Origin of the sequence: Isoptericola jiangsuensis, from assembly GCF_002563715.1 — a bacterium.
GTDB lineage: Bacteria > Actinomycetota > Actinomycetes > Actinomycetales > Cellulomonadaceae > Isoptericola > Isoptericola jiangsuensis.
Genome location: NZ_PDJJ01000001.1, coordinates 2330297 through 2386879 on the forward strand (window position 1 = coordinate 2330297; position 56583 = coordinate 2386879).

50 protein-coding genes (2 of these 50 only partly in view) are annotated in these 56583 nt (G+C 74.1%); 23 read left to right on the plus strand and 27 right to left on the minus strand.

The window, feature by feature from the left end:
- Window positions 1-460, minus strand: partial view of a GNAT family N-acetyltransferase gene (locus tag ATJ88_RS10655; protein WP_098463802.1) — the 5' portion only. It extends 671 nt beyond the left edge of the window; only the first 460 of its 1131 coding nucleotides appear in the window; its start codon is at window positions 458-460; the stop codon falls past the left edge of the window.
- Window positions 461-589: 129 nt separating this feature from the next.
- Between ATJ88_RS10655 and metH the strand changes: the two genes are divergently transcribed.
- A complete protein-coding gene (metH, locus tag ATJ88_RS10660) occupies window positions 590-4141 on the plus strand; it encodes a methionine synthase (protein WP_098465279.1) in 3552 nt (1183 codons plus the stop codon).
- A gap of 153 nt (window positions 4142-4294) precedes the next feature.
- On the opposite strand, the gene ATJ88_RS10665 is transcribed toward metH, so the two are convergent.
- Window positions 4295-4771: a DUF6326 family protein gene (locus ATJ88_RS10665; protein WP_098463803.1), complete on the minus strand. Its 477-nt coding sequence runs from the start codon at window positions 4769-4771 to the stop codon at window positions 4295-4297.
- A 162-nt stretch (window positions 4772-4933) separates the two neighbouring features.
- On the opposite strand from ATJ88_RS10665, the gene ATJ88_RS10670 reads away from it, so the two are divergent.
- The 3 genes from ATJ88_RS10670 to ATJ88_RS10680 all read left to right on the plus strand — a co-directional run bounded on the left by ATJ88_RS10670 (window position 4934) and on the right by ATJ88_RS10680 (window position 7560).
- Window positions 4934-6073 carry a sensor histidine kinase gene (locus ATJ88_RS10670; protein WP_098465280.1) on the plus strand — a complete coding sequence of 380 codons (1140 nt, stop codon included), beginning with the start codon at window positions 4934-4936 and terminating at the stop codon, window positions 6071-6073.
- The gene (locus ATJ88_RS10675) at window positions 6070-6735 is read left to right on the plus strand and encodes a response regulator (protein WP_098463804.1); all 666 of its coding nucleotides are present in this window, start codon (window positions 6070-6072) and stop codon (window positions 6733-6735) included. Before ATJ88_RS10670 ends, ATJ88_RS10675 begins: the two co-directional genes overlap by 4 nt.
- Window positions 6736-6831: 96 nt before the next feature.
- On the plus strand, window positions 6832-7560 hold the full coding sequence (locus ATJ88_RS10680; protein ID WP_098463805.1) for an alpha/beta fold hydrolase: 729 nt from the start codon (window positions 6832-6834) through the stop codon (window positions 7558-7560).
- Between the two features lie 9 nt (window positions 7561-7569).
- On the opposite strand, the gene ATJ88_RS10685 is transcribed toward ATJ88_RS10680, so the two are convergent.
- Entirely contained in the window at window positions 7570-8139 is a 570-nt protein-coding gene (locus ATJ88_RS10685) for a 3'-5' exonuclease (protein ID WP_170023594.1), read from the minus strand.
- 86 nt (window positions 8140-8225) lie between these two features.
- Between ATJ88_RS10685 and ATJ88_RS10690 the strand changes: the two genes are divergently transcribed.
- Window positions 8226-8858 (plus strand): LysE family transporter, encoded by a 633-nt coding sequence (locus tag ATJ88_RS10690; RefSeq protein ID WP_170023596.1) that lies wholly within the window; start codon window positions 8226-8228, stop codon window positions 8856-8858.
- Window positions 8859-8901: 43 nt separating this feature from the next.
- Here ATJ88_RS10690 and ATJ88_RS10695 read toward each other — a convergent pair whose 3' ends face one another.
- The gene (locus ATJ88_RS10695) at window positions 8902-9951 is read right to left on the minus strand and encodes a LacI family DNA-binding transcriptional regulator (protein ID WP_098465281.1); all 1050 of its coding nucleotides are present in this window, start codon (window positions 9949-9951) and stop codon (window positions 8902-8904) included.
- A 95-nt stretch (window positions 9952-10046) separates the two neighbouring features.
- Here ATJ88_RS10695 and ATJ88_RS10700 point away from each other — a divergent pair, with 95 nt between their 5' ends.
- Together ATJ88_RS10700 and ATJ88_RS10705 are read left to right on the plus strand one after the other, a co-directional pair.
- Window positions 10047-11237: a Gfo/Idh/MocA family protein gene (locus tag ATJ88_RS10700; protein ID WP_245852355.1), complete on the plus strand. Its 1191-nt coding sequence runs from the start codon at window positions 10047-10049 to the stop codon at window positions 11235-11237.
- Entirely contained in the window at window positions 11234-12331 is a 1098-nt protein-coding gene (locus ATJ88_RS10705; RefSeq protein WP_098463809.1) for a Gfo/Idh/MocA family protein, read from the plus strand. The genes ATJ88_RS10700 and ATJ88_RS10705 overlap by 4 nt, the downstream gene beginning before the upstream one ends.
- Window positions 12332-12352: 21 nt before the next feature.
- Here ATJ88_RS10705 and ATJ88_RS10710 read toward each other — a convergent pair whose 3' ends face one another.
- The gene (locus ATJ88_RS10710; RefSeq protein WP_098463810.1) at window positions 12353-14788 is read right to left on the minus strand and encodes a lysylphosphatidylglycerol synthase transmembrane domain-containing protein; all 2436 of its coding nucleotides are present in this window, start codon (window positions 14786-14788) and stop codon (window positions 12353-12355) included.
- Between the two features lie 167 nt (window positions 14789-14955).
- On the opposite strand from ATJ88_RS10710, the gene ATJ88_RS10715 reads away from it, so the two are divergent.
- A complete protein-coding gene (locus ATJ88_RS10715) occupies window positions 14956-16350 on the plus strand; it encodes an aspartate aminotransferase family protein (RefSeq protein WP_098463811.1) in 1395 nt (464 codons plus the stop codon).
- Window positions 16351-16420: 70 nt separating this feature from the next.
- Here the strand turns inward: ATJ88_RS10715 and ATJ88_RS10720 are convergent, their stop codons facing one another.
- The 4 genes from ATJ88_RS10720 to ATJ88_RS10735 are packed head-to-tail and all read right to left on the minus strand — an operon-like array spanning window position 16421 to window position 20493.
- Window positions 16421-17248 (minus strand): ABC transporter permease, encoded by an 828-nt coding sequence (locus ATJ88_RS10720; protein ID WP_245852357.1) that lies wholly within the window; start codon window positions 17246-17248, stop codon window positions 16421-16423.
- Complete coding sequence (locus ATJ88_RS10725; RefSeq protein ID WP_098463812.1) at window positions 17245-18168, minus strand: ABC transporter permease; 924 nt, start codon at window positions 18166-18168, stop codon at window positions 17245-17247. Before ATJ88_RS10725 ends, ATJ88_RS10720 begins: the two co-directional genes overlap by 4 nt.
- Window positions 18168-19358: an ABC transporter ATP-binding protein gene (locus ATJ88_RS10730; RefSeq protein ID WP_098463813.1), complete on the minus strand. Its 1191-nt coding sequence runs from the start codon at window positions 19356-19358 to the stop codon at window positions 18168-18170. The genes ATJ88_RS10725 and ATJ88_RS10730 overlap by 1 nt, the downstream gene beginning before the upstream one ends.
- Window positions 19342-20493 carry an ABC transporter substrate-binding protein gene (locus ATJ88_RS10735; RefSeq protein ID WP_098463814.1) on the minus strand — a complete coding sequence of 384 codons (1152 nt, stop codon included), beginning with the start codon at window positions 20491-20493 and terminating at the stop codon, window positions 19342-19344. Before ATJ88_RS10735 ends, ATJ88_RS10730 begins: the two co-directional genes overlap by 17 nt.
- Window positions 20494-20712: 219 nt before the next feature.
- Here ATJ88_RS10735 and ATJ88_RS10740 point away from each other — a divergent pair, with 219 nt between their 5' ends.
- Window positions 20713-21183, plus strand: a complete 471-nt coding sequence (locus ATJ88_RS10740; RefSeq protein WP_098463815.1) for an Lrp/AsnC family transcriptional regulator — start codon at window positions 20713-20715, stop codon at window positions 21181-21183.
- 27 nt (window positions 21184-21210) lie between these two features.
- On the opposite strand, the gene ATJ88_RS10745 is transcribed toward ATJ88_RS10740, so the two are convergent.
- The 4 genes from ATJ88_RS10745 to ATJ88_RS10760 all read right to left on the minus strand — a co-directional run bounded on the left by ATJ88_RS10745 (window position 21211) and on the right by ATJ88_RS10760 (window position 27103).
- A complete protein-coding gene (locus ATJ88_RS10745; protein WP_098463816.1) occupies window positions 21211-22641 on the minus strand; it encodes a gamma-aminobutyraldehyde dehydrogenase in 1431 nt (476 codons plus the stop codon).
- A 61-nt stretch (window positions 22642-22702) separates the two neighbouring features.
- Window positions 22703-24127: an NAD(P)/FAD-dependent oxidoreductase gene (locus ATJ88_RS10750; RefSeq protein ID WP_098463817.1), complete on the minus strand. Its 1425-nt coding sequence runs from the start codon at window positions 24125-24127 to the stop codon at window positions 22703-22705.
- A gap of 35 nt (window positions 24128-24162) precedes the next feature.
- Window positions 24163-25521: an aspartate aminotransferase family protein gene (locus ATJ88_RS10755; RefSeq protein WP_211287573.1), complete on the minus strand. Its 1359-nt coding sequence runs from the start codon at window positions 25519-25521 to the stop codon at window positions 24163-24165.
- A gap of 49 nt (window positions 25522-25570) precedes the next feature.
- Complete coding sequence (locus ATJ88_RS10760) at window positions 25571-27103, minus strand: CoA-acylating methylmalonate-semialdehyde dehydrogenase (RefSeq protein ID WP_098463819.1); 1533 nt, start codon at window positions 27101-27103, stop codon at window positions 25571-25573.
- Between the two features lie 97 nt (window positions 27104-27200).
- Here ATJ88_RS10760 and ATJ88_RS10765 point away from each other — a divergent pair, with 97 nt between their 5' ends.
- Both ATJ88_RS10765 and ATJ88_RS18570 read left to right on the plus strand, forming a co-directional pair.
- A complete protein-coding gene (locus ATJ88_RS10765) occupies window positions 27201-28850 on the plus strand; it encodes a PucR family transcriptional regulator (RefSeq protein WP_211287499.1) in 1650 nt (549 codons plus the stop codon).
- 33 nt (window positions 28851-28883) lie between these two features.
- Entirely contained in the window at window positions 28884-29198 is a 315-nt protein-coding gene (locus ATJ88_RS18570; protein WP_211287500.1) for a cupin domain-containing protein, read from the plus strand.
- Between the two features lie 75 nt (window positions 29199-29273).
- Here the strand turns inward: ATJ88_RS18570 and ATJ88_RS10775 are convergent, their stop codons facing one another.
- From ATJ88_RS10775 to ATJ88_RS10785, 3 genes are all read right to left on the minus strand, one after another.
- Complete coding sequence (locus ATJ88_RS10775) at window positions 29274-29876, minus strand: DUF6580 family putative transport protein (RefSeq protein ID WP_098463820.1); 603 nt, start codon at window positions 29874-29876, stop codon at window positions 29274-29276.
- Window positions 29873-30295 carry a DUF4430 domain-containing protein gene (locus tag ATJ88_RS10780; RefSeq protein ID WP_170023598.1) on the minus strand — a complete coding sequence of 141 codons (423 nt, stop codon included), beginning with the start codon at window positions 30293-30295 and terminating at the stop codon, window positions 29873-29875. Before ATJ88_RS10780 ends, ATJ88_RS10775 begins: the two co-directional genes overlap by 4 nt.
- Before the next feature lie 79 nt (window positions 30296-30374).
- Window positions 30375-32501 (minus strand): DNA gyrase/topoisomerase IV subunit B, encoded by a 2127-nt coding sequence (locus ATJ88_RS10785; protein WP_098465285.1) that lies wholly within the window; start codon window positions 32499-32501, stop codon window positions 30375-30377.
- A gap of 131 nt (window positions 32502-32632) precedes the next feature.
- Between ATJ88_RS10785 and ATJ88_RS10790 the strand changes: the two genes are divergently transcribed.
- Entirely contained in the window at window positions 32633-32863 is a 231-nt protein-coding gene (locus tag ATJ88_RS10790; RefSeq protein WP_098463822.1) for a DUF7455 domain-containing protein, read from the plus strand.
- 103 nt (window positions 32864-32966) lie between these two features.
- Here the strand turns inward: ATJ88_RS10790 and ATJ88_RS10795 are convergent, their stop codons facing one another.
- Window positions 32967-34553 (minus strand): SpoIID/LytB domain-containing protein, encoded by a 1587-nt coding sequence (locus tag ATJ88_RS10795; RefSeq protein WP_141538655.1) that lies wholly within the window; start codon window positions 34551-34553, stop codon window positions 32967-32969.
- Between the two features lie 112 nt (window positions 34554-34665).
- Between ATJ88_RS10795 and ATJ88_RS10800 the strand changes: the two genes are divergently transcribed.
- Window positions 34666-36111, plus strand: a complete 1446-nt coding sequence (locus ATJ88_RS10800) for an FAD-binding oxidoreductase (protein ID WP_098463824.1) — start codon at window positions 34666-34668, stop codon at window positions 36109-36111.
- Between the two features lie 79 nt (window positions 36112-36190).
- Here the strand turns inward: ATJ88_RS10800 and ATJ88_RS10805 are convergent, their stop codons facing one another.
- From ATJ88_RS10805 to ATJ88_RS10815, 3 genes are all read right to left on the minus strand, one after another.
- A complete protein-coding gene (locus tag ATJ88_RS10805; protein ID WP_098463825.1) occupies window positions 36191-37813 on the minus strand; it encodes an RNA polymerase sigma factor in 1623 nt (540 codons plus the stop codon).
- 287 nt (window positions 37814-38100) lie between these two features.
- The gene (locus tag ATJ88_RS10810) at window positions 38101-38460 is read right to left on the minus strand and encodes a universal stress protein (RefSeq protein WP_098463826.1); all 360 of its coding nucleotides are present in this window, start codon (window positions 38458-38460) and stop codon (window positions 38101-38103) included.
- A 9-nt stretch (window positions 38461-38469) separates the two neighbouring features.
- Window positions 38470-39633: a DUF4192 domain-containing protein gene (locus ATJ88_RS10815; RefSeq protein ID WP_098463827.1), complete on the minus strand. Its 1164-nt coding sequence runs from the start codon at window positions 39631-39633 to the stop codon at window positions 38470-38472.
- A 98-nt stretch (window positions 39634-39731) separates the two neighbouring features.
- Here ATJ88_RS10815 and ATJ88_RS10820 point away from each other — a divergent pair, with 98 nt between their 5' ends.
- Window positions 39732-40256, plus strand: coding sequence for a hypothetical protein (locus ATJ88_RS10820; protein WP_141538656.1), 525 nt, complete (start codon window positions 39732-39734; stop codon window positions 40254-40256).
- A 54-nt stretch (window positions 40257-40310) separates the two neighbouring features.
- On the plus strand, window positions 40311-41414 hold the full coding sequence (locus ATJ88_RS10825) for a polyprenyl synthetase family protein (protein WP_098463829.1): 1104 nt from the start codon (window positions 40311-40313) through the stop codon (window positions 41412-41414).
- Window positions 41415-41447: 33 nt separating this feature from the next.
- Here ATJ88_RS10825 and ATJ88_RS10830 read toward each other — a convergent pair whose 3' ends face one another.
- Window positions 41448-41828: an Rv2175c family DNA-binding protein gene (locus tag ATJ88_RS10830; RefSeq protein WP_098463830.1), complete on the minus strand. Its 381-nt coding sequence runs from the start codon at window positions 41826-41828 to the stop codon at window positions 41448-41450.
- Between the two features lie 63 nt (window positions 41829-41891).
- Here ATJ88_RS10830 and pknB point away from each other — a divergent pair, with 63 nt between their 5' ends.
- On the plus strand, window positions 41892-43904 hold the full coding sequence (gene pknB, locus ATJ88_RS10835; RefSeq protein ID WP_098463831.1) for a Stk1 family PASTA domain-containing Ser/Thr kinase: 2013 nt from the start codon (window positions 41892-41894) through the stop codon (window positions 43902-43904).
- 18 nt (window positions 43905-43922) lie between these two features.
- On the opposite strand, the gene ATJ88_RS10840 is transcribed toward pknB, so the two are convergent.
- The 3 genes from ATJ88_RS10840 to ATJ88_RS10850 form a co-directional block, all read right to left on the minus strand.
- On the minus strand, window positions 43923-45287 hold the full coding sequence (locus tag ATJ88_RS10840) for a class II 3-deoxy-7-phosphoheptulonate synthase (protein WP_098463832.1): 1365 nt from the start codon (window positions 45285-45287) through the stop codon (window positions 43923-43925).
- Between the two features lie 13 nt (window positions 45288-45300).
- Window positions 45301-46527: a pyrophosphate--fructose-6-phosphate 1-phosphotransferase gene (locus ATJ88_RS10845; RefSeq protein WP_098463833.1), complete on the minus strand. Its 1227-nt coding sequence runs from the start codon at window positions 46525-46527 to the stop codon at window positions 45301-45303.
- A 154-nt stretch (window positions 46528-46681) separates the two neighbouring features.
- Entirely contained in the window at window positions 46682-47407 is a 726-nt protein-coding gene (locus ATJ88_RS10850) for a lysophospholipid acyltransferase family protein (RefSeq protein WP_170023600.1), read from the minus strand.
- Window positions 47408-47461: 54 nt separating this feature from the next.
- Between ATJ88_RS10850 and ATJ88_RS10855 the strand changes: the two genes are divergently transcribed.
- Window positions 47462-47962 (plus strand): hypothetical protein, encoded by a 501-nt coding sequence (locus tag ATJ88_RS10855; RefSeq protein ID WP_098463835.1) that lies wholly within the window; start codon window positions 47462-47464, stop codon window positions 47960-47962.
- Between the two features lie 31 nt (window positions 47963-47993).
- Here the strand turns inward: ATJ88_RS10855 and ATJ88_RS10860 are convergent, their stop codons facing one another.
- Window positions 47994-48938, minus strand: a complete 945-nt coding sequence (locus tag ATJ88_RS10860; RefSeq protein WP_098463836.1) for an ROK family glucokinase — start codon at window positions 48936-48938, stop codon at window positions 47994-47996.
- A 211-nt stretch (window positions 48939-49149) separates the two neighbouring features.
- On the opposite strand from ATJ88_RS10860, the gene ATJ88_RS10865 reads away from it, so the two are divergent.
- The 3 genes from ATJ88_RS10865 to ATJ88_RS10875 are packed head-to-tail and all read left to right on the plus strand — an operon-like array spanning window position 49150 to window position 53034.
- Window positions 49150-50952 carry an AMP-dependent synthetase/ligase gene (locus ATJ88_RS10865; RefSeq protein ID WP_098463837.1) on the plus strand — a complete coding sequence of 601 codons (1803 nt, stop codon included), beginning with the start codon at window positions 49150-49152 and terminating at the stop codon, window positions 50950-50952.
- A gap of 46 nt (window positions 50953-50998) precedes the next feature.
- Window positions 50999-52759, plus strand: coding sequence for a DEDD exonuclease domain-containing protein (locus ATJ88_RS10870; protein WP_098463838.1), 1761 nt, complete (start codon window positions 50999-51001; stop codon window positions 52757-52759).
- Window positions 52753-53034: an Lrp/AsnC family transcriptional regulator gene (locus ATJ88_RS10875; protein ID WP_098463839.1), complete on the plus strand. Its 282-nt coding sequence runs from the start codon at window positions 52753-52755 to the stop codon at window positions 53032-53034. The genes ATJ88_RS10870 and ATJ88_RS10875 overlap by 7 nt, the downstream gene beginning before the upstream one ends.
- Window positions 53035-53047: 13 nt before the next feature.
- Here the strand turns inward: ATJ88_RS10875 and trpD are convergent, their stop codons facing one another.
- Both trpD and ATJ88_RS10885 read right to left on the minus strand, forming a co-directional pair.
- A complete protein-coding gene (gene trpD / locus ATJ88_RS10880; RefSeq protein ID WP_098465286.1) occupies window positions 53048-54100 on the minus strand; it encodes an anthranilate phosphoribosyltransferase in 1053 nt (350 codons plus the stop codon).
- A gap of 131 nt (window positions 54101-54231) precedes the next feature.
- On the minus strand, window positions 54232-54624 hold the full coding sequence (locus tag ATJ88_RS10885) for a response regulator (RefSeq protein ID WP_098463840.1): 393 nt from the start codon (window positions 54622-54624) through the stop codon (window positions 54232-54234).
- 202 nt (window positions 54625-54826) lie between these two features.
- Here ATJ88_RS10885 and ctaE point away from each other — a divergent pair, with 202 nt between their 5' ends.
- The 3 genes from ctaE to qcrA form a co-directional block, all read left to right on the plus strand.
- Entirely contained in the window at window positions 54827-55480 is a 654-nt protein-coding gene (gene ctaE / locus ATJ88_RS10890; RefSeq protein WP_098463841.1) for an aa3-type cytochrome oxidase subunit III, read from the plus strand.
- A gap of 67 nt (window positions 55481-55547) precedes the next feature.
- On the plus strand, window positions 55548-56330 hold the full coding sequence (qcrC, locus tag ATJ88_RS10895; RefSeq protein ID WP_098463842.1) for a cytochrome bc1 complex diheme cytochrome c subunit: 783 nt from the start codon (window positions 55548-55550) through the stop codon (window positions 56328-56330).
- Window positions 56327-56583, plus strand: partial view of a cytochrome bc1 complex Rieske iron-sulfur subunit gene (qcrA, locus tag ATJ88_RS10900; RefSeq protein ID WP_098463843.1) — the start only. 793 nt of this gene lie beyond the right edge of the window; the window shows 257 of its 1050 coding nt (coding positions 1-257); it begins with the start codon at window positions 56327-56329; its stop codon lies beyond the right edge, outside the window. The genes qcrC and qcrA overlap by 4 nt, the downstream gene beginning before the upstream one ends.

Genomic DNA, 56583 nt, shown 5'->3' on the forward strand with positions numbered 1-56583 from the left:
GGCGGGCGGGCAGCTCCTTGCCGGACTCCGCGAGCACCTGCCGGCCGCGGGCAAGCTGCCAGGCGAACAGCTCGCGCCCGATGCCCTCGCCGCGGCGGGCGGGGTGGACGCCGCCGAACAACACGACCCGCACGGTGCGGGTGTCGCCCGGCATCGACTCGACCTGCGCGTACGCGACCAGCGTGCCGTCGGCGTCGTGGCCGAGCAGGGAGTCGGTGTCGAAGCGGCGCCAGGGCGCGTCGAACAGCTCGGTGATCTCCTCGATCACCTCCCGGTAGGGCTCGGCGTCGGCCTCGGCGATGGTGTTGCGCAGGTCCAGCAGGGCGGGGGCGTCCGCCTTCGTGGCGGGCCGCCAGGTGAGGCCACCGGCGGTGATCTCCGGCAGGGTCGCGGGGGCGTCGGCGCGCTGCGCGATGGGCGCGAGCGTCTCGGTCGTCGCGGTGAGGTCGGGGCTCGGCATGCTGCGAGGCTACGTCTCACCGGTCGGCGCTCGCACGGGATTTCTCGCGGGCGCGACTACGCTGGTCCGGTGACCGTCTCGCTCGACCTCGCCGCCGCCGATGCCCGTTCCGCCGCCCTGCGCGAGGCGATGCGCACCCGCGTGGTGGTCGCCGACGGCGCGATGGGCACGATGATCCAGGCGGCCGACCCGTCGCTCGACGACTTCGAGGGGCACGAGGGCTGCAACGAGGTCCTCAACGTCACCCGGCCGGACATCATCTCCGCGGTGCACGACGCCTACCTGGAGGTCGGCGTCGACGCGATCGAGACGAACACGTTCGGCGCGAACTGGTCGAACCTGTCGGACTACGGCATCGACGAGCGGATCCGTGAGCTCGCCCGCGCGGGTGCCGCGCTGGCCCGCGGGCGCGCGGACGCGTTCTCCACCCCCGACCACCCGCGCTGGGTGCTGGGCTCGATGGGTCCGGGCACCAAGCTGCCGAGCCTGGGGCACACCACGTACGACCACCTGCGGCGCACGTTCGCGGAGCAGGCGGCGGGGCTGCTGGAGGGCGGCGCGGACGCGCTGCTGGTCGAGACCAGCCAGGACCTGCTCCAGGCGAAGGCCGCGGTGACGGCGTGCCACGACGCGATGCGTCCGGTCACCGACGGCGGCGCGGGACGCGCGGTGCCCGTCATCGTGTCGGTGACGGTGGAGACCACCGGCACGATGCTCATGGGCTCGGAGATCGGCGCGGCCCTGACGACGCTCCAGGCGATCGGCGTGGACGCCATCGGCCTGAACTGCGCCACCGGCCCCGACCAGATGAGCGAGCACCTGCGCCACCTGGCGCGGCACGCGGAGATCCCCGTGACCTGCATGCCGAACGCGGGCCTGCCCGAGCTCGGGCCGCACGGCGCCGTGTACCCGCTGAGCCCCGCCGAGCTCGCGGCCGCGCACGAGCAGTTCGTCGGCGAGTTCTCCCTCGGCCTCGTGGGCGGCTGCTGCGGCACCACGCCCGAGCACCTGGCGCGCGTCGTCGAGGCGGTGCGCGGGCGCGCGCTGCCGCCGCGCACCCCGGAGCGGGAGAACGGCGTCGCGTCCCTGTACTCGCACACCGACCTGTCGCAGGACGCCTCCTACCTGGCGATCGGCGAGCGCACCAACGCCAACGGGTCGAAGGCGTTCCGCGAGGCCATGCTGGAGGGCCGCTGGGACGACGTCGTCGACATCGCGCGCGCCCAGACCCGCGACGGCGCGCACCTGCTCGACGTCTGCGTCGACTACGTGGGCCGCGACGGCGTGGCGGACGTCCGTGAGGTCGTGTCCCGGCTGGCGTCCGCGTCCACCCTGCCGCTGGTCATCGACTCCACCGAGCCGGAGGTGCTGCGCGCCGGCCTGGAGCTCGTCGGTGGCCGCGCCGTGGTCAACTCGGTGAACTTCGAGGACGGCGACGGCCCGACGTCGCGGTTCGCGCGGATCATGCCGCTCGTCGTCGAGCACGGCGCCGCCGTCGTGGCGCTCACCATCGACGAGCAGGGGCAGGCCCGCACCACGGAGAACAAGGTCGCGATCGCGTCGCGCCTCATCGACCAGCTCACCGGCGACTGGGGCATGCGCGTCGACGACATCATCGTCGACGCCCTGACGTTCCCCATCGCGACCGGCCAGGAGGAGACCCGCCGCGACGCCATCGAGACGATCGAGGCGATCCGCGAGATCGTGCGCCGCTACCCCGGCGTGCACACCACGCTCGGCGTCTCCAACGTGTCGTTCGGCCTCAACCCGGCCGCCCGCACCGTGCTCAACTCCGTGTTCCTGCACGAGTGCGTCCAGGCCGGGCTCGACTCCGCCATCGTGCACGCCGCGAAGATCCTGCCCCGCACGGCCATCCCCGACGAGCAGTGGGAGGCCGCCGAGGACCTCGTGTGGGACCGCCGCCGGTACGACGACGAGGGCAACCTCGTCCACGACCCGCTGGCGCACCTCCTGGAGACGTTCTCCGGGGTCGACTCCGCGGCGCTGCGCGACCAGCGCGCCGCCGAGCTCGCCGCCCTGCCCGTGGGCGAGCGCCTGGAGCGCCGCATCGTCGACGGCGCCCGCAAGGGCCTGGAGGACGACGTCGACGAAGCACTCGGCGACGGCATGAAGGCGCTCGACATCGTCAACACGCACCTGCTGGGCGGCATGAAGGTCGTCGGCGAGCTGTTCGGCTCCGGGCAGATGCAGCTCCCGTTCGTGCTGCAGTCGGCCGAGGTGATGAAGGCGGCCGTGGCGCTGCTGGAGCCGCACATGGAGAAGGCGGACGGAGCCGAGGAGCAGAGCAAGGGCACGATCGTGCTCGCCACCGTCCGCGGCGACGTGCACGACATCGGCAAGAACCTCGTCGACATCATCCTGACGAACAACGGGTACACGGTCGTCAACATCGGCATCAAGCAGCCTGTCGCGGCGATGATCGAGGCCGCCGAGGAGCACGGCGCCGACGTCATCGGCATGTCCGGCCTGCTCGTGAAGTCCACCGTCGTCATGCGGGAGAACCTCGCCGAGCTCACCTCCCGCGGCCTCGGCACGAGGTGGCCGATCCTGCTGGGCGGCGCCGCCCTGACCCGCACGTTCGTCGAGGACGACCTCGCCGGCGAGTTCGACGGCACCGTCCGCTACGCCCGCGACGCGTTCGAGGGCCTGCGCCTCATGGAGCCGCTCGTCGCGATCGCGCGCGGCGCCGACCCCGAGTCCGTCGGGCTGCCCGCGCTGCGCAAGCGCCGCCACGGCGTCGTCACCGTCACCGAGACGGCCCCCGAGGACCTGCCCGCCCGCTCCGACGTCGCAGGCGACAACCCGGTGCCGACTCCCCCGTTCTGGGGCACCCGCATCGTCAAGGGCATCCAGCTCTCCGACTACGCGGCGTTCCTCGACGAGCGCGCCACGTTCATGGGGCAGTGGGGTCTCAAGCCGGGCCGCGGCGACGACGGCGCCTCCTACGAGGAGCTCGTCGAGACCGAGGGCCGCCCCCGCCTCGCCGCGTGGCTCGACCGCATCCGCACCGACCAGATCATGGACCCCACCGTCGTGTACGGGTACTTCCCCGTCTGGTCCGAGGGCGACGACATCGTCGTCGCGCACCACGGTCCCGGCCTGGCCGGCATCACCGCGCCCGACGGCGGCTCGGGCGGCGAGCCCGGCACCGAACGCCTGCGCTTCACGTTCCCCCGCCAGAAGCGCGACCGGCACCTGTGCCTCGCCGACTTCGTCCGCCCCCGCTCCTGGGTCGAGGAGACCGGGAGTTACGACGTCCTGCCCATCCAGCTCGCCACCGTCGGCGACACCGTCTCCGCGCACACCGCCCAGCTGTTCGAGGCCAACGCCTACCGCGAGTACATGGAGCTCCACGGCCTGTCCGTCCAGCTCACCGAGTCGCTCGCCGAGTTCTGGCACTCCCGCGTGCGCGACGAGCTCGGCTTCGCAGGCGAGGACCCCGAGACGGTCGAGGGCATGTTCAAGCTCGACTACCGCGGCGCCCGCATGTCCCTCGGGTACCCCGCCTGCCCCGACATGGAGGACCGCCGCAAGGTCGTCGAGCTGCTGCGGCCGGAGCGCGTGGGCGTGACGCTGAGCGACGAGCTGCAGCTCCACCCGGAGCAGTCCACGGACGCGTTCGTGCTGCACCACCCCGAGGCGAAGTACTTCTCCGTCTGAGAGCTCGTCCAGGGGCAAGGCCAGCCTTCGCCACGCGCAGCGCACAGCAGCCGTCGACGACCCGCGCCGCGTGCCGCGGGCCCGACCGCGTCCGGGAGGACGGGGGCCCGCAGCACGGGGTGGTGCGGTCCTGGCACGTGGCGTGTGCAGGGTTCACGCCTGCTGCGGGGTGCGGACGGCCGCACGGTCCGGGACGGCCGCCGTCGGTACGGAGCGCGGCCACGTCCAGGCCCACCGCACGACGAGGGCGAGCAGGACCAGCTCCACCGCGACGCCGAGGCCGTAGAAGTACAGCCAGGACTCCCCCACCACGTTGAACACGGTGACGGGGACGTAGAGCAGGGCGACGACGAGGTTCACGACGCGGTTCACCGGTGCGGGCAGGCTCGCCGACAGCACGACCATGAGGATCGGGACGGACATCAGGGCCAGCGCACCCGTCGAGAAGGTCTCGGAGAGGGCGAACTCGAACACCCTGCCGTCGAGGATCTCCTCGACGACGCCGGGCGTGAAGAAGTTGAGGATGTCCACGTAGGCGTACAGCAGCACCAGGCTCGTCCACGTGGCGGCGAGGCGGACCCTGACCGGGACCGGCTGATCTTCCCACCTGGTGGGTCGACGTGTTCTCATCGTGCGCTCCTTTGCTGTGGTGAGGATCGGTGGGTCCACGATCTCCGGGCGCAGGAGGAGAGTCGTCGGCCCGAAGGCCCGAGCTCGCTCGGCCGACGGGTCGACCTGGGTCTCGTCCTTTCGGCCGGTACGCCGAGGCGCGCCGCTCCCTAGGCTGGGGTGGTGAACACCGTCGGGCGCTCCCTCTGGCATGAGCCGCGGCCCGCCGACGTGCCACCCGTGGGTCGCCTCGACTGGCTGCTGGTCGGTGCGTTCACCGCTGCCTCGGTGGTGGAGGGTGTCGTCCGGCCGGACCTGGCGTGGCGCCCCCTGGTGACCGTGCTGGCCCTGGCGATGATCCCTGCCCTGCTCTGGCGGCGGAGCCACCCCCTGGTCGCCGTCCTGGTCGGGTGGGGCGTCGCCGGGCTGCTCTCCGTCCTCCAGCTGACGGCGCACGTCGCGGACCTCGGCCTCCACTCCATGATGGCCGTCCTGATCCTGCTCTACTCCGTGGTGCGGTGGGGTGCAGGACGCGAGATCGTGCTGGGGGCGGCGTTCGTGACGGTCGTGGTCGGGCTGGGGACGTTCGCCTCCGCGGTGGGCTGGGCCGACGTCTTCGGCGGGGCCGCTCTCGTGCTGTCGCTCGTCGCCCTCGCCGCGGTGTCCCGCCACCGCGCAGACCTCTGGCACCGTCGACAGCGCGAGATCCGCAACCAGGAGCGGGTGGCCCTGGCGCGCGACCTGCACGACACGGTGGCGCACCACGTCTCGGCCATCGCGGTGCAGGCGCAGGCCGGTGGCGTGGTCGCCCGCAGCCGGCCGGAGCGGGCCGCCGACGTCCTGGCCGCGATCGAGTCCGAGGCGTCGCGGACCCTGGCGGAGATGAGGTCCATGGTGCGGCTGCTGCGCGAGGAGGAAGCCGTGGCCTACGCGCCGCCGCCGGGTGTCGCGGACCTGCCCGCCCTGGCCCGTGCCGACGCGACGCCCGCCGTCGAGGTCACGACGGACGGCCCGTGGGCCGGGCTGGCAGGCCCCGTCGACTCCGCGCTCTACCGGCTCGCGCAGGAGTCGCTGACCAACGCCCTGCGGCACGCCCGGGGCGCGACCCGCGTCACGATCGACGTCCGCCAGGAGGACGGCGTCGTCAGGCTCCGCGTCGCCGACGACGGACGGACCGAGCCGGGTCCCGCCCCGGAACCAGGCTTCGGCCTGCTGGGCATGGCGGAACGCGCCCGCCTCCTCGGCGGGTCGTTCTCGGCCGGTCCGGGGCCCGCGGGTGGCTGGGTCGTCGAGGCCGTGCTGCCGGTGGGGGCCCTGCCATGAGCATCCGCGTGGTCGTCGCCGACGACCAGGACCTGGTCCGGACCGGGCTGGCGATGATCATCGAGGCGCAACCCGACCTCGAGGTCGTGGGAGAGGCGGCGGACGGGCTCGTCGCGCTCGACCTGGCGACCCGGCTGCGTCCCGACGTCGTCCTCGTCGACGTCCGGATGCCCGGCCTCGACGGCGTCGAGGTGACACGGCGACTGGCCGGGCCGGAGGCGACCGACCCGCTGGCGGTCGTCGTGATCACCACCTTCGACCTCGACGAGTACGTCGTCGGGGCGCTCCGCGCCGGCGCCCGCGGCTTCCTGCTCAAGGACGCCGGCCCGGAGCTCCTCGTCCAGGCGATCCACGCGGCGTCGCGCGGGGACGCGCTGATCGCGCCCGACGTCACGCGCCGGCTGCTCGCGACGTTCGCCGACCAGGTGCCGGCGGTTCCGGCCCAGCCCGTCGACCACCTCACCGAGCGCGAGGAGGAGGTGCTCGCACTGGTCGCACGAGGTCGGACCAACGCCGAGATCGCCGCCGACCTCTACGTCGGTCTGAGCACGGTCAAGACCCACGTCGCGTCCTTGATGACCAAGATCGGCGCCCGAAACCGCGTCGAGATCGCGATCTGGGCCTACGACACCCGTCGCACCCGGGGGCCGTGGCACGGCTAGGGGTGCGGCCGTCGAGCGCGAGCGGACGACCGTCCTCGGCCGTGACCGGGTGCGCTCGCACGTCGTGCGCCGTCGACGACTCGCTATCGTCGACAGATGGGCACCGATGCGACGACGAGGCTCGTGCTGCTGCCCGGCTGGTGCGAGACCGGCGGGGTGTTCGAGCGGGTGGTGCCGCTGCTGCCCGCTGCCGTCACGCCGCTGGTCGTGGAGCTCGCAGCGTCGGACGTCGCGGACTGGTCCGTACGCGGCCTCGCGGCGCGGGTCGCCGCGGCGCTCGACGCGCGGCCCGGCGGGCGCACCGTCGTCCTGGGCACGTCGAGCGGCGCCTACGTGGCCCAGCAGCTCGCGGTGGACCGCCCCGACCTGGTCGACGGTCTGGTCCTGGTGGGCGCGCCGGTCGCCCTGCGTGCCCGCCCGCCGTTCGCCGACGAGGTCGACGGGCTCACCGACCCGATCTCCCCCGCCCGGGCGCGGGCGTCGTTCGAGTGGTTCGCCACGCGGTCGCCGATCCCCGCAGCGTTCCTCGACGCCCGCGCGGCCGAGGCGGCATCGCTGGGCGCGCGCGTCTGGCGAGACTCGCTGCACGGGCTCGTGGACGCCGCGCCGCCGCTGTCGACGGGCACGATCACCGCGCCGACGCTCGTGCTCAGCGGTGCGGACGACACCGTCGTCGGCGCGAGCCACACGCACCTGCTCGCCGCGATCCCCGGGTCGCGCGGGGTCGTCTACGACGACACGGGGCACCTGGTGCTGTGGGAGCGGCCCGAACGGGTCGCCGCGGACGTCACGCGGTGCGTCGGGCAGCTCGCGGCGGACGCGTAGCCGTTCCCGTCACCACTCCCGGACGTGCTGGCCCGTGAGCGCGGGACCGTCGGGTCCGAGGCGGCGGCACAGCTCGACGAGGACGAGCGCGCACTGGCGGGCGTCGGCGCCGGCGTCGTGGTGGGCGTGCGCGGGGACGCCGAGGGCGGCGGACACGACGGGCAGCCGGTAGGAGTCGAGCCTCAGGTGCGCCTTGGCGGTGTCGCGGGTGCACAGCCAGCGGGTGCGGCCGGTGGGGATGCCGTAGGCCTCGCTCGCACGGGTGACCACGGAGCGGTCGAAGGCGGCGTTGTGCGCGACGAGGACGTCGCCGCCGGTGAACTCGGTGAGCTTGGGCAGCACCACGTCCCAGGTGGGTGCGCCGACGACGTCGGCCGCGGTGATGCCGTGGACCTCGACGTTGCGCCAGTGGAACTCGTCGTGGCCCGGCGGCGGCTGCACGAGGGTGTCGAGGCCGTCCACGACGACGCCGTCCCGGACCTTGGTGACGCCGACGGCGCAGACGGAGGCACGCTGGGCGTTGGCGGTCTCGACGTCGATCGCGGTGAACGACAGGCCGGGGATCGACGTGGAGCGCATGCCGGACATGGTAGACAGTGCCGCCTTGTCGTCCGACCGTCGTCCGACGGTCGTCCGGGCCGTCGGCGTGCGCGATACTGCGCGGCGTGGACATCCTCACGGCTCTCGGGGCCGGCCTGCTCGCCGGGTGGGGCGTCGCCCTGCCGCTGGGTGCCGTCGCGGCGCTCCTCCTGCAGGAGGGCATGACGCGCGGCTTCGCCCAGGGCTGGACCGCGGGGGTCGCGGTCGGGGCGGTCGACGTCGCGTACTGCGCCGTGGCGGTGGCGGCCGGGGCGTCGGCGGGTGCCGTGGTCGCGCGGTACGCGCCGTGGCCGGCCGTGGTGGGCGGGGTGGCGCTGGTCGCCTTCGCGCTCGTGGGGGCGCGGCGGTCCTGGGCGCCACCGCGGACGGCGCCGGTCGACACCGAGGGCGACCCGGGTCCCGGGTCACGGTGGCGCCGGTTCGCGCTGTTCGTCGGCCTGACGGCGCTCAACCCGGCCACGCTCGTGTACTTCGCCGCGCTGACGGTCGCGGTGTCCCCGACCTCGTCGACGGCGACGGCCGTCGCTTTCGTGGGCGGGGTGGGGATCGCCTCGATCTCCTGGCAGGTCGCGCTCGTGGCGGTGGGCGCGACCGTCCGGGGACGCGTGACGCCTCGCGCGCGGCACGTGACCACGCTGGTGGGCCACGGCATCGTAGCCGCGCTGGGTGTCGCGATGGTGGTCCGCGCCCTGGTGTGACCTCGGGCGGCCGACGGTCCGCGGCGGAGCCCCGCCGCGGCCGTCACCGGGCCGGTCGGTGCCCCGGCAGCGGTCCCGTCGACTCGCGCCACACGATCCGGGCGACGGCGGCGCCGCGCGGGGGCGGCTCCTCGCCACGCACGGCCGCGACGAGCCGCTGCATCGCACGGCGGCCGGCCTCGGTGAAGTCGACGTCGACGGTGGTGAGCGACGGGGTGAGGTAGGCGCCCATCTCGGCGGCGTCCCAGCCCGTGACGACGACGTCGCCGGGCGCGCTCCAGCCGCGTTCGGCGGCGCCGCGCAGCACGCCCGCGGCCAGCAGGTCGTTGGCGGCGACGACGGCCAGCGGCGGGGCGTCGCTCGGCAGGTCGTGCACGGCGCGGCGGGCGTCCTCCGGCGACCAGGTGCCGCCGACGACGCCGAGGGAGACGACGTCGCGGGTCGCGGGGCCGGCGGCGGCGCGGTCCACCGCGGCGAGGTAGGCGTCGCGGCGGGCGCGGGCGGAGGCGTACTGGTCGGATCCGGCGACGTGGAGGAACCGGCGGTGACCGGCGGCGAGCAGGGTCTCGACGAACTCGGCCACGGGTCCGGCGTCGGCGAGGTCGCCCACGGAGCGCATGTGGTCGTCGAACGTGGTCTCGGCCACGACGACCGTCCGCTCCGGGCGTTCGCCGGTGGGCGCGGCGGGGTCCGTGAGGACGTCGGGGAGCACGGGCACGAGGGTCAGGACGCCCTCGTGCTCCCCCGCGGCGGCGAGCTCGCGCACCCGGGCGGTGCGTTCCTCGACGGTGCCGTCCACGGTGCGGGTCTCCAGCGCGTACCCGGCGGCGGCCGCGACCTCGCCCGCGCCGGCGAGGACGCGGACCTGGTGGTCGAGGGTGGGGCCGGAGACGACGGCGAGGCGGCCGGTGCGCCGGGTGCGCATCGAGCGGGCGGCGAGGTTGGGGCGGTAGCCGACGGACGCGGCGACCTCCAGGACGTGCGCCCGGGTGGCGGCGGAGATGGTGCCGCGCCCGGTGAGCGCGTAGGACACGGTGGTCTGGGAGACGCCGGCGAGGCGGGCGACGTCGCGGCTCGTGGGCGGGTTCGGCACGGCCACAGCATGACCTCCTCGGCGGGACGGGCGCCAGTCGCCTTGACACCGCGGGGTGGGGTGACCAGGCTGGTGACGCGCTCATGATACGTATCATGTCGTTCGACGACGACGTCTCACCAAGGAGTTCCATGCTCGCCATCGGCATCATCGGCACCGGCGGGATCGCCCGTGCCCACGTCGACGCCTACCGCCGGTTCGCCGACAGGTGCACCGTCGTCGCCCTCTGCGACCCGGTGCCCGGTCGCGCCGAGGCACTGCGCGCCGAGCTCGGCCTCGACGACGCCCGCGTCTACACCGACGCCGCCGCCATGATCGCCGCCGAGCGCCTCGACCTCGTCAGCGTCGCCACTCCCCCGTCCACCCACGCCGACCTGACGTTCGGCGCGCTGGAGGCGGGCGTCGACGTGCTGGTCGAGAAGCCCATGGCACCGTCCCTGGCGGAGTGCGACGCCATGATCGAGGCGGCCGAGCGCCACGGCCGCATCCTGTCCGTCGTCGCGCAGAACCGGTTCCGTGACGACACCGCCACCCTCAAGGAGGTCCTCGACTCGGGCCTGGCCGGGCCGGTGACGCACGCGCAGGTGAGCTCGTCGTGGTGGCGCGGCACCGCCTACTACGACCTGTCCTGGCGCGGCACCTGGGAGTCCGAGGGCGGGGGCTGCACCCTCAACCACGCGATCCACCACCTGGACCTCACCTGCTGGCTGCTGGGCGCCCCGGACGCCGTGACGTCGGTGCTGACCAACGCGGCGCACGAGAACGCCGAGGTCGAGGACCTGTCGGTGTCCGTCCTGCAGTACGACCGCGCGCTGGCCGAGGTCACGGCGTCGGTGGTGGACCACGGCGAGGAGCAGGCGATCGTCGTGCACGGGCGTCACGCCCGCGTGTCGCAGCCGTGGAAGGTCGTCGCGGAGCTCGCGGACCCGAACGGGTTCCCCGCCCGCGAGGGCGACACCGCGCGGGAGGCCGCGATCGAGGCGGTCGCCGCCGCGCACGTGCCGCTGGCGCACACCGGTCACGCCGGGCAGGTCGGCGACGTGCTCGACGCCGTCCGCGAGCGCCGTTCCCCCGCGGTGACGGGCGAGGACGGCCGCCGTGCGGTGGAGCTGGTGACGGCGATCTACCGGGCGGGGATCGAGCGGCGCACGGTGGACCTGCCGTTGGCGCCGGACGACCCGTACTACCGCCGGGGCACGCTGGTGGAGCGGGCGCCGCACTTCTTCGCGAAGTCGGCGTCGGTGGAGTCGCTGCCCGGCGACATCACGGTCGGGACGCGGGCATGAGCGGCGCGAGCGGGGCGCTGTACGCGCCGGACCCGGTGCCGGCGCCGGTGGTGGGGCCGGGCGAGTTCGTGTTCGCGGCGACGAACCTGGACCACGGGCACGTGTACGGCATGTGCGAGGGCCTGGCGGGCGCGGGCGGCACCCTGAGGTGGGTGCACGACCCGGACCCGGCCAAGGTCGAGCAGATGCGGGCCCGGTTCCCGGACGTGCGGGTGGCGCGCAGCGAGGCGGAGATCCTGGACGACCCGGAGGTGCGGCTGGTCGCGGCGGCGGCGGTGACGTCGCAGCGGTGCGCGCTGGGGCTGCGGGTGATGGAGGCGGGCAAGGACTACTTCACGGACAAGGCGCCGCTGACGTCCCTGGACCAGCTCGCCGCCGCCCGGGAGGCGGTGGCCCGCACGGGCCGCAAGTACGCCGTCTACTACTCGGAGCGCATCCACGTGGAGGCGGCGGTCCTGGCCGAGCAGCTGCTGGAGCGCGGTGCGATCGGGCGGGTGCTGCAGGTGATGGGCCTGGGCCCGCACCGGCTGGGCACGGGGCGTCCGGACTGGTTCTTCGACAAGGACCGGTACGGCGGGATCCTGTGCGACATCGGCAGCCACAACTTCGACCAGATGCTGCACTTCGCCGGGGCGCGGGACGCGCAGGTCAGCCACTCCGCGATCGGGAACTACCATCACCCGAGCCACCCGGGGCTGGACGACTTCGGCGAGGCGGGGATCGTCATGGACAACGGGTCCACCGGCTACTGCCGGGTGGACTGGTTCACGCCGGACGGCCTGAGCACGTGGGGTGACGGCCGCACGATCATCCTCGGCACCGACGGATACGTGGAGCTGCGCAAGTACGTGGACGTCGGCACGGGCGACGGCGGTGGGCACGTGTTCCTCGTGGACGGCGAGGGCGAGCACCACCTGCGCGCGGACGGTCAGGTCGGGTTCCCGTACTTCGGACGCCTGATCCTCGACTGCCTGGAGCGCACGGAGACCGCGATGACGCAGGAGCACGCGTTCAAGGCGGCGGAGCTGAGCGTGGTCGCGCAGGCCCGGGCGCGCGAGCTGACGCCGGGGCCGTCGCGTCCGGGCCGGGGGTGACCGTCGGCACGGTGCGCACGGTCAGAGGACCTCGCGCCGGGTGAGGGCGCGGAACGCGACCGCGCCCGGCGCGATGGGCAGCCAGAACGTCGCGAGCCGGTAGAGCACGACGGCGGCGAGGGCGTTCGCGCCGTCGAGCCCGAGCCCGGTGAGGGAGGCGACGAGCACCGCCTCGACGGCGCCGACACCGCCGGGCACGGGCGCGGCGGTGGCCACCGTGCCGGCGGTGAGGGACACCAGGGCGACCGCCACGAACCCGGCGTCGCCGTCGAACGCGCGCACGGAGAAGTACAGGCAGACGGCGTAGCCGAGGGGCAGCAGGACGACGCCGCCGAGCAGGGCGACCATCTTCGCGGGGCTGGTGACGACGTCGTGCATCGCGGTGACGGACGACCGCACGGCCGGCACCACCCGGTCGCGCACGAGACGCCGGACGGCGGGCACCAGGACGGCCACGACGACGAGCAGGACGACGCCCAGCCCGACGAGGGCGAGGGTGCGGCCGGACGGGAGGCCGGCGAGCTCGTCGGCGAGCGCGTCGGTCGTGCCCGCCCAGAGCGCGAACGCGGCCAGCAGGGTGAGATGCACGGTGAGGACGGCGGCCTCCTTCGCGGCCGACGCGGACACCGCGACGGGGGTGGCGAACCCGCGGCGCTGCAGGTAGCGGATGTTCAGCCCGACCTGGCCGATGCCGGGCGGGGCGAACGTCGCGACGAAGGACGAGGCGAGCGCGACGGCGGACGCCTGCCCGACCGGCACGCGGCCGGGGGTGCCGCCCGCCAGGCCGAGCGCCGCCCCGAGGTAGGTGGCGGCCGACGCCAGGACGACGGGCAGGATCCAGGCGAGGTCGACCTCCTTCACGGTGTCCAGGAGGCCGGGGAGGTCGGCGAGCTGGGGCGCGAGGAAGTACACCGCGACCACGAGCATCGCCCCGGCCACCAGGGTGCGGGGCCGGAACCGTTCGATCTTCTCGAACGTGGGCCGCTCCACGCCGGCCACGCGGCAGGCGGTCGTGACGACGTCGTCGAGGCCGACCTCGCCGTCCTTGAGCAGCGCGCGCGTGGCGGGCGTGAGCGCGGCGGGCACCATGCGGGCCACCGCGTCCGCGATCGGGTCGGGCCCGAGGACGGCGTGCGCCGCGGCGACCGCCCGGTCCGGGCCGACGACGGCGGCGGTGGCGACGAGCAGCTCGGCCACGTCGCCGGTGAGCACCCCGTCCGGCGCGCCGGGCTCCCCGTGGCCGAGGTCGGTCACCCACACCTGGCCGTCGCCGCCGAGCAGCAGGTGGTCCAGGGAGAGCTCGCGGTGCGCGACGCGGGCGGAACGGAGCCGCTCGACCTGGCGCCACGCGCCGTGCAGGACGTCGTCGGTGAGCGCGGACGGCTCGATCGTGTCCAGCCGCTGCCCCGCGGGGCGCTCGCAGGCGAGCAGCGCCTCGCCCTCGGGCGCCCGCACGACCGCCCGCACCACGGGGACGTGCGCGCCGTGGGCGGCGGCGAGCTGGGCGAGCACCGCCTCGAGGGCGACGGCACGCACCGGGGACGTCGTGCCCTCCTCGTCGACACCGGTGCGCAGCCTGGCCCGGCGGTAGGCGCGGCTCATGCGCTCGCGGTGCCACGACGCCCGGTCGACCACCTTGACCAGCACGTCGGTGCCGTCGTCGGCGCGGGCCCGCAGGTCCCAGGGCGCCTCGCCGGGGTCGGCGTGGCGCAGCTCCGTCACGGGCAGGCCGCCGGAGGCGAGGGCCACGGTGACGCCGTGCGGGGTGAGCACCGGGACGGTGCGGCCGACGACGGCCGTGACGCCGAGCCCGACGAGCCCGCCGACGCCGATCGACACGATCGCCTCCAGCGGGCCGGCGCTCTGGAGCAGGACGTCGAGGACGACGAGCAGCACGACGACGCTCCACCACGCCCGCGCCCAGACCCGGGCGGGCCGGAACGCGGCGAGCACCGCCACGAGCGCGGCGACGAGGCCGAACCCGGGGCCGAGGCCCGCGAGCTCGGGCTGTGCCGGGCCGACGTCCGGGGCCGGGAACCGCGCCACGACGGCGGCGTGCAGGAGGTCGGAGGCGACGAGCGCGAGGAGGACGGCCAGGCCGCCCGCGAGGAGCAGCCGGCCGCGCCGGCGCACGAGCAGCACGACGGGGGTCACGAGGCCGGCGACGATGACGACGGCCTGCGTCACGACGTCGACGCCGACGACGAGCTGCCAGGGGGTGCGGGTCACGGCGGCGCGCGCGTCCTCGGCCACGCCGGCGGAGGTCTCGGGGCCGACGGTGGCGAGCAGGAGACCGACGGCCAGGACGGCGAGGAAGGCGCCGGCCGCCCGCAGGTCGGAGACGTCCGCGCGCACCACGACGTCCCGGTAGCTCGCGGCCCCGGCGCCGCCGGGCGGGCGCGACGGCACCGGGTCGGGTGCCGCGACCGGCCCCGGCGTGGCGTGGTCCGCCGTCATGGCCCTCACCCTGGCACCGGCAGGCGGGCGCGGCACGCCGGGGACCGCGCCGGGACGGTGGCCGGTCGCCCGCTCCCCGCGACGACGATGACGGATTTCGTCGTTCCGAGCCATCTGGACGACGGAAACCCTTGTCGAGGGCGGCTCAGGAAAGGATCATGTGAGTCATGGCGCCTCATGACACCCTCGACCTGGCCCGGCTGCAGAACGCCGCCCAGGACCACCTCTGGATGCACTTCACCCGGCAGCGGTCGGCGGGCGAGGTCCCGATCATCGTGCGGGGCGAGGGCGCGTACATCTGGGACGCGCAGGGCCGCCGGTACCTCGACGGGCTGGCCGGGCTGTTCGTCAACCAGCTCGGGCACGGCCGCACCGAGCTCGCCGAGGCGGCCGCCCGGCAGGCCAAGGAGCTGGCGTTCCACCCCCTGTGGTCGTACGCGCACCCGCAGGCGATCCTGCTCGCCGAGCGGCTGGCGGACGCCGCCCCCGGCGACCTCAACCGCGTGTTCTTCACCAGCGGTGGCGGCGAGGCAGTGGAGACCGCCTGGAAGCTCGCCAAGAACTACTTCCGGCTCACCGGTCGGCCGGGCAAGCACAAGGTGATCAGCCGGTCGGTCGCCTACCACGGCACCACCCAGGGCGCGCTGTCCATCACCGGCATCCCGGCGCTCAAGGCGCAGTTCGAGCCGCTCGTCCCCTCGACGTTCCGCGTGCCGAACACCAACGTCTACCGGGCCGCCGAGATCACGTCCGGGCTGCTCGACGGGTCCGACCCGGAGGCGTTCGGGCGCTGGGCCGCCGACCAGACCGCCGTCGCGATCGAGAACGAGGGGCCCGACACCGTCGCCGCCGTCTTCCTCGAGCCCGTCCAGAACGCGGGCGGCTGCTTCGTGCCCCCGCCCGGCTACTGGCAGCGCGTGCGCGAGATCTGCGACCGCTACGACGTGCTGCTCGTCTCCGACGAGGTGATCTGCGCGTACGGTCGCCTCGGCACGATGTTCGGCGGGCAGCGGTTCGACTACGTGCCCGACATCGTCACCAGCGCCAAGGGCCTGACCTCCGGTTACGCGCCGCTCGGCGCGATGATCGCGTCCGACCGCCTCATGGAGCCGTTCCTGGCCGAGGGCGCGATGTTCGCCCACGGGTACACGTTCGGCGGGCACCCCGTCTCCGCGGCCGTCGCGATGACGAACCTCGACCTGTTCGCCTCGGAGCGGGTGCTGGAGCACGTCCAGGACAACGAGGGCGCGTTCCTCGCCACCCTGGAGCGGCTGAAGGACCTGCCGATCGTGGGCGACGTGCGCGGCACCGGGTACTTCTACGGGATCGAGCTCGTCAAGGACAAGGCGACGCGGGAGTCGTTCAGCGCCGAGGAGTGCGAGCGCATCCTGTACGGGTACGTCTCCAAGGCGCTGTTCGAGAACGGCCTGTACTGCCGCGCCGACGACCGCGGCGACCCCGTCATCCAGCTCGCGCCGCCGCTGATCGTCGGCCAGGCCGAGTTCGACGAGATCGAGCAGATCCTGCGCACCGTGCTGGAGAAGGCCTCGACGATGCTCTGACCCGCGCACGCACGCCGGCCCGGGAGCACCAGGTGCTCCCGGGCCGGCGCCGTTCCGGTACGGACGCCGCTCAGGCCGCCTCGAGCAGCCGGCGACGCCGACGGGCCCCGGCCTCCCCGACCAGCACGACGGCGACCGCGACGACGAACATCACGGTGCCGACCACGTTGACCTGCATCGGCACGCCGCGCTGCGCAGCACCCCAGACGTACATGGGGAACGTGACCGTCTGCCCGGCGTTGAGGTTCGTGATGATGAAGTCATCGAACGACAGGCTGAACGACAGCAGCGCCGCCCCGAGGATGCCCGGCATGACCAGCGGCAGGGTGACCCGCCAGAAGGTCTGGAACTCGGTGGCGTACAGGTCGGCCGCGGCCTGCTCGAGGCTCGCGTCGAGGCCGCCGAGGCGCGACTTCACGGTCACCACGACGAACGACAGGCAGAACATGACGTGGGCGATGAGGATCGTCCAGAACCCGAGCTTCCCGCCGAACCCCGACGCCACGAACAGCGCGAGCAGCGAGGAGCCCATGACGATCTCGGGCGACGCCATCGGCAGGAACAGCACGAGGTTCATGCCGCCGCGCCCCCGGAACCGGTGCCGCACCAGCGCGAACGCCGCCAGCGTGCCCAGCGTCGTGGCGACGACCGTGGCGAGCAGCCCGATCTCGATGCTGCGCAGCACCGACTCGCACATCCCGGCCGGGGCGCACGGGTTCAGCCAGTTGTCCCAGGTGAACGACTGGAACCGGTAGAGGTTGCGGGACTCGCTCGCGTCGTTGAACGACATGAGCGCGACGACCACGTTCGGGACGTACATGTACGCCAGGACGAGCAGGCCGAGGGTGAGCACGAGGTGCTCCTTGACCCAGGCCCAGCCACGGTGCAACGCGTTCACAGGAGGTCCTCCGTCCCGGCCTTGCGGACGTACACGATCACCATGGTCACGATGACGGCCATGAGGATCACCGACAGCGCGCCCGCGGTCGCGTAGTCGCCGGTCGTGGTGAACAGCTTCTGGATGACGTTGCCGACCATCTGCTCGTTCGGGCTGCCCAGGAGGGCCGCGTTGACGTAGTCGCCCGCCGCGGGGATGAACGTGAGCAGCGTGCCGCCCACGACGCCCGGCAGCGACAGCGGCCAGGTCACGTGCCAGAACGCCCGCGCCGGGGACGCGAAGAGGTCGCCGGCCGCCTCCACGAGCCGGTGGTCGATCTTCTCCAGCGAGGCGTACAGCGGCAGCACCATGAACGGCAGGAAGTTGTACACGAGCCCGGCCACCACCGCGACGGGGGTGGCGAGCAGCCGCCCGTCCGGCCCGAGCAGGTGGACGAACTGCAGCGCCTGCACGACGAACCCGTCGTCGGCGAGGATCACCTTCCACGACAGGGTGCGCAGCAGGAAGCTCGTGAAGAACGGGGCGACCACGAGGACGAGCAGCAGGTTCTTCCACCGCCCGGCCCGGAACGCGATCGCGTAGGCCAGCACGTAGCCCAGCACCAGGCACACCGCGGTCGCGAGCGCTGCGTACCAGAGCGAGCGCACCAGCGGCTCCCCGTACTGCGCGAGCGCCGTGACGAAGTTCTGCCAGTGGTACGTGACGTCGTACCCGGTGAGCACGGAGCCCTCCGGGTCGTACAGGGACGTCGCGAGCAGCGAGTAGAACGGCACGACGAAGAACAGGCCGAGCCACAGCGCCGCGGGCGCGATCAGCAGGTACCCGGTGAGGCCGCCGCGCCGGCGCCTCGGGGCGGCGGGCGGGGCTCCACCCGCCCCCGGCGCGGACTGCGCCGGGGGCGCGGCGAGGACGTGGGTCATCACTCCTCCTCGGTGCCGGCGTGGACGTCCTGGCCGGCGTCGAGGAGGAACGCGTGCTCGGGCCGCCACGAGACGTCGACCGCCGTGCCGGGCGCGATGACGCCGCGCCGGCCGGTGTTCTGCTCGAACACGAGCATCTCCTGGCCCCACGGCATGCGGACCACGTACTGCATGGAGACGCCGATGAAGCTCGAGTCGACGACGACACCGCCGGTGAGGTGGTTGCCGGGTGCGTCGATCGGCTCACCCTGGGGTGCGACGAGCACCTTCTCGGGGCGGATCCCGACCCAGCCCGCCGTGCCGGGCGTCCGGTCGGTGTGGGCACGGTCCGCCGGGATCGATACGACGGTGCCCTGCGCGTCGACGCGCACGACGTCGCCGTCGACGCCGAGCACCTGCCCGCCGATGAGGTTGGACTGCCCGAGGAAGTTCGCGACGAACGTGGTGCGCGGGTTGTCGTAGAGCTCGGCGGGGCCGCCCATCTGCTCGATGACGCCGTGGTTCATCACCGCGATGGTGTCGGCCATCGTCATGGCCTCCTCCTGGTCGTGCGTGACGTGCACGAACGTCAGGCCGACCTCGGTCTGGATGCGCTTGAGCTCGAGCTGCATCGCGCGGCGCAGCTTGAGGTCGAGGGCGCCCAGCGGCTCGTCGAGCAGCAGCACCTCGGGGCGGTTGATGAGCGCGCGGGCCAGCGCCACGCGCTGCTGCTGCCCGCCGGAGAGCTGGGCGGGTCGCTTGCTCGCCTGGGCGGTCAGCTCGGTGAGCTCCAGCATGTCCTTGACCGGCCCGGAGACCTTCTTGATGCCGCGTCGGCGTAGGCCGAACGCGACGTTCTCCGCGATGGTCAGGTGCGGGAACAGCGCGTAGCTCTGGAACACGGTGTTTACGGGCCGGCGGTACGGCTTGGCACGGGTGATCTCCTCGTCGCCGAGCGAGATGGAACCCGACGACGCGGTCTCCAGCCCGGCGACCATCCGCAGGGTCGTCGTCTTCCCGCAGCCCGAGGGTCCGAGCAGGGCGAAGAAGCTGCCCTGGGGCACGTGCAGGTCGAGCGACCGCACGGCGACGAAGCCGTTCGGGTACTCCTTGCGCAGGCCCGTCAGACGCAGGTCCCGGCCGGCGGGCGCGGGTGCGCCGTCGGCCTGGTCCCCGGACCGCGGTGCCGCGAGGTCAGCCACCTGAGACATCGGCGTAATCTCCTTCGTACTGCCGGATCTGGAACTCCTGGAGCGCCATGAACTGGTGCGTGGCGCGCAGGTAGTCGTCGGTCGGGAAGATCAGGGGGTTGTCGACCAGGGAGCCGTCGATCTTCTCCATCTCGCGCTGGGCACCCTCGACGGGGCACACGTACCAGACGTACGCGGCGAGCCGCGCCGCCACCGCGGGGTCGTAGTAGTGGTCGATCCACTTCTGGGCGTTGGCCTGGTGGGTCGCGAGGTTCGGGACGAGCATGTTGTCCGACCAGATCATCATCCCCTCGTCGGGCCGGACGAAGACGATGTTCTCGTCCTCGGCCGCGGCCACGTCGCCCGACCACGCGGTGCAGGCGACGATGTTCCCGGCGGCGAGGTCGTTGATGTACTCGTTGCCGGTGAAGGAGCGGATCTGGCCCCGCCCGCGCGCCTCGCGGATCTTGTCGATCGCGGCGTCCCAGTCGCCGTCGGTGAAGCGCGAGGGGTCCTTGCCGTCGGACAGCAGCGCGAGGCCCATCGTGTCGCGCATCTCGGTGAGCAGCGAGACGCGGCCGCGCAGGTCCGGGCGGGTGAGGAGCTCGTCGAACGTGCGGACCTCCTTGACCTTCGCCTTGTTGTAGGCGATGCCGGTGAACCCGGACTGCCACGGGGCGGAGTAGTCGCGCCCGGGGTCCCAGTCCGCGCCCCGCAGGGAGGACAGGAGGTTCCGGTCCAGGTTCGGCACGGCCGCCTTGTCGAGCTTCTGGATCCAGCCCATCTGGATCATGCGCGCCGCCAGCCAGTCGGTGAGCACGAACATGTCGCGCCCCGTCGACTGGCAGGTCCCGAGCTGGTTGACGACCTTGGCGAAGAACTCGGCGTTGTCGTTGACGTCCGCGACGTAGGACACGTCGATGCCGTAGCGCTCCGAGAACAGGGTCATCGAGGACTTGACGTCCCCGTCGTCCTCGTCGATGTACTCCGGCCAGTTCGAGATGACGAACCGGGGGTCGGAGCCCGAGACGTCGGGCGCGAAGCATGCCGCCGGGTCCTGCTTCCGGTCGGGGGTCGAGAAGCGCGGCAGCACCGCGAGGCTCGCCAGGGTGAACGCGCCGACGCCCGCCCCCTTCAGCAGCGTGCGGCGACTCATGAGGCCTCCATCGGCCACGAGGCACCTCCTTCCTGCCCGGGCCGGTCGGCCGGGCGCTCGGATCCTGACATGTTGCGCGCATCACAACAAGGGATTCCGTGGACTAGAAACACTCCTGCAACGAACTCCGTCATTTCGTCACGCTTCGGCAACGAAAACCATCGTCAGGTCGCGACGGTCGCCGTTGACGAGTCAGAACGCGGCGGCCACACTGTGGCCATGCCTCGCGACCACAAGCCGTCCGGCCCGCTCGACGACGTGTCGAAGGCGATCATCGAGCAGCTCCAGCAGGACGGACGGCGCTCGTACGCCGCGATCGGCAAGGTCGTGGGCCTGTCCGAGGCCGCCGTGCGGCAGCGGGTCCAGCGCCTCACCGAGTCCGGCGCCATGCAGATCGTCGCCGTGACCGACCCCGTCGAGATGGGCTTCGCCCGCCAGGCCATGGTCGGCGTCCGCGTCGTCGGCTCCATCGACCCCGTCGCCGACGAGCTCGCCGCGATCCCCGAGGTCGACTACGTCGTCGTCACCGCCGGCTCCTACGACATCCTCGCCGAGGTCGTCTGCGAGAGCGACAGCCAGCTCCTCGAGCTCGTCAACGAGAAGCTGCGCACCATCGACGGCGTGGTCGCGACCGAGATCTTCGTCTACCTGCGCCTGCAGAAGCAGACGTACTCGTGGGGCGTGCGCTGAGCCCGTCGGCCGGCACGGGCCGGCCCGTCACGCCGACCCCAGGTTCGTCATGACGTGCTTGACCCGGGTGTAGTCCTCCAGGCCGTACATCGACAGGTCCTTGCCGTACCCGGAGTGCTTGAAGCCGCCGTGCGGCATCTCCGAGACGTACGGGATGTGGGTGTTGATCCACACCACCCCGAAGTCGAGGTCCCGGGACAGCCGCATCGCCGTGCCGTGGTCGCGCGTCCAGACGCTGGAGGCGAGCCCGTAGCGGACGTCGTTCGCCATCGTCCGCGCCTGCGCCTCGTCGGCGAACGTCTGCACCGTGATGACGGGGCCGAAGATCTCCTCCTGGACCTGCGGGTCGTCCTGGCGCAGCCCCGACAGCACCGTCGGCTCGTAGAAGAAGCCCCGCTCCCCCACCCGGCGGCCACCCGTCTCCACCCGGGCGTGGGCCGGCAGCGAGTCGACCGCCGCAGCCACGCGCTCCAGCTGCGCCGCGCTGTTCAGCGCCCCGTACGCGGCCTCGGCGTCGTCCGGCCCGCCGACGCGGGTCGCCCGCGCCTCGGCCACCAGCGCCGCCAGGAACTCGTCCGCCACCCCCTCCTGGACCAGCACGCGCGTCGCGGCCGTGCAGTCCTGCCCGGCGTTGAAGAACCCGCCGGTGGCGATACCCGCCGCGGCCTCGGCGACGTCCGCGTCGTCGAACACGAGGACGGGCGCCTTGCCGCCCAGCTCCAGGTGCACGCGCTTGAGGTCCGCCGCCGCCGACCGCGCGACGTCCATGCCCGCCCCCACGGACCCGGTGATCGCGACCATCTGCGGCGTGCGGTGCGCCACCAGCGCGCGCCCGGTGTCCCGGTCGCCGCACACGACGTTCAGCACCCCGGGCGGCAGGAACTCCTGCGCCAGCTCGGCCAGCATCGTGGAGGTCGCCGGGGTCGTGTCCGACGGCTTGAGGACGACCGTGTTCCCGGCCGCGAGCGCCGGGGCGATCTTCCACACCATCATCGGCAGCGGGTAGTTCCAGGGGGTGACCTGCCCGACGACGCCGATGGGCTCGCGCCGCACGAACGAGGTGTGGTCGGCCAGGTACTCCCCGGCGGACGTCCCGCCCAGGACGCGGCAGGCGCCCGCGAAGTAGCGGAAGTGGTCGATCGTCAGCGGCATCTCCTCGGCGGCCGTGACGTGCCTCGGCTTGCCGGTGTCGCGGCACTCGGCGGCGACGAACTCGTCGACGCGCGCCTCCAGGGCGTCGGCGATGCGCAGCAGCGCGAGACCGCGCTCGGCCGGGGTCGTGCGGCCCCAGGTCTCGAACGCCCGCGCGGCCGCGGCGTAGGCGGCGTCGAGGTCGTCGGCCCCGGACAGCGGCGCGGTCGCGTAGACCTCGCCGGTGGCCGGGTCGACGACGTCGTAGGTCGCGCTTGAGGCGGCGTCGAGGGACCGGCCGTCGATGACGTTCTGGAATCTCACCATGGCTCCCAACGTAGGGGGACGAAGTTTCGGGAAGTCGCGCGGCGACGGGTGCGCGGGCGGGTCAGGAGTCGAAGCCGAGCCCCACCGCGTCCAGGACACGCAGGTAGGCGTTGCGGTGCCCGCCGCGGTGGTCGGCCCGGTCGAGCGACCACCGGGCGAGGTTCACGCCGACGCTGACGAACGGCTCGGGCGGGAAGGGCAGCGGCCTGCGCCGCACCATCTCCAGCTCCGTCCGCTCGGTGCGCTCGCCCGCCAGGAGGTCGAGCAGCACCTCGGCGGCGAACCGGGTCGCGGCGACGCCGAGGCCGGTGAAGCCCGCCGCGTAGGCCACCCGGTCGCGGCGGGCGAGCCCGTAGAACGCCGTGAACTGGGTGGAGGTGTCGATGGCGCCCGACCAGCGGTGCGTGAACGTCACGTCCTCCAGCGCCGGGAAGGTCGCCAGCAGGTGGGAGGCGAGCCGCTCGAAGGTCGCGGGACGCTCCTCGTAGGCGGCGCGGACCGTGCGCCCGGAGTGGTAGATCGCGTCGTAGCCGCCCCACAGGATGCGCCCGTCCGCGGTGAGTCGGGAGTAGTGGAACTGGTTGGCCTGGTCGGTGAGCCCCTCGCGGCCCTCCCATCCGATCTCCCGGCGCTGGGCCGGCGTCAGCGGCTCGGTGACGAGCACGTAGTCGTACACGGGGATCGTCATGAGGCGGGCGCGGCGCAGCACCGACGGGAAGACGTTGGTCGCGAGCGCCACCTGCTCCGCCGTCACCCGCGCGTCGGCCGTGCGCACGACGACCCCGCCGTCGACGTCGTCGAGGCCCGTGACCGGGGAGTGCTCGAAGATCTCGACGCCGAGCTCCGTGGCCGCCCGGGCGAGCTCGCGCACCAGCAGCAGCGGCTGCACCAGCGCGACGGCGTCGGCGTCGAACCGCCCGCCGAGGAACAGCGGGCTGTCGATCCGGGCCCGCGTCGCGGCGGCGTCGAGCCGGTCGTCGCCGAGCCAGTCGACCTCGTGCGGCTCCACGGCCACGGTGAGCCCACCCGTGGCCTCCCACTGGCAGTCCAGCCCGAGCTCGGCGACGTCCCGGGCGAACCCCTCCTGGTTGACCGTGGCGAGGCGTTCGAGCTCGGCGTACTCGTCGGGCCAGCGCGCCCTACCGTTCGCCTCCCCGTGGGTCAGCGACGCCTCGCAGAACCCGCCGTTGCGCCCCGACGCCGCCCAGCCCACCGTCTGCGCCTCGAGCAGCACGACCCGGCGTCCGGGGTCGCGCCGCTTGGCCTGCACCGCGGTCCACAGCCCGAGGTAGCCGCCGCCGACGACGACCAGGTCGGCCGAGGTGTCGGCCGTCAGCCGGTCGTAGGTGGCCGTGACGCCGGCGGCGTCCGCCTCGTCGCTCCAGTAGACGCGGTGCTCGGACGGTGCCAGGGCGCGCGCCACGAGCCGCGGGTCGGGTGCGTTCCGCTCGTACGCCGTCGGGGCGGGGCGGGGTGCGGGGCTCACGGGGTTCTCCGGGGTCTCGGCGGTCGGGGTCGGGATCAGGCGGCCGCGTGCGCGGCCGTGAGGGCCTCGTCGAGGATCCGCAGTCCCGCGCGGGCCTCGTCGGGGGTGGTGGTCAGCGGCGGCACGACGTGGATGCGGTGGTCGGTGGTGAACGGCAGCAGGCCGCGCTCCTTGCAGCCGCCGAGGACGGCCGCCATCTCGGGGCTGGACCCGCCGGCGGGGGCCAGCGGTTCCTTGGTGGCGCGGTCGCGGACGAGCTCGACGGCCCAGAACGCGCCGGTCCCGCGGACCTCCCCCACCCACGGGTGGCGCTCGGCCAGGGCGCGCAGCCCGGGCCCGAGGACGTCGTCGCCGAGCGCGGCGGCCCGCCCCACGACGTCGTCGTCCTCCATCGTCCGGATGGTCGCGACGGCGGCGGCGCACGCCAGCGGGTGGCCGGAGTAGGTCAGCCCGCCGGGGTACCGGTCATGCGCGAACGTCGCGAAGATCGCGTCGCTGATCGCGACGCCGCCCAGCGGGACGTACCCGGAGTTGACGCCCTTGGCGAAGGTCAGCAGGTCGGGCACGACCCCGGCCCCGCCGGACGCGTGGTCGACGCCGAACCAGCGGCCCGACCGGCCGAACCCGCTCATCACCTCGTCGGCGATCATGACGATGCCGTACCGGTCGCAGATCTCGCGGACGCCGGCCAGGTAGTCGCGCGGCGGCACCATGACGCCCGCCGTGCCGGGGATCCCCTCCAGGACGACGGCCGCGATCGTGCCCGGGCCCTCGAACGCGACGACCTGCTCCAGGTGCTCCAGCGCGCGCTGGCACTCCTCGGCCTCCGTGGTGGCGTGGAACGGCGACCGGTAAAGGAACGGACCGAAGAAGTGCACGACGCCCGCGGAGGCGTGGTCGCTCGGCCACCGGCGCGGGTCGCCCGTGACGTTGACCGCCAGGTGGGTGCCGCCGTGGTACGACCGGTACGTCGACAGGACCTTGTGCCGCCCGGTGTGCAGGCGCGCCATGCGGATCGCGTGCTCGTTGGCGTCCGCGCCGCCGTTGGTGAAGAACACGTGGTCCAGGTCGCCGGGCGTGTGCGACGCGACGAGCCGGGCCGCCTCCGAGCGGGTGCCGTTGGCGAACGCCGGCGCGACCGTGCACAGGCGCGCGGCCTGCTCCTGGATCGCCGCGACCACCCGGGGGTGCTGGTGCCCGAGGTTGGTGAACACGAGCTGCGAGCTGAAGTCCAGGTACTCGCGCCCCTGCCCGTCCCAGACCCGCGAACCCTCGGCGCGCGTGATGACCATCGGGTCGAGGGCCGCCTGCGCGGACCACGAGTGGAAGACGTGCGCGCGGTCGAGCGCGTGGGCGCGCTCCGGGTCCAGGGTGGTCGCGAGGTCGTCGTGCATGCTCTCCTCGATCCGGTCGGCGGGTGCGGTGGCGGTGGTCGTGGCGGCGTCAGTCATTGCGGGGGAACCCCAGGTCGAGGCCGCCGGCGGGCCGGTTGGCCGGGTCGATCCAGCGGGTCGTGACGACCTTGCCGCGGGTGAAGAAGTGGACGCCCTCGACGCCGTGGGCGTGGGTGTCGCCGAACAGCGACCGCTTCCAGCCGCCGAACGAGTAGTAGGCGACCGGCACGGGGACGGGCACGTTGACGCCGATCATGCCGACCTCGACGTCCTCCTCGAACCGGCGGGCCGCGCCGCCGTCGTTCGTGAACACCGCGGTGCCGTTGCCGTAGGCGTTGCCGTTGACGAGCGCGATCGCCTCCTCGTACGAGGACACCCGCACCACGCTCAGCACCGGGCCGAAGATCTCCTCGGTGTAGACCGACATGTCCGGGGTGACGCCGTCGAACAGGGTCGGGCCGAGCCAGAAGCCGTCCTCGGCGCCCCGGGCCGCGGTGGTCCGGCCGTCGACGACGAGCTTGGCGCCCTCACGCTCGCCCGCCTCCACGAAGGACGCGACACGGTCACGGTGCGCGCGCGTCACGAGCGGGCCCATGTCGACCTCGCGGCCGTCGCCGGTGGCCGCCCGGCCGCCGTCCCCGATCGCCAGGGTGCGGGTGCGGTCGGCGATGCGCGCCACGAGGTCGTCGGCGACGGGGTCGACGGCCACCACGACGCTGATCGCCATGCAGCGCTCGCCGGCGCTGCCGTACCCCGCGCTGACCGCGGCGTCCGCGGCGAGGTCGAGGTCGGCGTCGGGCAGCACCACCATGTGGTTCTTCGCGCCGCCGAGCGCCTGGACGCGCTTGCCGTGCCGGCTCGCGGTCTCGTAGACGTACTCCGCGACGGGGGTCGACCCGACGAAGCTGATCGCCCCGACCTCGGGGCTGGTGAGCAGCGCGTCCACGGCGACCTTGTCGCCCTGGAGCACGTTGAACACGCCGTCCGGCAGACCGGCCTCCTGCCAGAGGCGGGCGAGCCAGATCGCGGCGCTCGGGTCCTTCTCGCTCGGCTTGAGCACGACGGCGTTGCCCGCGGCGATCGCGATCGGGAAGAACCACATCGGCACCATCGCCGGGAAGTTGAACGGGCTGATGATGCCGACCACCCCGACGGGGGCGCGCCGGGAGTGGACGTCGACCCCGGTCGAGGCGCCCGCCGTCGCGCCGCCCTTGAGCAGGTGCGAGATGCCGCAGGCGAACTCCACGACCTCCTGGCCGCGGGCGACCTCGCCCAGGGCGTCGGAGTGCACCTTGCCGTGCTCGGCGGTGATGATCGCCGCCAGCTCGTCGCGGCGGGCGTTGAGCAGCTCGCGGAACGCGAAGACCACCTGGGTGCGGCGCGCCAGGGACGTGCGGGCCCACGCCGGGGCGGCCGCCGCCGCGGCGGCGATGACGTGCCGGGCGTCGCGCTCGTCGGCGAGCGCCACGCGGCCGGTCACGCGGCCGGTGGCGGGGTTGGTGACGTCGGCCCAGCTCCCGGAGGCACCCGGGTGCTCCGCGCCGTCCGACCAGTGCTGGATCGTCGAGATCGTCGAGGTCATGGCGAGGAGTCTGCCCCGCTGTGACGTGGACGACACCGACAACCTGTCGATGATCCCGCTCCCGTCCCGTCAGAGTGTCACCGCGGCAGGCGGCACAATGGCACCCGTGACCGCACTGACGCTCGCCGAGGCGCTCGAGATGCCCGCCCTGCGCCAGGCCGGGCCCGAGGTCCTCGCCGGGACCGAGAACCTGGGCCGCGCCATCCGCTGGGTGCACGCGACCGAGCTGCCCGACATCGCGCGCCTGCTGCGCCCCGGCGACCTCGTCCTCACCACCGGCACGGGCCTGCCCCCCGACGACGCCCCCGACCTGGCGGCGTTCGCCCGGACCCTCGCCGACGCCGACGCCGTCGGGCTCGTCGTGGAGCTCGGCCGCCGCTGGACCGCGCTGCCCCCCGCGCTCGTCGACGCCTGCCGCGACGCCGGCCTGCCGCTGGTCGCCCTCACCCACGAGACCCGGTTCGCCCACCTCACCCAGGCGATCGGCGAACGGATCGTCGACGGCCGGCTGACCGAGCTCCGCGAGGCCCAGCGGGTGCACGAGACGTTCACCGAGCTGAGCTTCACCCAGGCGGGTCCCGCCGACGTGCTCGACGCCGTGCGGCGCCTCGCGGGCGCGGCCGTCGTGCTGGAGAGCGCCGAGCACCGCCCGCTGGACTACCTCGCCGGACCCCAGGACGACCCCGGATTCCTGGAGGGCTGGCACGCCCGGTCGTCCCGCGTCCGCATCGCCGGACGCACCGGCTGGGACCCGGTCAACGGCTGGCTCGTCACCCGGCTCGGCAGCGACGAGCGCAGCTGGGGACGGCTCGTCGTCGGCTCCGCCACCGCGCCGACGCAGCGCCTCGTCGCGGTGGCCGAGCGGGCCGCCGCCGCCCTGTCCCTGCACCGCCTGCACAGCCGCGACCGCGACAAGCTCGTGCGCCGCACCCACGCCGAGGTGATCCGCGGCCTGCAGCGCGACCCCGACGGCGAGGACGCCCGCCGCCGCGCCGACCTCGCGGGGTTCCCCACGCACCGCCGCCGGTACGTGGCCCTGGTGGTCCGCACCGTCCCCACCGGCGTGCGCACCGAGCCCGGCACCGGCGCCCCCGACGCGGGGGACGTCGTGGCGGCCGTCGTCGCCGCGGCGCACGCGACCAGGACGCCGGCACTCGTGGCCGAGGTCGACCGTGACGTGCGGCTGCTGCTGTCCGCCCCGCCCACCGCGGACCTCGACGGCGTCGCCGACCGGATCGCCGCCCGCCTCGGCGAGCACCGCCCCGTGCTCGTGACCGCCGGTCCCGTCACCGACGAACGCGCCGGGATCGACCTCACCGTGCGCGAGGCCCAGCTGGTCGCCGACGCGGCCCGCGGCGACGCGCGCACGGCCCGGCCAGGCCGGGCCCTGCGGCTGGAGGACACCGGCCTGCGCGGCCTGCTCTCGATGCTGGGCCCGGACGAACGGGTCCGGCTGTTCGTCGACCGGCAGCTCGACGAGCTGCGACGTCACGACGCGCGCGTGGCCGACCGGCCCGGGGCGGCGCTGCGTCCCGTGCTGGAGGCGCTGCTGGCCCACCCCGGGTCCAAGAGCGACGCCGCGGCGAGCCTGCACCTGTCCCGCGCCGCGTTCTACGACCGGCTCGCCCGGCTGGAACGTCTGCTGGGCGCCGACCTCGGCGACGCGGACGTGCGGGTGTCGCTGCACGTGGCGCTGCTGGCCGACGAAGTGTCGGGCATCGCGCCCGGCGGCGACGTTCCGTCGTGACCCGGGCGGGGCGTCCGCGGCCAGGATGATCAGGTGCGCAGACTCCTCGACACCACGTCGCCCCTGGACATCGGGCCGTTCGGCCCCGAAGACGCCCGCCCCGGGACCGGGCATCGGCCTCTCGGCGCGCTGGGCGGCCTCGAGGTCGGCGTGTGGGAGATGGAGCAGGGCACGGCCGACGACACCGAGACCGACGAGGTGTTCGTCGTGCTCACCGGCGCGGGCACCGTGACGTTCGACGACGGCGAGGAGATCGCGCTCGCCCCGGGCGTCGCCGTCCGGCTGCGTGCCGGCGAGCGCACCACGTGGACGGTCACGGACACCCTGCGCAAGCTCTACGTCGCCTGATCCGCTCGGCCGGCCGGGCCGCGAGACGGACGAGGCCGGGCGGGGGCGCTGCGCCCGCGTCCCGGCCGAGGTGCGTCAGCGCGCGGCGACGCCGGCCGGTGCGAGACCGGCGACGGCCTCCAGCCGCTCGACCAGCGCGACGACGCCCGCCACGACGGGCAGCAGCACGAGGTTGCCGAGCAGCATCGGGCGCAGGAACGGCAGGCCCGCGACGTAGCTCGCCGCGAGGCCGTCGAGGCCCGCCGGGTAGAACGTGCCCCGGCCCTGGAGCCACACGCCGAAGTTCGTCCAGAGGTAGAACCAGAGGGTCGAGCCGACGCCGAACCCGAGGGCGGCGACGAACCGCACGCCCCCGGACGCGCGCCGCGTCCACCACGACGCGACGCCGATGACGGCCCACGCGGTCCACGTGAAGACGAGGATCGCGGAGTTCGACAGCACGAGGTCGCTGACCATGACCACGACGAGCGGGGCCAGCATCGCGGCGCGGTGCCGCAGCAGCGCGGCCGCGGCGAACGCGGCCGCGGTGGACAGCTCGAGGTTGGGCGGTGCGCCCAGGTCGTCCTTGACGAGCCGCCACACGATCGCGGCGACGACGAGCGCCACGGCGACGGCGGGGCGCCACCAGCGCTCCGCGAGGTCGCGCAGGGTCAGGTCCGGTGCGGTCGAGGTGCTCACGACTCGATCTTCTCCAGCTTCCACAGGATCTGCTGACCGTCCTCGGTCTCGAAGGAGCCCGCGCCGACCTCGGCCATCTCGCCGTCGACGTAGAAGCCCCAGAACTCCGTGCCGTCCTCGGCGGTACGCCCGCCGATGCCGGTGACGTAGGCCATCTCGCCCTCGCCCGAGACCTCGGCCTGCGGGTCGTGCTCGAGCAGGAGGTCCAGCGCGGTGCGACCCGTCTCGCCCTCGTAGGTGAGCTCGGTGACCTCGGCGGCCTCCGTGGCGGCGGCCGACGCCTCGGCGGAGGCCGAGGCGGTGGCCGCGGGCGTCGCCGCGTCCTCGGTCGAGCAGCCGGCCAGGAGGCCGACGGAGAGCAGACCCGCCGTGGTGGCGGCGAGGAGGCGGGCGGGGAGCGGGCGCGTGGAGATCGTCACGGTCGACCAGCCTATCCGTCCGCCGCCCCGCGGCGTGCGTCGTGGCCGCGATCCGGACACCGACCCGCGCCGCCGGTCCTCAGGCGTCGATCTGCGACCGGTCGAGCGCGTGCGCCCCGGCCACGATGAACTCCTTGCGCGGCGCCACGTCCGACCCCATGAGCAGCTCGAAGACGCGCTCGGCGGCCTCCGCGCCCTCGACCGTCACGCGACGCAGCGTCCGGTGGCGCGGGTCCATCGTCGTCTCCGCGAGCTGGTCGGCGTCCATTTCGCCCAGGCCCTTGTACCGCTGGATGTCGTCCTTGTACCGGCGCCCGGCCCGGTCGAGCTTCTTCAGCGTCGCCGCGAGCTCGGCCTCGGAGTACGTGTAGATGTACTCGTTCTTGCGGCGGCCCGACCCGAGGACCTCGATGCGGTGCAGCGGCGGCACGGCCGCGTACACGCGGCCCGCCTCGAGCATCGGGCGCATGTAGCGGTAGAACAGGGTGAGCAGCAGCGTGCGGATGTGCGCGCCGTCGACGTCGGCGTCCGTCATCAGCACGACCTTGCCGTACCGCGCGGCCTCCAGCTCGAACGAGCGGCCCGAGCCCGCGCCGAGGACCTGGATGATCGCCGCGCACTCGACGTTGCGCAGCATGTCGCTGATCGACGCCTTCTGGACGTTGAGGATCTTGCCGCGGATCGGCAGCAGCGCCTGGAAGTCGCTCGACCGGGCCAGCTTGGCCGTGCCGAGGGCCGAGTCGCCCTCGACGATGAACAGCTCGGAGCGATTGACGTCGTCGCTGCGGCAGTCCGCGAGCTTCGCCGGCAGGGAGGACGACTCCAGCGCGTTCTTGCGGCGCGAGATCTCCTTCTGCTTGCGCGCCGTGACGCGCGCCCGCATCTCCGCGACGACCTTCTCCAGCAGCAGCGCGGCCTGCGCCTTCTCGTCCCGCTTGGTGGAGGTCAGCAGCTTGCCGAGCTCGGACTCCACGACCTTCGCGACGATGGCGCGCACCGGCGCGGTGCCGAGCACCTCCTTCGTCTGCCCCTCGAACTGCGGCTCGGCCAGACGCACGGTCACGACCGCGGTCAGACCCGCCAGCGCGTCGTCCTTCTCGATCCGCTCCGCGGAGTCCTTCGCGGACACCTTGAGCCGGCGGGCGTTCACCTCGACCTGCTTGCGGACGGTCTTGAGCAGGCCCTGCTCGAACCCCGTGCGGTGCGAGCCGCCCTTCGGGGTCGCGATGATGTTGACGAAGGTGCGCAGCTCGGTCTCGTAGCCCGCGCCCCAGCGCAGCGCCACGTCCACCTCGCACTCGCGCTCGACCTCCTGGGGGGACATGTGGCCCTTGGCGTCCAGCACGGGCACCGTCTCGGTGAACCGGCCCGAGCCCTGCAGGCGCCACGTGGAGGTGACCGGGGTGTCCGGGGCGAGGAACTCGACGAAGTCGACCGCGCCGCCGTCGTGCTGGAACACCTCCTCGTGGGGGCCCGACTCCCCCGGGGTGCCCGGCAGACCGCGCTCGTCGCGCACGGTGATGCGCAGGCCCGGCACGAGGAACGTCGTCTGCCGGGCGCGGGTGACGAGCTCGTCGTAGGCGAACACCGCCGACTTCGGGAAGATCTGCCGGTCCGCCCAGTAGCGGACGCGGGTGCCGGTGCGGCCGCGGGGCACCTTGCCCTCGACCGTCAGCTCGCTGTGGTCGACGAACGGCGTGAACGTCGCGTCCGGCGTCGGGCCGGAGGCCGGGTCGGCGAACGTGCCCGGCTCGCCCCGGTGGAACGTCATCCGGTACGTCTTGCCGCCGCGGTCGACCTCGACGTCGAGACGTGACGACAGCGCGTTGACGACCGACGCGCCCACGCCGTGCAGGCCGCCGGACGCCGTGTACGAGCCGCCGCCGAACTTGCCGCCGGCGTGCAGCTTGGTGAACACGACCTCGACGCCCGACAGGCCGGTCTTCGGCTCGGCGTCGACCGGGATGCCGCGACCGTCGTCCACGACCGTCACCGACGCGTCGGCGTGCAGCACCACCTTGATGTCCGTCGCGTGGCCGCCGAGCGCCTCGTCGACGGAGTTGTCGATGATCTCCCACAGGCAGTGCATGAGGCCGCGGGAGTCCGTCGACCCGATGTACATGCCGGGACGCTTGCGCACCGCCTCGAGGCCCTCGAGGACGGACAGGTGGCGTGCGGTGTACCCGGACTCAGACGTGGCTGTCACGCGCACGAGGGTAGTCCAGGCGGGTGACACGCCGAGGCCGACGCTCCGGCGCCGGGCCGCGCGTGATCGCCGGGAGCGAACCAGGGGCCCCGGAGGGGAACAATCCGGGGCCCGGATGGTTTGATGGTGGTGTGACCACGACGACCGAACCCACGACCGAGCCGCTGACCGCCGCCGACCGCTGCGACCGCTGCGGTGCGCAGGCCTACGTCCGCGTGGTTCTTCCCGTCGGAGAGCTCCTCTTCTGCGGCCACCACGCCCGAGCCCACGCCGACGCCTACCGCGGCGTCGCGCGCCACGTCCAGGACGAGACCGACCGGCTGCACAGCCAGCACGGGTCGGCCCGGACCGAGTCCGTCTGACGCGGCGCACCGCCGCCGACGCCACGAGAGCCCCGCACCTCACGGTGCGGGGCTCTCGTGCGTCCGGGCCCGGTCGTCGCCGCCGGCGCACCGGGCGCAGACCTCAGCTCGTCCGGCCCGCGAACGACGACACCCAGCCGCCCCGCAGCCCGAGCGTGGTGCGCCACCCCTCCGCCGTCCGCGTGCGCGACACCTTCGTGCCGGTCGCGGACGTCGCGGTGAGCGTGCGCACCTGGCCGCCCGACCAGCGCGCCGTCACGGCCACCGACCGCACCGACGACAGCCCGAAGATCCTGCGTGCCTGCGCCTGCGTGATCGAGTCCGTCCAGCGCAGGTACGGGTTGCCCGGCGCCGACGCCGCGTACGAGTCGGGCACGTGCCGCAGGTACGGCAGCGCGGTGGTGCCGAACGCCTCGGCGTTCGTCGCGGTGCCGCGGCGCCCGCCCGCGGCACCCGTGGAGGCGAAGTACGGGGTCTCGGCGAACCCGCCCGAGGCGTCGCGCAGCACGGTGACCGTGCCGTCGTGCACCGTCGCGTCGACGGCGGCGACCCACGCGCTCCCCCAGCTCCCGCCCTGCTTGCGCCAGCCGACGTAGTGCTGGGAACGGGTGTCGTCGTAGACGTGGCAGCCGCAGGTGCTCTTGAGCCCGCGCACCTTCTCCACGATCGCGTAGTTGCGCGCCGCGACCACCTGCGCCTGGAGCGCGGCGGCGCCGCGGTTCGTGGCCGACCCCCACCCCGACGGCATCTCGTCGATCCCGTACAGGTACTCGGTGTTGATGACGACCCGGTTGACGACGTTGACGCGTCCCGACCGCTTCGAGACCACCAGCGACCCGTGGCGGTAGGTGCCCTGCGCCCCGGTCACGGTCGCGACGGCCCTCGTGCCGGTCGGGGAGTGGTCGCGGGTGCCGGTCCACTCGAAGGTGAACCGCGACCGCGTGCCGACGCCGGCCACGGTGCGCCCGTCCTGCCGGACCGTGGCCGACACCCCGTTCGACGTCGTGGCGACGGTGACCCGCTGCTGCGGCCCGCCCGACGCCACCACCGAGCCCGCCGTGTCCCGCAGGCGCCACCGTCCTGAGCCGACGGCGAGGACCGTCGAGGTGCGCGTGTCGGCGGGCGGGCCGAGCACCTGCACGTCGAGGGTGGTGCGCGGGTCGTTGGCCTCGGACACCACGGCGCCCGGGTAGTAGTAACCGAGGATCTGCGCGGCCGTGCGGCCCCGGCGGGACTGCTCGTACGCGCCCCACTGGCTCAGCCCGACGCCGTGCCCGGACCCCGAGCCCGTGATCGCGAAGCGGGCGGGCACCACGCGCACGGTCACGCCTGCGCTGCGCGCCCTGCCCGTGCGGAACCGGTACGTCGTCGTCGTGCGCGGCGACACCGAGACGCTCGCGCCGCCCTTCTTCCCGGTGCGCACCGTGCGCACCTTCACCCAGGAGGAGCCCTTCTTGCGCTGCAGCGTCACCGTCGCCCCGCGCACGGGTTGGCCGCTCCTGACGTAGCGGACCTTCAGGGTCTTCGACGTGGACGCGGTGATCGTCCCGCCGCCGGACGCCTGGAGCTTCCGCGTCGCCGCCTGCGCCGGCGGGGCCCAGAGCACGGACGCCACCAGCACGAGGGCGAGGAGGGCGGTGAGCAGGGGCGCGGCGCCGCGCGGGCGACCGTGGACCGTGGCGAGGATCACCCCGACACCCTGCCACACCGCCGCCCGCACCGGCGGCGCCCGTGAGACGCGTGTCACGACGCGCGCCCCGGCCCCTCCCTCCTTCTCGGCACCATCGAACCGAGGAGGACAGATGTCCAGCACCACCGGCCCCGCGACCGCGCTCGACGAACCCACGTCGGAGCACCTCGCCGCCGCCGCCGACGCCGCCGACACGCTCGGGCGCACCGTGAGCGGCACCGTCCGCCGCCCGGGCGACGACGGCTACGACGCCGCCCTCACGGGCTACAACCTGGCCCTGGCCCACCGGCCCGCGCTCGTCGTCCACGCCGCCACGCCCGTCGACGTCGCGCTCACCGTCCGCACCGCCGTGGCGTACGGGCTGGGCGTCGGCGTCCGCTCGACCGGCCACAGCGCCGCCCCCACCGGCCCGGCCGACGTGCTGCTCGACACCTCCGCGCTCGACCGCCTGGAGATCGACGTGGCGGCGCGGACCGCCACCGTCGGCGCCGGCGTCCGGTGGCGCGCCGTGCTCGACGCGGCCGCACCGCACGGGCTGGGCGGCCTGTGCGGGTCGTCCCCGGACGTGGGCGTCGTCGGGTACACGCTCGGCGGTGGTCTCGGTCCCCTGGCCCGCACGTTCGGCCTCGCCGCCGACCACGTCCGCTCGATCGACGTCGTCACCCCGTCGGGCGACCTCGTGACCGCCACCCCGGAGCACCACGCGGACCTGTTCTGGGCGCTGCGGGGCGGCGGCGGGGCGTACGGCGTCGTCACCGCCCTGACGTTCGACCTGTTCCCCCTGACGGTGGTGCGGGCCGGGGCGCTGTGGTTCGACGTCGACGACGCCCCCGCCGTCCTGCACCGCTGGCGCGGCCTGACCTCGGACCTGCCCGACGACGTGTCCACGTCGGTCGTGCGCCTCAACCTGCCGCCCCTGCCCCACCTGCCGGAACCGCTGCGCGGCCGCGCCGTCCTCGTCGTCCGGTACGTGCGCCACGGCGACCTGACCGCGCCCGACCCCCTGGTCGACGCGCTGCGGCGCACGGCGACGCCGCTCATGGACACCGTGGGCGACCTCCCGTACGCCCGCCTGGGCGAGGTCCACGGCGACCCCGAGGACCCGATGCCGATGGTCGACGCCGGGTGCACCCTGCGGGAGCTGCCGGCCGCCGCGGTCGACGCGTTCCTCGCGGCGACCCCGGCGGACTCCCCCGTGCTCATGGCCGAGCTGCGCCTCCTCGGTGGCGCGGTGGCCCGGCACCCGGTGGTGCCGAGCGCGGTGGGCGGTCGGGACGCGGAGTTCACCCTGTTCGTGGGGGCGCTCGCCGCCCCGCTCGGGCCGCCGGACGTCACCGAGCGCCTGCAGGACGTCCTCGGTGCCCTCGCGCCCTGGAGCACCGGCGGTGCGCTCCTCAACCTGGCCGGTCCGCGCGACGCGGCCTCCGCCCGGCGGGTCCGCACGGCGTACGGCGCCGTGACCTACGACCGGCTGGTGGCGCTGCGCCGAAGCCTCGACCCGCACGGCGTGCTCGACCCGTCGGCCCGCTGGGACGTCGTCTCCGAACGCGGCGCCTGACGGCCGCGCCCGCCGAGGACGACGGAGCCCCCGCACCGGGACACCGGTACGGGGGCTTCGTGACGGACCGCGCTGCGGGTCAGTCGAGGTAGTCGCGCAGGACCTGCGAGCGCGACGGGTGACGCAGCTTCGACATCGTCTTGGACTCGATCTGCCGGATGCGCTCACGCGTCACCCCGTAGACCTTGCCGATCTCGTCGAGCGTCTTCGGCTGGCCGTCCTGGAGGCCGAACCGCATCGACACCACGCCGGCCTCGCGCTCGGAGAGCGTGTCGAGGACCTGGTGCAGCTGCTCCTGCAGGAGCGTGAACGACACCGCGTCGGACGGGACGACCGCCTCGGAGTCCTCGATGAGGTCACCGAACTCGCTGTCGCCGTCCTCGCCGAGCGGGGTGTGCAGCGAGATGGGCTCGCGCCCGTACTTCTGGACCTCGACGACCTTCTCGGGCGTCATGTCCAGCTCCTTGGCCAGCTCCTCCGGCGTGGGCTCGCGGCCCAGGTCCTGGAGCATCTGGCGCTGCACGCGGGCGAGCTTGTTGATGACCTCGACCATGTGCACCGGGATACGGATGGTGCGGGCCTGGTCGGCCATGGCGCGGGTGATCGCCTGACGGATCCACCAGGTGGCGTACGTCGAGAACTTGTAGCCCTTGGTGTAGTCGAACTTCTCGACCGCGCGGATCAGACCGAGGTTGCCCTCCTGGATGAGGTCCAGGAACAGCATGCCGCGGCCGGTGTAGCGCTTGGCCAGGGAGACGACGAGGCGCAGGTTGGCCTCGAGCAGGTGGTTCTTCGCCCGCTTGCCGTCGTGGGCGATCCACTGCAGGTCACGCCAGTCGCGACGCTCCTCGGCGCTGGCCTTCGACCGGTCGAAGTCCGTGTAGTCCTGCGCGAGACGCTCCTCGGCGAACAGGCCGGCCTCGATGCGCTTGGCGAGCTCGACCTCCTGCTCGGCGTTGAGGAGCGCGACCTTGCCGATCTGCTTGAGGTAGTCCTTGACGGGGTCGGCGGTGGCGCCGGCCGTCACGACCTGCTGGGCCGGCTGGTCGTCGTCGTCCGAGTCGGACACGACGAACCCGCCGCGGTCCTCCTCGCGCTTCTCGCGCGCCGCGCGGGCCGCGGTGCGGGTGCCGCCGGACTCCTGCTCGCCGTCGGTCTCGTCGGTCGCGACGGTCTCGGCCGCGTCGTCCGACTCGTCGGCGTCGACCTCGAGCTCGAGGTCCTCGTCCTCGGGCACGTCGTCCGACTCGGGCGCCGACTTCGCGGCGGCCTTCGAGCGCGTCGAGGTGGCGGCCTTCTTCGCCGGGGCCTTCTTCGCCGTGGTGCGCGTGGTCGTCCGCTTCGGGGCCGGGGCGGCGGCCTCGTCCTCCGGGGTCTCGGCCGGCTCGGCCTTGGCGGCGGCGCGGGACGTGGCGGCCTTGGCGGTGGGCGCCTTCGCCCGCGCCTGGGTCTTGGTGGCCCCGCCGGACGTGGCCGCGGCGACCTTGGTGGCGGTCGGCAGGCCGATCTCCACCCCGGCGGTCGCGAACGCACGCAGCACGGCCTTCAGGCGCTTGGGGTCACCCACGGCAGCGGCCTCGCAGGCCGAGCGGAAGCTCTCGGCATCGACGCGGCCGACGGCGGCTCCTCGCCCGAGGAGCTCCTTGAGGGCCTCGTGTTCGAACTCGCGGGGCAGCGGGGGGTTCTGCGCAGTGGACGCCACAAACCGACCTTTCGGCAATCGACGGGGGACGGTGAACCACCGTCAGGGCCGGGGACCTGATGCTCTCGGTCGCTCTCCGGCTCGGGCGGACACCTATATTGTACCGGCGGCACACGGGTGCGGCCTCGGGGGGAGCGGCGACGACGCCGTGACTCGGGACGCAGTCGTCGCGCTGCAGGACGGACACCAGGCACAACACGACCCACCGGGCGGCTATTCCGTGCGCAGGGACCGTTCGCGCGCCGGGCGCGGCGCGCACGCCCGGGCGCGCCGGGCCCCGGACGCCGTCAGGGCTTGACGGCCAGCACCGGGCACGGCGCGTCGAGCAGGATGCGCTGCGCGCCCGAGCCCAGGATGAGCTTGCCCACAGGGCTGCGGCGGCGCAGCCCGATGACGATGAGCTCGGCCCCCGACTCCGTGGCGGTCCGCACCAGGTCGTCCGCCAGGTCGCCCGTCCCCGGGACCAGGCGGTGCTCGACCCCGGCGGCGGTGAGCCGCTCGTGCAACGCCGTCAGCCCGGCCTCGGCGTCCTGCGCGGCCGCCGTGACGAGGACCAGCTCGGACCCGCGGCGGCGCGCCTCGGCGGTGGCGGCACCCAGCGCCTCGGAGCCCTCGGGGGTGCTGAGATGTCCAACGACGATCGCCATGGTCGAACGCTACCCGACCTGCCCGTCGGGGGTCGGCCCGGCGGCGCCGCCGGGCCGACCCGCGCGCACCCAGCCCGGGGGCAGGCCCGCGCCGACGACGCTCTCCACCAGCCGAGCCAGGCGGTAGCCGGGATCGACGGCGAGGGCCGCCGTCACCCGGTGGGCCGCCCGCGGGCCGTCGCCCTCCCACCACGCGAGGAACGCCAGGACGGTCAACGGCGCGGCCTGCCGCCGCCGGGGGACGTGCGCCACGGTCTGCTCGAGGACCGCGCGGGCACGAGCCGCGGTCCGCGGGTCGGGGCGCACCGCCACCGCCGGGTCGGTCACCGCGGCCATCGCCCGAGCGGTCGCCTCCTCCACCGCCGCCGGGTCGTCGTGCTCCAGGGTCCGGCGGGCCGACGCGTCGTGGCCGGGCACCAGGGTCAGCAGCGCCGCGTCCCGCACCTGCCGGTCCGCGAGCGCTGCGGCGACGCGCCCGGCCAGCGCCGCGCCGAGCCGGTCCGGCGCGACGTCGGCGCCGTGGTCGGGGCCGACGGCGCGCAGGGCGCGTCGCCACGTGGCCAGCGCCTCGCGGCGCCACGCCGCGCGGTCGTCGTCGGCGCGGCCGGCCTTCTCCCAGCGGCGCGCCGCCCGGGCCGCCAGGTCGCGGGCCGTGCGGTCGACCGGGGGGATCTCGAACGCGGCCCGCGCCGAGGCGGCCACGGCGCGGCCGGCCAGGACCTGGCTCGCGCCGACGACCGTGCTGTCCAGCGCGGCGACCGGGTGACCGTCGAGGGGGCAGCAGCCGGGGTCGGTGCAGCCGAGGCCGCGGTAGCGGGTCGAGGAGACGTGCCACTCCTCGACGCGGGTCGCCGGGTCGAGGACGTCCCGCACGAGGTCGGTGCGGGCGTCGACGGTGGCGGGGTCGAGGTCCGTGTAGACCACGAGGGCGCACCAGTCGGGGTCGGCGTGCCGCACCGCACGCCGCAGGCCGGTCAGGCCGTCGGCGGCGTCGGGGCCGCCGAGGTCGTCGAGCCCGACCCGGGCGACCAGGACGAGGCGCCTGTCGGCGACGCAGGCCAGGACGACGGACTCGGCCGGGCGGAAGCCGAGCTGGTAGGGCAGGGCCGCGAGCAGGTCCTGGGGCGAGCGCAGCGTGACCGGCGCGGGGGCGGTCGAGGTGAGGGGTGTCATGCGTGGATCCCAGCGCGCCGGGACCACCGGCGGGGCGGCGCGGCCCCGTGCCTGTGCGCGACGTCGGCCTGTGGACGGCGGGACGCTACCGTGGACCCGTGCCCGTGTCCCGACCTCGCCCGACGACTCTCGTGGCCGCCGCGCTGGTCGCCCTCGCACCGGTCCTCGTCGGCTGCCAGCCGTCCGCCGCGCCGTCGCCCGACGCCGCGGCGCCCTCGCCCGCCGCGTCCTCCCCCACCGCGCTGCCCACCTTCGACGCGGCCAGCACCGTGGGCGGCTACGCACCGGGCTTCCCCGTGGACCTGCTGGCCGGCCCGGACGACGCGACCGTCCTGGCGAGCTCGGCCGCGCCGCGCGACGGCCTCGTGGACGTGTCGCTCAACCTGGCGACCGGGCTCGGCACCCGCAAGATCGTGCGGCAGTACGCCGAGCGGCTCGACGCCGCGGGGTTCGAGGAGGCGGGCGGGGGCGACGGTTCCGCGCTGGCCGCGCAGACCGTCTTCACCCGCACCACCACCCGGAAGAAGGCGACCGTCGTGGAGTCCGTGCACGTCGGGGTCCTCGACGACGGCGAGCGACGCCTCGTGACGGTCTCCGGCACGGTCGCCCCGACCGAGGGCTGACGCACCCGCCGGGCGCCGCGCGGACGCACCCCGTCCAGCACCTAGGCTGTCCGCATGCCTGCCGCTCCCCTGGTCGACCAGGAGAACCTCCGCCCCGACGTCGACGCCGCCCTCGGTGCCCACCTGGACCGCCTCGCCGCCGAGGTCGCCGCCACCGGACCCGGTACCACCGCCATGACCGAGCAGGTCGCCACGCTCCTCGCGGGCGGCAAGCGGCTGCGGGCCGCGTTCTGCTACTGGTCGTTCCGTGCGCACGGCGGGGCCGCGTCCGGCACGCAGCGGGACGCCGTGGTCCGCATGGGGGCGGCCCTCGAGCTGTTCCAGGCCGCGGCGCTGCTGCACGACGACGTCATGGACGCCTCCGACACGCGCCGCGGGCTGCCGACCGCGCACCGGGTGTTCGCCGCCCGCCACGCGGAGCGCGGGTGGACCGGGGACGCGGACCGGTTCGGGGTGGCGGCCGCCATCCTCCTCGGCGACCTGTGCCTCGTCGCCGCGCACCGCGAGGCCGCCGCCGCCCTCGACGTCCTGCCGGCCGACGTCGCCCGCGCCGCGCGCGACCTGTTCGACGCGATGACGAGCGAGGTCGTCGTCGGCCAGTACCTGGACGTGCTCGTCCAGGCCGAGCCGTGGGGTCTCGACCCGGCCGCGGACGAGGCGCGGGCCCGCACCGTGCTGCGCGCCAAGTCGGCCCGCTACTCCGTGGAGCGTCCGCTGGTCCTCGGCGCGGTCCTCGCCGGCGCCGGGGACGACGCCGTGGCCGCCATGAGCGCCGCCGGGCTGCCGCTCGGCGAGGCGTTCCAGCTGCGCGACGACGTGCTGGGGGTGTTCGGGGACCCCGCCGTCACCGGCAAGCCCGCCGGCGACGACCTGCGCGAGGGCAAGCACACCGTCCTGGTGGCCCGCACCCTGGCGGCAGGCGACGACGCCTCGCGCCGGACGCTGACCGCCCGGCTCGGCGACCCCGACCTCACGCCCGACGACGTGCGCACGCTGCGCGCCCTCGTCGTGGACTCCGGTGCCCTCGCGGGCGTCGAGAAGCTCATCGACTCCCTCGCGGACGAGGCGCTGGACGCCCTGGCGGCGGCCGACCTCACCGAGGACGGGCGTCCGGTGCTCACCGCGCTGGCCCGCCTGGCGGTGGACCGGCACGCCTGAGCGGCGCGCCGACCACCCGGTGGTGCGGCCTCGTCAGGCCAGCGCCTGCGCGAGGCGGCGCACCTCGGCCCGGCGACCGGCCCGCATCGCGGCCACGGGCGTCTCGCCGCCGAGCGTGTCCTGCCCGGTGAACAGCCACCGCAGGGCCTCGGCGTCGTCGAACCCGGCGTCCTGCAGCAGGGTCGCGGTACCGCGCAGGGTCTCCAGCACGTGGGTGCCGTCGTCGGTGGTGACGAGGAACGCCGCGGGGACCTGGAACGTCGTGCGCTCACCCCGCTTGACGCCGAGCAGGTGACGGTCGGCCACCAGGCCCCGCACCCGGCGGATCTCGAGGTCGAGGACGTCGGCGACGTCCGGCAGGGTCAGCCAGTCGCCGACGAGGTCGTCCAGGGTGCTCTCGTGGATGTCGTTCACGCCCGCCAGCCTAGTCGGCCCGGCCTGCGGGCCGACGCGGGGACGGCGAAATAGAATCCCCCCGTGGCCACCACGACGACTGACCCCCAGCTCGGCCGCCTGGTCGACGGGCGGTACGAGATCGTCGCGCGCGTGGCCCGCGGCGGGATGGCGACGGTCTACCGGGCCCGCGACCGCCGCCTGGGCCGCGAGGTCGCGGTGAAGATCATGCACCCGCACCTCGCCGAGGGCGTGGACGGGGCGAGCTTCGTGTCGCGGTTCCGGCGCGAGGCGCGGGCCTCGGCCCGCCTGTCCCACCCCGGGGTCGTCGCGGTGTTCGACCAGGGCGTCGACGGCGACACCAGCTACCTGACCATGGAGTACGTGCCGGGCCACAACCTGCGCTCCGAGCTGCGCGACGGCCCTCTGCCGGTCGGCCGCGCCCTCGACGTCACCGTCCAGGTGCTGGCCGCGCTCGGCGCCGCCCACCGGGTGGGCCTGGTGCACCGCGACGTCAAGCCGGAGAACGTGCTCGTCGACGACGAGGACCGCGTCAAGGTCGCGGACTTCGGGCTGGCGCGGGCCGTCACCGAGGTCACGTCGACCGCGACCGGCACCATCCTCGGCACGGTCGCCTACCTCGCGCCCGAGGTCATCACGTCGGGCGGGTGCACGCCCGCCACCGACGTCTACGCCGTGGGCGTCCTGCTGCACGAGATGCTCACCGGCACGCTCCCCTACCCCGGGGAGACGCCGGTCCAGGTCGCGTTCCGGCACGTCCACGAGGACCTGCCGCCCCCGTCGGTGCGCGTCCCGTGGCTGCCGGCCGAGGTCGACGCGCTCGTCGCCTCGTTCACCGCGCGCGACGCCGCCCGCCGCCCGGCCCACGCCGGTGCCGCGCTCGCCGCCCTGCGCGCGCTGCGCGCCAGCCTCGCCGACGACGTGCTCGCACGGGCCGCGGTCCCCGGTGCCGGTCCCGCCGGGCCCGCGCCCGCCGACGGCGCGGACGGCCCGGACGCGCCGGGCCCCGGCACCGAGGCGCCCGCCGCACCGGCGGGTGCGGCGGGTGCGGCCAGCGCGGACGACGTGGACGAGATCCCGGCCGCGTTCTTCGCCGACGTCGCCACGACCGGGCAGGTCACGGAGCACCTCGTGGCCGAACCCACCACCGCCCTGCCCGCGGAGACCCCGGTGCGCCGCCGCCGGCGCGGGCGCGTCGTGGTGGCCTGGGTGTGCGTGCTCGTCACCCTGGCGGGGGGCGGCGTCGGCGGCTGGTGGTGGTTCACCGACGGGCCCGGAGCGTGGACCGACGTGCCCACGGGCCTCGTGGGTGCCGCCGTGCAGGACGCCGAGACCCGGCTCGACCGTGCCGGTCTCGGGGGGCGCACCACCGAGACGTACCACGACGACGTCGCCGCGGGTGAGGTCGTCAGCACCGAGCCCGGCACGGGCGAGCCCGTCCGCCGCGACGGCGTCGTCACCCTCGTCGTCTCGCTCGGCGTCGAGATGCTCACCGTCCCGGCCGGGCTCGTCGGGTCCGCGCAGGACGACGCCGAGGCCGCGCTCGCCGACGCCGGGTTCACCGTCGGGCCGTCCAGCGGCGCGTACGACGACGAGGCGCCGCGCGGCGAGGTCCTCGAGGTGTCCGTGAAGGAGGGCTCGACCCAGCCGCACGACACCGCGGTGCGGCTCACCGTCTCCCAGGGGCCCGCGCCCGTGCAGGTCCCCCAGGTCGTCGGCCGCTCGCAGGAGGACGCCGAGGGCGACCTCGCCGCCGCCGGGCTGCGCGTCGACTATGCCGACCCGGAGCACTCCACCGACGTCGCCGAAGGGAACGTGCTGCGCCAGGACCCCGAGCAGGGCAGCGACGCGGTGCGCACCGACACCATCACGCTCACCCTGTCCGCCGGGCCGCGCGAGGTGGCCGTGCCCGACGTCGTCGGGATGTCCGAGCAGGAGGCCACCGACGCCCTCGTCGACGCCGGGTTCGACGTCGAGGTGAACCGCTACCTCGGGGGCCTGCTCGACACCGTCCGGTTCCAGGACGTCGACGGCAAGGCCCCCGAGGGGAGCACCGTCACCCTGACGGTCTGGTGAGCGACGGGCCGGGAACCCTCACCGCCGGGTGAGCATCTCCGCGACCTGGAACGCCGTCTCCAGCGACTGCTGGTGGTTCAGGCGCGGGTCGACCAGCGTCTCGTAGCGCAGCGCGAGCCCCTCGTCGGAGATCTCCTCGCTGCCGCCCAGCACCTCGGTGACGTCGTCGCCGGTGAGCTCCATGTGCAGGCCGCCGGGCACGGTGCCGAGCTCGCGGTGCACCTCGAAGAACCCCGTGACCTCGTCGAGCACGTCCGTGAAGCGACGCGTCTTGAAGCCGCTCTCCGACGTGATCGTGTTCCCGTGCATCGGGTCCGTCACCCACGTGACCGCCACCCCGGCGGCCGTCACCTTCGCGACGACCTCGGGCAGCACGTCACGCACGCGCGACGCCCCCATGCGGGTGATGAACGTCAGCCGGCCCGGCGTGTTGTCCGGGTTGAGGCGCTGTGCGAGCGCGAGCGCGTCGTCCGCGGTCGTCGTCGGACCGAGCTTGACCCCCACCGGGTTGGCGACCCGCGACAGGAACTCGACGTGCGCGCCGTCGAGGTGGCGGGTGCGCTCCCCGATCCACAGGAAGTGCGCGCTCGTGTCGTACGGGCGACCGGTGCGCGGGTCGACCCGCGTCAGCGCCCGCTCGTAGTCGAGCACCAGCGCCTCGTGGCTGAGGAAGAACTCCACGGTGCGCAGGGCGTCGAAGTCCGCCCCGCACGCGTCCATGAACCGGATCGCGCGGTCGATCTCCGTGGCGGTGCGCTCGTAGCGCGCGTAGGCGGGGTTCTGCATGAACCCGCGGTTCCACTCGTGCACGCGGCGCAGGTCGGCGTAGCCGCCGCGCGTGAACGCCCGCACGACGTTCGCGGTGGCCGCCGAGATCCGGTAGGCCTGCTCCAGGCGGGCCGGGTCCGGGACCCGGGACTCCGGGGTGAACGGGTGGCCGTTGATCATGTCGCCCCGGTAGCAGGGCAGGGTGACGCCGTCGCGGGTCTCGGTGTCGGACGAGCGCGGCTTGGCGTACTGCCCGGCGAGGCGGCCCATCTTCACCACGGGCGTGCTCGCACCGTGGGTGAGGATGACGGCCATCTGCAGGATGGTGCGGACCTTGTTGCGGATACGGGTCGCGTTCGCGTCCGCGAACGTCTCCGCGCAGTCCCCGCCCTGCAGGAGGAACGCCTCGCCGCGGCCGGCCGCGGCGAGACGTTCCGTGAGGGTGTCCGCCTCGGCGGGCACCACGAGCGGCGCCGCGACCGACAGCCGGGCCGCGACCGCCGCGATGGCGTCCGCGTCCGGCCAGGTCGGCTGCTGGAGCGCGACGAGGTCGCGGAACCGGTCCAGCCCGTCGGGGTCGGTCCCCGGGGCGACGACGTCGACCGCGCTGCTCATGGTGCCCGTCCCCTCAGTGCTCGGCGGGCGCGGCCGGGACCAGCGGCTGGCCGATGCCGGCCAGCAGCTCGCCGAACCACTCCGTGTGCACGTCGAACGCCTTGCCGCCGGCGATGCGCGGGAACGCGATCGCCTTGAGACGGTCGCCGTCCTCCTCGTCGTGGCCGATGACGCCCGGCTCGCCGCGCAGCGCGCAGTCCACCGCGAGGTCCGTCATCGACTTGATGAGGCGCAGGTCCTCCGCGTTCGCCGCGGCGGCGCGCGAGTAGTAGCCGGACTTCTGGACCATGACCTTCTCGGCGCCCAGCTTCTCCGCGAACTGCTTCGCGAACCACTGGCCCGGGTTGATCGTGTCGAGCTTGACGTGGCCGAACGGGTCGCGCTGGACCTCCTCGCCGGACGCCTCGAGCTGCGCGACGATCTCGTGCATGCCCGCACCCTCCGACAGGAAGATGTTGACGTTGCCCTGGGAGTCCATGATCGCCGTGAGGCGCTCCGCCTCGGCGTCGATGTCGATCGCGAGCTCGGGCAGGAACACCGCGTGCACGTCCCAGCGCTCTCGGGTCAGGCCGAGGGCCGGGGCCCACTCCTGCGCGTCGAGCCACTTGCGGTACTCCTTGGCCGCGGCGGCGGTCAGCCAGCCGCAGTGCCGGCCCATGACCTCGTGCACGATGAGCATGCGCGGGCCCGACCGGTGCTCGCCGATGACGTTCGCGGCGAACCCGGCGGCCTCCTCGGCCGCGGTCCACGCGCCGAGCGACTGGCGGATCGGCACCACGTCGTTGTCGATCGTCTTGGGCAGGCCCACGACCGTCAGCTCGTAGTCGTTCTCGTGCAGGAACGCGGCCAGGTCGGCCGCGGTCGTGTTGGTGTCGTCGCCGCCGATGGTGTGCAGGACGTCGACGCCGTCGGCCTTGAGCTGCTCGGCGGCCACGTGCAGCGGGTCCTGGCCCTCGGACACCAGACCGCGCTTGACGCAGTCCGCGGCGTTCGTCAGCTTCACGCGCGAGTTGCCGATCGGCGAGCCGCCGAAGCGGTGCAGGACGCCGGCCTGGCGGCGACCCTCGGCGTCGATCACGATCTTCGTGCCGGTGAGCAGACCGTGGTAGCCGTACTGGTAGGCGATGATCTCGATCGACGGGTCGAGCTCCGTGTACCGCTCGATGAGTCCGCCGACGGCGGAGGACAGGCAGGGCGCGAAGCCGCCGGCGGTCAGGAGTGCCACGCGACGAACCGACATGACGGGTACTACCTCTCGGTGGGGGACGAACAGCCCTCCCATCCTAGGTTCAGTCCGCACCGCCCGGCACCGCCGTCCACACCACGGCCGCGGTGCGTCCCACCGGGCGACCGGCGAGGCCGGACCGGCACCCGCGGGTCGCCCCCGGACCGGGTCAGGCCCCGGGCGTCGCGCCCGGTGCCCCCGCGCCGCCGTCGGCGTCCTTCGCCGCGCGACCGGCGGCCAGCCGCGCCTTCATGGTCGCGGCGTAGACGTCCACGTACTCCTGCTCGCTGAGCCGCCGGATCGCGTACATGATCTCGTCGGCGACCGCGCGCAGCACGAAGCGGTCGTTCTCCATCCCCTGGTAGCGGCTGAAGTCCAGGGGCTCGCCCAGGACGACCCCGATCGACATCGGCTTCGGGACCACCCGGCCCAGCGGCTGCGCGACGTCGGTGCCGATCATCGCCACCGGGACGACCGGCGCCCCCGACTCCAGCGCCAGCCGCGCCACGCCCGTCTTGCCGCGGTACAGCCGCCCGTCCGGGCTGCGGGTGCCCTCCGGGTAGATCCCGAACAGGTCACCGTCGGACAGCACGCGCAGGCCGGTGTGCAGCGCCGCCTCGCTCGCCTTGCCGCCCGACCGGTCGACGGGGATCGTGCCCACGCCGCGCATGAACCCGGCCACGACCCGGCCGCGCAGGCCCCGCCCCGTGAAGTAGTCCGACTTGCCGAGGAACTTCACCTGCCGGTCCAGCACGATCGGCAGCACGAACGAGTCGATGACGGCCAGGTGGTTGGAGGCCAGGATCGCCCCGCCCTCGGACGGCACGTTCTCCAGCCCCTTGGTCCACGGCCGGAAGGCCAGGCGCAGCAACGGCCCGGCCAGCACGTGCCTCATGACCCAGTAGAACAACCGTCCTCCTCGCGACGTCCACGACAATAGAGTGGTCCCATGGCCCCCATCGACCGCGGCGCGGACCCGGACGACCTGCCGGACGCGGACGTCGACGCCCGCTGGTCCGACATCGTCGCACGTCTCGGAGACCTGCAGGAGCCGGAGGGCGACCTCCCGCGCGTGCCGGACCCCGTCGACGGCGGCTCGCCGACGGCGCAGGACGCCCCCGGGACCGCTCCCGCCAGCGGGCCGCGGGACTGGCCCACCACGCCCGAGGACGCCGCCCTCGAGGAGCATGCCACGCACTTCGTGCCGCCCGACCCCGGGCCGATCACCGACCGCGAGCCGCTGACCAGCCTGGCGTGGACGGTCGTCGTGGCGGTCCCGCTCCTGCTGGTGCTCCGCGTCGTGGTGGGCGCGTTCGTCCCGACCTTCACCGTGCCGGGCTGGCTGACGCCGACCCTCGGCGCCCTCTTCCTCGCGGGGGTGGGCGTGCTCGTGTGGCGGATGCCCCACCGACGCGACCCGGACGACACCGATCCCGGCGCCGTCGTCTGAGCCGCGGGCACGCCCTCCCTGCGTGCCACGGTCAGCGGCGGGCCAGGTCCGCCGCGCCGACGATGCCCGCCTCGTTGCCGTGCTCGGCGAGCTCGATCTGCGCCTCCGGCCGGTGCCCCAGGGCGGACAGCTGCGCCTGGTACGCCTTGCGCACGGGGAGCAGGAGCAGGTCGCCCGCCGCGCCGACGCCGCCGCCGATGACGAACAGCTCGGGGTCGAGCAGCGCCGCGACCGACGCGGCACCCTCACCGATCCAGCGGCCGAGGGTCGCCAGGAGCTCGACCGACAGGGCGTCGCCCTCCTGGGCGGCCTGCGTGACGTGCGGACCGCGGATGCCGTCGACGTCACCGCCCGCGAGCTCGAGGAGGCGCTGCGCCCGCGCGGGCTGCGCGATCACCGCGTGACGGGCGTCGCGCACCAGCGCGCTGCCGGACGCGTACTGCTCCCAGCAGCCCTCGTGCCCGCACCCGCAGTAGTGGCCGCCCGGGACGACCCGCATGTGGCCGACCTCCGCGGCGACGCCCCACTTGCCGCGCACCAGCTCGCGGTCCACGACGACCGCGCCGCCGAGGCCGGTGCCGACGGTCAGCATGATCATGTCCGTCGCGGCCCGGCCCGCGCCGAACCGGAACTCCGCCCAGCCGGCGGCGTTCGCGTCGTTCTCCACGACGACGGGGACGTCGACGTCCACGAGGTCCTTCACCCGCTGCGCCAGGGGGTGGTCGCGCCAGGCGATGTTCGGCGCGAACTGCACCGAGGTGCGGTCCGGCGACACGAAGCCTGCGGCCGCGAGGCCGATCGCACCGACCTGGTGCTCCTTCGTCAGCTCGTTGCACGCGTCGGCGATCGCCCGGTCGATGCTGTCGACGTCGTCGGCGGTGGTCTCGCGCCGGACCTTGGCCAGGATCCGGCCCGACTCGTCCACGACACCGACCGCGATCTTGGTGCCGCCGATGTCGACTCCGATGGCGTGCATGCGTCAACCTCACGTTCGCTCACGGGACGCCGGGCGGACCACATCGCCGCGCCGACGCAGGGAAACGGCGCGACCCGCGCGCCCTGCACAGCCTACCGACCTCCAGGTGCCCTGCACGAACGGCCGCCGGACCCCTCGCCGGACGGTGCCGCAGCACCCCTGCGACCCGGTATCGTGACGCCCACCGACGGACCCTGCCACTGGAGTCAGCATGGACGAGATCACCGTTCCACCCCTCGTGGAGCTTCCCCCCGCGTCGAACGTCAACGACGTCCTCGCGACCCGCGTCGCCCAGGACCCCGCCGGGACGGTGATCGAGCGGGTCGTCGACGGACGCTGGGAGTCCGTCAGCGGTCGCGAGTTCGACGAGCAGGTCGTCGCCGTGGCCAAGGGACTGGTCGCGCTCGGCGTCGAACCGGGCGACCCGGTCGGCATCATGTCGCGCACCCGCTACGAGTGGACGCTGCTGGACTTCGCCGCCTGGGCCGCCGGCGCCGTCCCGGTCCCGGTCTACGAGACCAGCTCCGCCGAGCAGGTCGAGTGGATCGTCAGCGACGCCGGGGTCCGCCTCCTCGTCGCCGAGACCGCCGAGCTCGTCGAGCTCGTCGAGAAGGCCCGCCCGGCGGCGCCCTCGCTGGGCGAGGTCCTGTCCCTGGAGGACGGCGCCGTCGAGCGCCTCGTCGCCGCGGGCGCCGACGTCGACGACGCCGAGATCGCGCGCCGCCGCGCGCTTGCCGGCCTCGACGACGTCGCGACGATCATCTACACGTCCGGTACGACCGGCCGCCCCAAGGGCGCACAGCTCACCCACGGCAACTTCGCGAGCCTCACGGCCAACGCCGTGCTCGCGGTCCCCGAGGTCTTCTCGGCCGGCGGCCGCACGCTGCTGTTCCTCCCGCTGGCGCACGTCTTCGCCCGGTTCATCGAGGTCCTCGCGATCTCCGGCGGCACCGTGCTCGGGCACTGGGACAACATCAAGACGGTCACCACGGGCCTCGGCGAGTTCAAGCCGACCTACATCCTCGCGGTGCCGCGCGTCTTCGAGAAGGTCTACAACTCGGCGGAGCAGAAGGCCGCCGCGGGCGGCAAGCTGAAGATCTTCCACTGGGCCACGGCGACGGCCATCGCCTGGTCGCGCGCCCAGGACACCGGCGGCCCCTCCCTCTGGCTGAACCTGCAGCACGCCGTCGCCGGGAAGCTCGTCTACGCCAAGCTCGTCGGCGCCCTCGGCGGCGAGGCGCGATACGCAGTCTCAGGCGGCGGCCCGCTCGGTGAACGCCTCGGCCACTTCTTCCGCGGCATCGGCCTCACCGTCCTCGAGGGGTACGGCCTCACGGAGTCCACCGCGCCCACGAGCGTCAACCGGCCCGCCTCGAACCGCATCGGCTCCGTGGGCCTCCAGCTGCCCGGGTGCAGCGCCCGCATCGCCGCGGACGGCGAGATCCAGCTCCAGGGCATCCAGGTCTTCCGCGGGTACCACAACAACCCCGAGGCCACCGCCGAGGCGTTCGACGACGGCTGGTTCCGCACGGGCGACCTCGGCAGGATCGACGACGACGGCTTCCTGTCGATCACCGGGCGCAAGAAGGAGATCATCGTGACCGCGGGCGGCAAGAACGTCGCCCCGGCCCTCCTCGAGGACCGCATCCGCGCGCACGCCCTCGTCAGCCAGTGCGTCGTCGTCGGCGACAACCGGCCGTTCATCGGCGCCCTGATCACCCTCGACGCCGAGGGTCTGCCCGGCTGGCTCAAGATGCACGGCAAGCCGGAGATGACGGCCGAGCAGGCCAAGGACGACCCCGACGTGCTCGCCGCGCTCGACGCCGCCGTCACGCGTGCCAACGAGGCCGTGTCCAAGGCCGAGTCGATCCGCAAGTTCAGCGTGCTGCCCGGCGACCTCACCATCGAGAACGGCTACCTCACGCCGAAGCAGTCGGTGCGCCGCCACGCGTTCGTCGCCGACTTCGCCGCCGAGATCGACGAGCTCTACCGCGACACCCGCTCGCAGGGCTGAGCACCGGGCCGGGACGGTGTCGGTGGCCCCGGCTACCGTCCCGGCCATGTCCAGCAGCACCCTCCCGGGCGTCGGGCCCGGGGTCCAGCTCTCGTTCGCCGACCTGGGCACCCCGCTGCGGGACGTCACCTTTGTCGTCGTCGACCTGGAGACGACGGGCAGCCGGGCCGACGACTCCGGGATCACCGAGATCGGCGCGGTCAAGGTCCGCGGCGGCGAGGTCCTCGGCGAGTTCCAGTCGTTGGTGAACCCCGGCCGGCCCGTCCCCGCGTTCGTCGCCCGCCTCACCGGCATCACCTCCGCCATGGTCGCCACGGCCCCCGGCATCGAGCTCGTCCTGCCGAGCTTCCTCGAGTTCGCCCGCGACACCGTCCTCGTGGCGCACAACGCACCGTTCGACGTCGGGTTCCTGCGCAGCGCGTGCGCCGCCCTGGACTACGCCTGGCCGGGCTTCGCGGTCGTGGACACCCTGCCGCTGGCCCGGCGGGTCGTCACCCGTGACGAGGCCCGCAACCACAAGCTGAGCACGCTGGCGACCCTGTTCCACGCCCGCACCTCGCCCGAGCACCGGGCCCTGGCGGACGCCCGCGCCACCGTCGACGTGCTCCACGGGCTGCTCGAGCGCCTCGCGCCGCTGGGGGTCACGCACCTGGAGGACCTCGCCACCGCGGCCGACCCCGTGCCCGCCGACGTGCGGCGCAAGGCCACGCTCGCCGACGGCCTGCCCGCCGCCCCGGGCGTCTACCTGTTCCGCGGCCCGGACGACGAGGTGCTGTACGTCGGCACCTCGACGAACATCCACCAGCGCGTCCGCTCCTACTTCACGGCCGCCGAGAAGCGACGCCGCATCACCGAGATGGTGCGCATCGCCCACGCCGTCACCCCGGTCGTCTGCGCGACCCCGCTGGAGGCGCAGGTCCGCGAGCTGCGCCTCATCGCCGAGCACGCCCCGCGGTACAACCGACGCTCCAAGCACCCCGAGCGGCAGACCTGGGTCCGCCTCACCGACGAGCCCTACCCCCGGCTGTCGGTCGTGACGGACGTCCGGGGCGACACCCCGCACATCGGTCCCTTCACGTCGCGACGCACCGCCCAGGACGCCGTCGCCGCCGTGCACGACGCGCTGCCGCTGCGCCAGTGCACGCAACGCCTGCCGAGGGTCGCCCCGGAGCGACGCAGCCCGTGCGCCCTCGCCGGCCTCGGGCGGTGCTCCGCACCCTGCACCGCCACGGCCGGACCCGACGACGGCTACGCCGCCGTGGCCGCCGCGGCCGCCGACGTCCTCACCGGCGACCCCGGTCCCGTGGTCCGGGCCCTCGCCGACCGGGTCGCCCGGCTCGCCGCGCAGGAACGCTACGAGGAGGCCGGACAGGTCACCGCCCGACTGCGGGCGTTCGTCCGGGCCGCCGACCGGTCGCAGCGGCTCGACCCGCTGAGCCGGTGCCGCGAGCTCGTCGCAGCCCGTCCGACCGCCGCCGGCGGCTGGGAGGTCGTGGTGGTGCGGCACGCCCGCCTCGCCGCCACGGGCGTCAGCGGACCCGACGAGGACCCCTGGCCCCTCGTGGAGGCGTTGCGCGCCACCGCCGAGGTCGTCGAGCCACCCGCGCCGCCCGCTCCGGCCGGCCATCCCGAGGAGGCCGCCCTGCTGCTGCGCTGGCTCGACGAGCCCGGCGTCCGCCTCGTCGCGGCCAGCGACGCGTGGACCTGCCCGGTCCGGGGCGCCGCCGCCCACGCCGACCTGGACGAGGTCACCACCGCGGTGGCGCTGGCCACGGGCGGTGACGTCGATACGATGGCCCCATGCTGACCGCGATCGTTCTCATCGACACCGCGCCCGACCGCATCCCCGAGGTCGCCACGCAGGTCACGGACCTCGCGGGCGTCAGCGAGGTCTACTCCGTCACCGGCAAGGCCGACCTCGTCGCCATGGTGCGGGTGCGTGAGCACGGCGACCTCGCCGACGTCATCGCCGACGGCATCAGCAAGGTCCCCGGCGTGCTGCGGACCGAGACGCTCATCGCGTTCCGCGCCTACTCGAAGGTCGACCTCGAGCAGGCGTTCGCGCTCGGGCTCGACGACTGACGCGGCACCGGGCTCACCGCCCGGTCGCGGCGACCCAGCGCTCCAGCACGTCGGCCGCGGCACCGTCGTCGACGCTGCGTGCGGCGTGGCCCAGGCCGGCCGCGAGCCGCTCAGCGAGAGTTCCCTCCCCCGTGCCGGGCAGGGTGCCGTCCGCGACCAGCGCCGCCGCCGCGTTGAGGAGCACCGTCTCGCGCACCGCGCCCGCCCCGCGGCCGGACAGCACGTCCCGCGCCACGCCCGCGTTGTAGGCGGCGTCCGCACCCCGCAGGTCGTCCAGCGACACCGGGGCCAGCCCGAGGTCCGTGGCGACCAGACGCTGCTCGGTCACCGACCCGTCGCGCACCTCCCACACCGTGGCGCCGCCGGTCGCGGCGAGCTCGTCGAGTCCGTCGTCGCCCCGGAACACCAGGGCCCGCGTACCACGGGCGGCGAACACGCCCGCCATCAGCGGAGCCATCCGGGCGTCCGCGCAGCCGACCGCCGTGGCGCGCGGCTGGGCCGGGTTCGTCAGCGGCCCCAGGAAGTTGAAGGCCGTCGCGACGCCCAGCTCGCCACGTGCCGTCGCGGCGTGCCGCATCGACGGGTGGAACATCCCGGCGAAGCAGAACGTGATGCCGGCCTCCGTCGCGATCCGGGCCACGCGCTCCGCGGGCTGGTCCAGCCGGACGCCCAGCGCCTCCAGCACGTCGGCCGAGCCGGACGACGACGACGCGGCCCGGTTGCCGTGCTTGACGACGCGCAGGCCCGTCCCCGCGACGACCACGGCCGCCATCGTCGAGATGTTGACGGTGTGGTGGCGGTCGCCGCCCGTGCCCACGAGGTCCACCGTCGGCCCCGGGACCTCGATGCGGACGGCGTGGGCGAGCATCGCCTCGGCCAGGCCCGTCAGCTCGGCGGCCGTCTCCCCCTTCGCGCGCAGCGCGACGAGGAACCCGGCGAGGCGGGCCGGCGACACCTCGCCGGACATCACCCGGTCCATCGCCCACGCCGTCTGCTCGGCGCCGAGGTCGTGCCCGGCGATGAGCGCGGTGAGCAGGCCGGGCCAGGTGGTCCCGGCGGGATCGATGTCAGGCACGACGGTCCTCGCTTCGCAGGTCGGGGACGACCGGTCGGGGACGATCACGGCCGGGACCCGGCGGTCCGTGACGCACGGTAGCCCACTCGCCCCGCCCGGCACCCACCGGTCTCGCCGCCGGCTCAGACGGCGGGCTGCGCCAAGGTGTCCGCGACGGCGCGCTGCACGACCAGGGCGTCGAGCGGCCGCGACACCACCGCGTCCGCCAGCGACCAGGAGGCCAGCCACGCGTCGTCCGGGCGGGCCGTGAGCACCAGCACGGGCGGGCAGTCGTACACCTCGTTCTTGAGCTGTCGGCACAGGCCCATCCCGCCGGCCTTGTCCGCCTCCCCGTCGAGCACGAGCAGGTCGAACCGCCGGGCGTGCGCCGCGTCGACCACGGCGGCCGCGGTGGCCGCCTCCGTCCAGACGACGTCAGGCGCTCCTGCGCGCAGGCGTGGCCCCACGGCGAGCCGCACCTGGTCGCGCACGGAGCGGTCGTCGCTGTAGAGCAGGACTCGCGGGCCGGTCGTCATCGAGCATCCCTTCGCCGTCGTTTCATGGCATCGTGGCACAGCACCGTCACCTCGGTCAGCACCACGGCGTGGTCTTTTCCTGGCACTCCGACGAGTTCCGTCACCAAGTAGGTCCTGGGCAGCGTGATTCTGCAGATTCTGTGGGGGCGATCTCCACGATCCGCCCTCCCCGGGTCCTCGAACCTGCCCCACGTCCGCCATAATGGCTGCTGTGTCGACCGCAACGGCTGCTGCCCCCCACGCCCACCAGCACGTGACAGTCAACCGACCGAACCCCGTCTCGGTCGGGACGATCGTCTGGCTCGCGAGCGAGCTCATGTTCTTCGCGGGCCTCTTCGCCATGTACTTCACCGTGCGCTCGGTGATGCCGGAGGAGGAGTGGGCGGCGCAGGCCGACACGGTCTCGCTCGTCTTCCCGGCCATCAACACGACGATCCTCGTGCTGTCGTCCGTCACCTGCCAGCTCGGCGTGTTCGCCGCCGAGCGGTTCCAGCCCGTGCGCACCGGTTCGCTGATGAACCTGCGCCAGTGGGGCATGAACGAGTGGATGACGCTCACCTACATCATGGGTGCCGTCTTCGTCGCCGGTCAGATCTTCGAGTACGCCGAGCTCGTCGAGCACGGCCTGACGCTGTCGTCCAGCGCCTACGGCTCGGTCTTCTACCTGGCCACCGGCTTCCACGGCCTCCACGTCATCGGCGGCCTCATCGCCTTCCTCTTCCTGCTCGGCCGGTCCTTCCACGCCAAGCGGTTCACCCACCACGAGGTCACCACCGGGCTCGTGGTCTCCTACTACTGGCACTTCGTCGACGTCGTCTGGATCTTCCTGTTCGCCGTCATCTACGTCCTGAAGTGATCCCCCGGCCGACGACGCCGCCGGCCCCCGCCCCTGCACCAACCACCTGCGAGACGAGGACATTTTCGTGAAGGCACTCGCCGCCCGCCGGCACCACCGGGCCGCCCCGGTCGTGCTGATGCTGCTGGCGCTGCTGCTGACGGGCGGCGTCTACGCCGTCCTGGCACCGAGTCCGGCCAGCGCCGAGACCGCCAGCACAGCGAACGACGTGGAGGAGGGCGAGCGCCTCTTCCAGGCCAACTGCGCCACGTGCCACGGCCCGAACGCCGAGGGCACCACCGAGGCGCCGTCGCTCGTCGGCGTCGGCGCGGCCGCGGTCGACTTCCAGGTCTCGACCGGCCGCATGCCGATGCAGATGAACGGCCCCCAGGCCGCGCAGAAGCCCCGCCAGATGGACGAGGAGCAGACGGCACAGCTCGCCGCCTACGTCGCTTCGCTCGGCCCCGGGCCGGCCATCCCCACCGACGAGCAGGTGAGCGCCGAGGCCGGTGACGCCGCCAACGGTGCCCTGCTGTTCCGCACGAACTGCGCGATGTGCCACAACGCCGTCGGCGCCGGTGGTGCGCTCTCGGAGGGCAAGTGGGCCCCGCCGCTGCTCGAGGTGTCCGAGCGCAACATCTACCAGGCCATGCTGACCGGCCCGCAGTCCATGCCGGTCTTCAACGACGCCAACATCACTCCCGAGGAGAAGCGCGACATCGTCGCCTACATCTTCGAGCAGCACGAGGGCTCCGCCGGCGGTCTCACGCTCGGCTCCCTCGGCCCCGTCAGCGAGGGCCTGTGGGCCTGGGTCGTCGGCCTGGGTCTCATGATCGGTGCTGCCGTGTGGATCGGAGCCAAGTCCTCGTGACCGAGAACCAGAACCCCTCCGCCGGCCAGGACGTCACCACGTCCTCGACGGCCAACCACCCCGAGCGTTTCGACGACCCGGGCGTCCCCGCGCACCGCCAGCGCCTCACGGACACCGACCCGAAGGCCAACAAGCGCAACGAGCGCATCGTCGTGCTGCTCTTCGCGCTGTCCTGCCTCGGTGCGATCGGCTCCCTCGTGGCCTACTTCGCCGTCCGCCCGGACGGCACCACCGCCGGCACCCGCCTCTCCAC

What these genes read in the sequence shown, in the direction of transcription:
- metH (WP_098465279.1), top strand. Translation starts at nt 590, where the DNA reads ATGCGCACCCGCGTGGTGGTCGCCGACGGCGCGATGGGCACGATGATC.
- ATJ88_RS10665 (WP_098463803.1), bottom strand. Translation starts at nt 4,771, where the DNA reads ATGAGAACACGTCGACCCACCAGGTGGGAAGATCAGCCGGTCCCGGTC.
- ATJ88_RS10675 (WP_098463804.1), top strand. Translation starts at nt 6,070, where the DNA reads ATGAGCATCCGCGTGGTCGTCGCCGACGACCAGGACCTGGTCCGGACC.
- ATJ88_RS10680 (WP_098463805.1), top strand. Translation starts at nt 6,832, where the DNA reads ATGGGCACCGATGCGACGACGAGGCTCGTGCTGCTGCCCGGCTGGTGC.
- ATJ88_RS10685 (WP_170023594.1), bottom strand. Translation starts at nt 8,139, where the DNA reads ATGCGCTCCACGTCGATCCCCGGCCTGTCGTTCACCGCGATCGACGTC.
- ATJ88_RS10700 (WP_245852355.1), top strand. Translation starts at nt 10,047, where the DNA reads ATGTCGTTCGACGACGACGTCTCACCAAGGAGTTCCATGCTCGCCATC.
- ATJ88_RS10705 (WP_098463809.1), top strand. Translation starts at nt 11,234, where the DNA reads ATGAGCGGCGCGAGCGGGGCGCTGTACGCGCCGGACCCGGTGCCGGCG.
- ATJ88_RS10710 (WP_098463810.1), bottom strand. Translation starts at nt 14,788, where the DNA reads ATGACGGCGGACCACGCCACGCCGGGGCCGGTCGCGGCACCCGACCCG.
- ATJ88_RS10715 (WP_098463811.1), top strand. Translation starts at nt 14,956, where the DNA reads ATGGCGCCTCATGACACCCTCGACCTGGCCCGGCTGCAGAACGCCGCC.
- ATJ88_RS10725 (WP_098463812.1), bottom strand. Translation starts at nt 18,168, where the DNA reads ATGACCCACGTCCTCGCCGCGCCCCCGGCGCAGTCCGCGCCGGGGGCG.
- ATJ88_RS10730 (WP_098463813.1), bottom strand. Translation starts at nt 19,358, where the DNA reads ATGTCTCAGGTGGCTGACCTCGCGGCACCGCGGTCCGGGGACCAGGCC.
- ATJ88_RS10735 (WP_098463814.1), bottom strand. Translation starts at nt 20,493, where the DNA reads ATGAGTCGCCGCACGCTGCTGAAGGGGGCGGGCGTCGGCGCGTTCACC.
- ATJ88_RS10740 (WP_098463815.1), top strand. Translation starts at nt 20,713, where the DNA reads ATGCCTCGCGACCACAAGCCGTCCGGCCCGCTCGACGACGTGTCGAAG.
- ATJ88_RS10745 (WP_098463816.1), bottom strand. Translation starts at nt 22,641, where the DNA reads ATGGTGAGATTCCAGAACGTCATCGACGGCCGGTCCCTCGACGCCGCC.
- ATJ88_RS10755 (WP_211287573.1), bottom strand. Translation starts at nt 25,521, where the DNA reads ATGCACGACGACCTCGCGACCACCCTGGACCCGGAGCGCGCCCACGCG.
- ATJ88_RS10760 (WP_098463819.1), bottom strand. Translation starts at nt 27,103, where the DNA reads ATGACCTCGACGATCTCGACGATCCAGCACTGGTCGGACGGCGCGGAG.
- ATJ88_RS10765 (WP_211287499.1), top strand. Translation starts at nt 27,201, where the DNA reads ATGGCACCCGTGACCGCACTGACGCTCGCCGAGGCGCTCGAGATGCCC.
- ATJ88_RS10800 (WP_098463824.1), top strand. Translation starts at nt 34,666, where the DNA reads ATGTCCAGCACCACCGGCCCCGCGACCGCGCTCGACGAACCCACGTCG.
- ATJ88_RS10810 (WP_098463826.1), bottom strand. Translation starts at nt 38,460, where the DNA reads ATGGCGATCGTCGTTGGACATCTCAGCACCCCCGAGGGCTCCGAGGCG.
- ATJ88_RS10815 (WP_098463827.1), bottom strand. Translation starts at nt 39,633, where the DNA reads ATGACACCCCTCACCTCGACCGCCCCCGCGCCGGTCACGCTGCGCTCG.
- ATJ88_RS10825 (WP_098463829.1), top strand. Translation starts at nt 40,311, where the DNA reads ATGCCTGCCGCTCCCCTGGTCGACCAGGAGAACCTCCGCCCCGACGTC.
- ATJ88_RS10840 (WP_098463832.1), bottom strand. Translation starts at nt 45,287, where the DNA reads ATGAGCAGCGCGGTCGACGTCGTCGCCCCGGGGACCGACCCCGACGGG.
- ATJ88_RS10845 (WP_098463833.1), bottom strand. Translation starts at nt 46,527, where the DNA reads ATGTCGGTTCGTCGCGTGGCACTCCTGACCGCCGGCGGCTTCGCGCCC.
- ATJ88_RS10850 (WP_170023600.1), bottom strand. Translation starts at nt 47,407, where the DNA reads ATGAGGCACGTGCTGGCCGGGCCGTTGCTGCGCCTGGCCTTCCGGCCG.
- ATJ88_RS10855 (WP_098463835.1), top strand. Translation starts at nt 47,462, where the DNA reads ATGGCCCCCATCGACCGCGGCGCGGACCCGGACGACCTGCCGGACGCG.
- ATJ88_RS10860 (WP_098463836.1), bottom strand. Translation starts at nt 48,938, where the DNA reads ATGCACGCCATCGGAGTCGACATCGGCGGCACCAAGATCGCGGTCGGT.
- ATJ88_RS10865 (WP_098463837.1), top strand. Translation starts at nt 49,150, where the DNA reads ATGGACGAGATCACCGTTCCACCCCTCGTGGAGCTTCCCCCCGCGTCG.
- ATJ88_RS10870 (WP_098463838.1), top strand. Translation starts at nt 50,999, where the DNA reads ATGTCCAGCAGCACCCTCCCGGGCGTCGGGCCCGGGGTCCAGCTCTCG.
- ATJ88_RS10875 (WP_098463839.1), top strand. Translation starts at nt 52,753, where the DNA reads ATGCTGACCGCGATCGTTCTCATCGACACCGCGCCCGACCGCATCCCC.
- ATJ88_RS10885 (WP_098463840.1), bottom strand. Translation starts at nt 54,624, where the DNA reads ATGACGACCGGCCCGCGAGTCCTGCTCTACAGCGACGACCGCTCCGTG.
- ctaE (WP_098463841.1), top strand. Translation starts at nt 54,827, where the DNA reads ATGGCTGCTGTGTCGACCGCAACGGCTGCTGCCCCCCACGCCCACCAG.